Origin of the sequence: Hyphomonas sp., from assembly GCF_037969335.1 — a bacterium.
Lineage (GTDB): Bacteria > Pseudomonadota > Alphaproteobacteria > Caulobacterales > Hyphomonadaceae > Hyphomonas.
Map to the genome: position 1 here is coordinate 1 of NZ_JBBKXE010000148.1, position 55778 is coordinate 55778.

The following is a 55778-nucleotide window of genomic DNA, read 5'->3' on the forward strand; positions in this document are numbered from 1 at the left end:
CCATCCCGATACAGGCCGCCCCGACACCGAAACATTTGTCCAATCCAGAGCTTTACGTGCTGTCGGCCGCGACCGCCGTGGTGACGGCGAATGCCTATTATATCCACCCGATCATCTCGCTCGTGGCCGATGATTTCGGCATCAGCCATGCGATGATCGGCGTGGTGCCGGCCTTCAACCAGATCGCGCTGGCGCTGGGCATATTGCTGCTGCTGCCGCTGGGCGACTGGGTGAGCAACCGGCGGCTGACATCGATCTTTGTCGCGGCGCAGTTCGTGTCGGTGGCGGTGATGGCGTTCGCGCAGGATTACTGGCTGTTCGTGATGGGTTCGACCGTGCTCGGCTTCTTCACCATCGCGCCCTATTTGTTGCCGACCTATGTGTCGAAACGCGTGGCGCCGGGCGACCTTGGCAAGGCGACGGCGATCATCACCACGGGCATCATTGCCGGCATATTGCTGGCGCGTGCGGGCGCCGGCGTGATGGGGCAGTATTTCGGCTGGCGCAGCGTGTATTTCGTCGCCGCAGCACTGATGCTGGCGGTGAGCGTGGTGCTGCCCCTGATCATGGAGAAGCGCGATTCCCGCACCGTGGCCGCGCCGGGCCAGAGCTATTTCGGACTGATCGCGTCGATTGTGCCGATCGTGCGCCAGCATCCGGAAATCCTGCTGTCGGGCACGATCCAGGCGCTCGGCTTCGGCATTTTCCTGTCGGTCTGGATGGGCCTCGGCCTCCACCTGACCAGCCCGGAAATGGGCTATGGCGTCGACGTGGTCGGCTACCTGGCGCTGTTTGCGGTCTTTAACCTGTTCACCACGCCGCGGCTTGGCGCCTGGGCCGACAAGGTGGGCCCGCGCCGGGCACGGCTGGCCGTGGCCTCGACGCAATTGTTCGGCGTGTCGCTATTGTTCTTTTTCGGAAACAGCCTGTGGTTGTTGATGATCCCGATCGTGATCATGAATATCGGCGGGCCGCTGATCGATATCAGCAACCGCATGACCTTCCTGAGCAAGGCGCCCGAGATCCGCACGCGCCTGATGACCGTTTACATCGTGATGATGTTCATCGGTGGCGGGGCGGCGAGCTGGGCCGGGACGACGGCCTATGACCTGGCCGGGTGGCATGGCAATGCGATCCTGGCGCTGTGCATGTCGGTCTGCCTGTGGACGCTGAGCTTCCTGAGCGTCCGGGGGACGAAGAAGGACGCGAAGGCGTGACGGCGCTGGCGGGCCGCTTGCTGGCGCTTGCCACTGAGGCCGTCGACGCAGGCGCGCGGATCATCTTCATTGCCGGGCCGCAGGGCGTCGGCAAGTCGACCGCGATGGCGACGCTGACGGCGGCGATTCCGGGATCGGTGGCGCTGGCACTGGATGACTTTTACCTGACACGCGCCGAGCGGCAGGCGCTTGCCCGCGACGTGCACCCGCTGTTCGCTACACGCGGGCCGCCGGGCACGCATGATGTGGCGCTGCTGAGGGAGACGCTGGCGCGCCTGATGGCGGCCGGGCCGGATGAGAGCGTTCGCGTGCCGGTCTTTGACAAGGCGGCTGATGACAGGCGGGCGCCGGACGACTGGGCCGTGGTGCGGGGCGCGCCGCGCGTGATCTTCGTGGAAGGCTGGTTATTGGGCGTGGCGGCAGACCCGGCAGCGGCAGAGGCCCCGCCGCTCAACGCGGTGGAGGCGGAAGATCCGGACGGCATATGGCGGGCGTACCAGGAGGCCGGGCTGGCCGGGCCGTATGCCCGCCTCTGGGACATGGCCGATGCGTTTCTCTATCTCGATGCGCCCGGTTTTGCGGCGGTGCATGACTGGCGGATCGAACAGGAAGAAACCACGCGGGGCCTCGCGCCCGGCACGCTGGACGATGCCCGACGCGACTGGGTGGCCCGTTTCATCCTGCACTACCAGCGACTGACCGAGCGCCTTTTGGCCGGACATAGGCGGCCCGGCGAGGCGATTGCCGTGGATCGGTTACGGCGACCGCTCTGAACGCGGGCGCCTAGACCCGCGTCTTGACGGCCTCGGCTACCGCTTCGGCGGTGATGCCGAAATGCTTGTAGAGTTCCTTGTACGGCGCGCTGGCACCGAAGCCGTGCATGCCGACAAAGCCGCCATCATGGCCGATCCAGCGGTCCCAGCCGAAGCGGACACCGGCTTCGACCGCCACGCGGGGTACGTCGCCGCCGAGGGTGGCCTGCTGGTATTTCGCGTCCTGCGCTTCGAACAGTTCCATGCAGGGCATCGAGACGACGCGGACCTTCACGCCGTCCTTGGCGAGCTGGTCCTGCGCGGCGAGGGCGATTTCGACTTCCGAACCGGTGGCGATGATGACCGCCTGCGCCTTGCCCTTGCAGTCTGACAGGACATAGCCGCCCTTGGCCGAAAGGTTTTCGTCCGTGTGCGTGGTGCGGGCAGGCTTCAGGCCCTGGCGGGTGAGCGCCATCGTGGCGGGGCCTGTCTCATTCTCGAGCGCGAGTTCCCAGCATTCAGCGGTTTCGACACCGTCGGCCGGGCGGAAGACATGCATGTTCGGCATGGCGCGCAGGCTGGCGACCTGTTCGACCGGCTGGTGAGTCGGGCCGTCTTCGCCGAGGCCGATGGAATCATGGGTCATCACGTGAATGACGCGCGTGCCCATCAGGGCGCCGAGGCGGATGGCGGCGCGGCTGTAATCGGCGAATACGAGGAAGGTGCCCGAATAGGGAATCACGCCGCCATGCAGGGCCATGCCGTTCATCGCGGCGGCCATGGCATGCTCGCGCACGCCGTAATGGATGTAGCGACCGCCCCATGTGTCGGGGGTGAGGACCGTGGTGTGCGAGGTCTGTGTATTGTTCGAACCGGTGAGGTCCGCCGAGCCGCCGACCATTTCTGGCACGAGGCCGGTGATGACTTCGAGCGCGGCGCCGCTCCACTGGCGGGTGGCCTTGGTCTCGCCGCCTTCGGCAACGGCCTTCTTGTGCTTGATCAGCGCCTTGCCGAGATTCTTCGGCAGGCGGCCGGCGATGGCGACGTTGAACTCAGCCTTTTTCGGGGAGGCCGTGAGGCGTTTCTTCCAGGCGTCGCGCTCCGGCTTGCCGCGCGCGCCGGCTTTCGCCCAGGCGGTTTCGATGGCGGCGGGCACTTCGAACGGCGCGTGAGGCCAGTCGATATTCTTGCGGATGCCGGCAATCTCGTCGGGACCATAGGGGCCGCCATGCGCCTTGCCGGTGCCGGCGAGCTTGGGCGCGCCGAAGCCGATAATGGTTTTGACGGCGAGGAAGACGGGCTTCTTCTGGGTCTGGGCCCATTTCAGCGCGGCGGTGACGTCTTTCTCGTCATGGCCATCAACCTTGCGGGTGACCCAGCCGGAGGCCTGGAAGCGGGCGCACTGGTCGGTATTGTCCGACAGGCCAATGCTGCCATCGATGGTGACGGCATTGTCGTCGAAGAGGACGATCAGGCGGTTCAGCTCAAGGTGGCCAGCGAGCGTAATGGCTTCCTGGCTGATGCCTTCCATGAGGCAGCCATCGCCTGCGATGACATAGGTCTTGTGGTCGACAAGGTCGTCACCGAAGCGGGCATTGAGGTGGCGTTCAGCGATCGCCATGCCAACAGCGGTGGCGATGCCCTGGCCGAGCGGGCCGGTCGTGGTTTCAACGCCGACCGTGTGGAAATTCTCCGGGTGGCCGGGCGTGGAGGCGCCGAGCTGGCGGAAATTGCGGATATCGTCGCGGCTGACAGATTTGTAACCCGTGAGATGGAGCAGCGAATAGACCAGCATCGAGCCGTGTCCGGCAGACAGGACGAAACGGTCGCGATCGGCCCAGGTCGGATCGGTGGGGTCATATTTCAGGAATTTGCGGAACAGGACTGTGGCCGCATCGGCCATGCCAAGCGGCAATCCGACATGGCCAGACTTGGCCGCCTCTACCGCATCCATCGACAGGGCGCGTATGGCATTCGCCATATCCCGGTTCGTCACAGCCATTCTGCTATCTCCAAAAGTCTTCAAACGTCGTAGGCCAGACTCCCGCGACAACGTCAAGCCGCTTGGCGGATGGCCGCAATGCCGTTAGTTCATTGATGATATGACCGACCTTGATCCATCTGCCCGCCGTCTTGATGCGGCCCTGACGCGCCTCGAGGGTGCGCTCGACTCGCTCATGTCGCGAACCGGCGACCCGGCAGTGATGCGCGCGGAACTGGCCGCACTGGCTGAAGACCGCGCCCGCATGGCGGAAGAGCTGGATGGGTCACTCGCTCGCGAGGAGGAATTGCAGGCCCTGGCCGACGAGGCGAGCGAGGCGCTTGGCGCCGCCATCGAAGAGGTCCGCGCGGCCCTCGGCAAGGATGGCGGACACGTACAGGAAGAGCCGGAATAGATGGCGAAAGCGGACATTACATTGCGCGGCCGGGCCTATTCCGTCGCCTGCGCGCCCGGGCAGGAGACCCGTATCCAGAAACTGTCGGAGCAGCTGAACGCGCGCGTGGACCAGATTGCCGGGGCCGTCGGCGATATTGGCGAGGAACGCCTGCTGCTGATCGCAGCGCTGGCCCTGCTGGACGAGCTGGACGCCTCGCGAAAGGCCGTTCCCGGCGTTGCCGAGACAGAGAAAAAAGTGGCTGACGTGCTGTCGAAAGCCGCCGAGCGCATCGAAGCCCTCGCCGCGCGGATCGAGGACGGACACTGATACAGGCGGTGCGGCGCGACCCTTTGCGCATGGCCGTTTAGGGCTTCCGGGTCCATATAGACCGCTGACACAGCCGGAAAGGCGCCACATATGCAACTCTTCCTGTCTATCGCCTTCTATGTCGGCATCGCCGTCCTCGTCATCGTTCTGGGCCTTGGCATCGCCAATCTCGCCCGGACGGACGAGAATCAGGCCAGCCGGTCCAACAAGCTGATGCGGTTACGTATTTTCGTGCAGGCCATCGTGATCGCGATCCTGGTGGCGCTCGGCGCGCTGGCCGGGGCATTCAAGATCGGATTCTAGGAGGCCGCTTATGGTCAAGCTCGACAAGATTTACACCAAGACCGGCGACAAGGGCAAAACCCGCCTGTCAACCGGCGAGCCGCTCGACAAGTGGCACCCGCGCGTTGCCGCCTATGGCACCGTGGACGAGGTGAACGCCGCGCTGGGCGTCGCCGCGCTGCATGCCGATGGCGACATGCTGGCCGCGCTGCGCCGGGTGCAGAACGACCTGTTCGATCTTGGCGCGGACCTCGCGACACCCGACCGGGGCGACAAGCTGGAATGGACACCGCTGCGCATTGTCGAGCCGCAGGTCAAACGGCTCGAGACCGAGATTGACGCGATGAACGTGAATATCGCGCCGCTGGACAGTTTCATCCTGCCGGGGGGCAGCCCGCTCGCCGCGCAACTGCATGTTGCCCGCACCCTCTGCCGCCGGGCCGAGCGCCAGATCGCGGAACTCTCCGGCCTGGAGGACGAAGTGGTGAGCCCCGAGGCGCTGGCTTATGCCAACCGCCTGTCGGACTGGCTGTTCGTGATTGGCCGCGTGGCGAATAGTAATGGCAAGGACGACATCAAATGGGTGCCGGGGGCGAATAGGTAGGTGGGCATGTAGCGCGCGACCTATAGATGGGAGTGGGTCCGCACGGCGCTTTCAAAGATTTGGACACAAGGGGACAAACAATGACAACACGCCGTTCGAAAAGCGCTTCTAAAAGCATACGTATATTGACCGCGGGTGCCTTGGCGGCTTTCACGGTCGGATGCGGCGCGCACCATTCTGGAGCAGTCACGTCCGTCAGCGCTTCTGAGCACGTTTCAGATATTTCATGGCCGCAAGAAGAATGGGACTATTCGACCCTGGAGGCGGAAGGTTTCGATCCGGAGCCCGTCAATCGTTTCATTGAAGAACTCGTCGCTGAAAAATACGGCCGCGTTGATCATTTTTTGCTCATTCGACACGGCCGCATCGTCGCCGAGAAGAAGATCGAGCGCGACTACGCTGCGCTAGCCAAGACCCTTGATGAAGATGCTCTTTTGACGCCGAAATTCAGCAATCCACTTTACAACTACGATGATGCTGATTTGCATCCTTATTATCAGGGAACGGATTTGCATACGGTTCAGTCGGTTACGAAAAGCATTAATTCCGCAGCTTTGGGTATTGCGATTGACGAGGGACATATCGAAGGAACCAAGGCTCCAATACTACCCTTTTTTGACGCTTACGAAGTCGAGAAACCCGACCCACGCAAAGAACGAATAACGATTGACGACCTTCTGACAATGCGAACCGGCATCGCATGGGATGATGAGGGTGGTTTTGGATCGGAAACCGACAGTACTTACGCACTTGAAAACTCCGAGACGTGGATTCAGTTCATCCTTGACCAGCCGATGTATGCGGAGCCTGGCACAGTTTTCAAATATAATGACGGCGCGAGCGTACTCCTCGGCAAAATCCTGCACGAAGCGACCGGCAAGCGCGTTGACACATGGGCGAAAGAAAAGCTGTTCGACCCAATCGGCATTGACGCGTTTTATTGGAAAATAACGCCAGATGGCGAAGCGGATACCGAAGGCGGTCTTTACCTTTCAGCCTATGACATGGCGCGGATCGGCTACCTTTTCTTGAGAGAAGGGCAATGGGACGGCCAGCGCGTCATTTCGGAAGATTGGGTGCGTCGTTCCGTGGCCTCTAATGTTCCGTCTTCCGCGACCGGGGATAATTCCTCGCCCTTTGGCTATGGTTATCAATGGTGGGTACCGGAGGATGACACAGGCCGCCCGCTCGGCTTTGCGGGATATGGACTTGGGGGACAGCGGATCATGGTGTTCCCGGAGCATGATGTCGTGGCTGTGTTCCAGGCTTGGGACCCTGCTGGCGAGTTCTGGAAAGCCAGCAATGTCTTCCGGACGACCGTATTGCCTGCGTCGCTTGCGAAACCGGAATAAGAGGCCAACAGTCGCTGGCGAGCCTGAAATCTCTATTTCGGCTAATGACCAAAAGCGATCATAGCCCTACTTCCGCATCGCTTCGCGCGTGTCGGCCATCAGGGCGAAGAGGCCGAGGACGGGGGTGACCACACCGTCGCCGCGATATTCCCGGTAGAGAGAATCGACATTGACGGCGATACGTTCAGCGTCGCCCCAATTGGCATAGTCCCCCAGCGCGATATCCAGGGCGGCTTCGCGCACTTCCATCCCGGCATCGAATCGCTTGCGGGCCTCGGCATCGATATAGTTGAGATAATCCGCGACGCGGCCCACGCCCGCCTTGTCCGTGATCGGACCATGACCCGGAACGATGACATCGACATCCATGTCGCAAATCTTGTCACAGGCGCGGATCCAGTTGGCGACGGGACCAGCCCACATCAGCGGCGTTCCATCAATGAACAGGATGTCGCCGGTGAACACGGCGCGATCTGACGGCACATGCACGAGAATGTCGCCCGCCGTATGCGCGGGGCCGACCTCGATCAGTTCCACCGCCTTGTCGCCGACCTTGAGGTCGAGTTGGCCGGAAAAGGTGCGTGTGGGCGCGCGCTCTTCGACCCCGGCAAAATCGAACATGCCGAAAATCTCGGAGAAATAGGCCCCGGCTGCGCCCATCTCGGGTGCCATTTTCAGCAATTGCGCGAGCAGGGCCGGGTTCACGTCTTCCATCTCGCGTGCGCTGGCCTCGGACGCGATGATCTCGGCATGCTGGCAACAGCCATTGCCGTGCGTATGGTCGCCATTGGCATGCGTGTTGACGATCACGCCGATATCGTCCGGCGCGAGGCCGGTGGCGTCGCCCATGGCTTTCAGCATGTCGGCGGTCAGCTTCATGTCGAACAATGTGTCGACCAGCAGCGACTGGTCGCCATCGGTGATCAGGCCCGCATTCGACCAACCCCAGCCACCATCCGGTTGAAGCCAGGCATAGAGGCCATTGCCGATGTCTTTCAGGCCGTGACTATAATTCCAGCGCTCAGCCATGATTGCCAATCTCCCATCCCTTCGCGGTGAGATGCGACAGCGCAAAATCAAGCGGGCCGTCTTCGAGCGTGGTTGCCAGCGTGTCGTTCCAGCGGTTGAGGAAGCCGAACAGCGCAATCACACCGACGATGCCGATAATTTCGTCCTGGTTGAAATGCTGTTTCAGCGCATCAAAATGCGCATCCGTGGTTTCGTTCGGCACACTTCCGGCGGCCTGTGCGAGGGACAGCGCCGCCCGTTCGGCAGGCGTGAACAGGTCGCTGGTTTCATAGTCCCAGAGCGCCGCGATCTTGTCCTCGGGCACCATCTGGCGCTCGGCGCCATGCGCCGTGTGGGCCTGGCAGTAGCGACAGCCGGAGGCCTGGCTCGTCACGTTGGCGATCATCTGGACGAGGTCGCGCGGAATGGAACTGGCCGGCCCCATGATGGCCCCGGCAAGCGCCGCGAAGCCCTGCAGCAAGGCAGGTTGGCGGGCCATCACTTTCATCGAATTCGGGACAAAGCCCATGGCGGCTTCGGCCATCGACAATATCGGCGCAACCGATGCCAAGGCCTCCTCGGAGGCTGGGGTAATCCTGTGCATGGGCGTCTCCCGTTTTCCCCATCAAGGCAGGGAACGGGTGATAGTTCAAGTTAGAAGCGTTCGAGCAGGCGGCGCAGGTATTCGCGCTCTTCCTCGTCTTCGGCGTCATTGTAGCGGCGGCGCAGTTCGTCGAGAATGTCCTTGGCGCGCTGGCGTTCGCCGGCGTCGGGGATGTTGACGTTCTCGCCATTATTGCCGCCGCCCGACGCATTGCGGCCCAGCGGATCGGTCGCATTGCCGGGATCGCCTTCGCCGGTGCGGACGGCGCGGACGTCGTCGAGCGCCTTGGCGAGACTGCTGGACTGTTCTGACAGGAGTTGGGTGGCGAGTTCCTGGTTGCGGGCGGCGCGGCGTTCATTGCCCTGTGCCAGTGCATCCTCGGCGCGGCGCTGGGCGCGGCGGATATCCTCCAGCGCATCCGGATCGATACGTCCTTCGAGCGCGTTCTCACCGGACTCGCCGCCTTGGCCGAGGCCTTTCTCGCGGGCGAGCTTTTCGACCAGTTCGCCGAGGCGGGCCTGGCGCTCGGCGAGCGTCTGTTCGGACGGGCGCTGGCCGGGGCCGGAACCTGTTTCGCCGTTTTCAGCGGAATCGGTTTCACCTGAACCTGAGCCTTGTGTCTCGCCTGCCTGCGAGCCGTTTCCGGCCTGCTGGTTGCCGGTCGGGTCGTCACCGCCGGATTGTTCGCCCGGCTGCTGGCCCGGCTGTGTGCCGGCCTGCTCTCCGGGGTCGGTGCCTTCACCCGGTTGTTCGCCGGGACGTTCGCCGCGTTCCTGGGCCAGCGTGTCATCGTTCAGCTGGCGCTGTTCGCGCAGGATATCCGACAGGCGTTTCATCGCATCGGTGAGTTCCTGTTCTTCCGGCGGCAGGTCGTCCTCGTTCTCGGCTTTCTCTCCCGGCATGCCGGGCATGCCCTTGCCGGCGCCGCCGCCCTGCTGGAATTCGAGGTTCTGCAGCATGTTGGTGATGTCGGAGAGCAGCTGGCGGGCCTGGTCGCTGGCGCCGGTCTCGGTGAGGTCCTGCAAGGCCTGCAGCATGTCCTCGAAATCCTGCCCGCCGAGATTCGGCCCGCTGGCGGAGGCCTGCCCGTCTTCATTGGAGGGCGGCGCCTCTCCGCCATTGGCCATGGCCTCGGCCATCTTGGCGGCGAGATAATTGTTGGCTGCGTCGCGGAAGGCTGCCATGCGGCGCTTGATCTCATCTTCCGAAGCGCCGTCGCGCAGCGCCTGTTCGAGCGCCCGGCGCGCCGCTTCGAGACGGCGCAGCGCATCGGCGGAACTGCCATATTCCGATTTCAGCGCGAGCGCCCAGAGCAGCGGATCAATCGCGTCGGCCTCTTGCTTGGTACTGGCGGCAGACAGGACGCCCTGCGCCGTGCGGAAGGTCAGGTAAGCCGCGATGTTCGGCATGTAGCGCTCGCCCTGCAGGGTGACCGCGTCCAGCATCAGGGCGGCCTTCTGGACACCCGCCGGGGCGGCGGCGAGACGGTTGGCGGCATTGGTGTTGAGGGCGTCCTGCTGCAGGGCCTGTTCATTCTTCGGGAGCGCGGCATAGGCGCCGGGCTCGCGCAGAACGGTGACGCGGACTTCCTGCGCCACCCGCGCGATGGGTTCGAGGAAGAGTTTTTCCGGCAGGATGAAGGGAACGGTCTCGCTGGCGCCCTCCTGTCCGGCGCCATCGGTGGCGATCAGGCGGACATTGACCGGCAGGCCGGCCCAGCGGTGGCGGGTCAGGTCGAGCTGGACCGTATCGGACCCTTGCGTCGGCGATACGCCGGGCAGCGGCACGGGCACGCGATCCTCGGCGTCCGGCGCGGCGGGGTTCGGTTCGCGCAGCGAAATGGCGAGTTCGAGCCGGGTCACGCCATAATCGTCGGTGGCGCCCCAGGTGAACTCGATCCGGTCCTGCGTGCCGATCGACGGGATCGCGACGAATTTGACGGTTGGCGGATCATCCGGCGAGGCGAGCAGGCGCCATGCGGCGCGTTCGCCCCACCAGCGCACCGAGAGACGCGTGTCTTCCATCACCTTCGCCTTGGCCTCATAGGCGCCGTCCGGCGTGGCGAGGAAGGCCTGATGACGGGTCTTGTTCCCCTTCATGACGAGGCGCGGGGCCGAATGGGCCTGCGTGCGCAGGGTGACTTCCGAGCCCTTGGGCACGCGCACGCCGTCAAGACCGGGCTTCAGGAAGATCGGCGCGCGGCCCGTATGCTCGGGCGGGGTGATCCAGGCTTCGACCACCATGTCGTCGGCGCCCATCAGCGCGCCATAGTCGGGCGAGAAGGCCCGCAGCACGCGGCCGGGCGCATCGCTCCAGGCGATGATCGCGATAGCGGCCAGCGCGGCGGGCAGGATGGCGCGGAGGAGATAGGGGTCGAGCGCCTTCCATGCGGCCCGCAGCGAGGGCGGGCGCAGGTTGGACAGTTCGGCCAGCAGGCGGGCACGATGGTGGCGCCACAGGCTCTGGGCGCCGCGGGACGGGTCGGCCGGGCGGTCTGTCAGGGAGGTCAGCGGGCGCAGGTCGGACTGGCGGTCGAGCGCATCGCGCGCGACGGTGCGGCTGACCGGCTGGTAGCGCCGCAGTCCCCGGATGAGCAGGAGCGCGCCACCGAGGAAGAAGACCAGCGTCATGACGGCGCCGATGGCCGGCTGGAGCCGATCAAACACGCCGGCGAGCGCCATGGCGAGGAACAGGCTGACAAAGACGAATAGCGGCCAGAACGCGCGGCCAAGCGCAAACAGCGTCAGTTTCCGCCATGTTGCGGAAACCTTGGCGTGGATCGCCTTCATGCCGTCCGGGTCAGCCAATCGGGTACCTGCTCCAACTCTACCATTTCATCGAAGGTCGGACGCCTCCGCACGATGTCGAACTTTTCGCCGTGCACCAGCACTTCCGGCACAAGCGGCCTGGCATTGTAAGCCGAAGACAGGACTGCGCCATAGGCCCCGGCTGACATGAAGGCGAGCCGGTCACCCGGCGCAACTTCAGGCAATTGCCGCCCGACGGCGAATTTGTCGGTCGACTCGCAGATCGGGCCGACCACGTCATAGGTGGCCTGAGCGGCATCAGGGGCCGGTTCGGCCAGCGGCAGGATGTCATGGTGGGCATCGTAGAGCGCGGGGCGCATCAGGTCGTTCATGCCGGCATCGAGGATCAGGAAGGTGCGATCCGGCGCCGGTTTTTCATACAGCGCGGTGGTCAGCATGACCCCGGCATTGCCGGCGATCACGCGGCCGGGCTCGAGGATGACCTGGACGCCGAGGCCGTCCATGACTTCGGCGATCATCCGGGCATAGGCCGAAGGCGGCGCAGGCGCGTCTCCGTCCTTGTAGGGGATGCCGAGACCGCCGCCGACATCGATACGGCTGATCGTGTGGCCGGAGGCGCGCAGGCGCTGGGCGAGGCCGACAATCTTCTCGAAGGCGGCGCGCATCGGCACGAGATCACCGATCTGGCTGCCAATATGCACGTCGACACCGACCACGGCGATGCCCGGCAGGGTCGCGGCTTCGGCATAAAGGGCTTCCGCTTCGCTCCACGGAATACCGAACTTGTCGCCCTTCTTGCCGGTGGAGATATTCGGGTGGCCGCCAGCAGCGACATCCGGGTTCACGCGCAGGGCAATCGGCGCCGTCTTGCCGAGCGCGCTGGCCACAGCGGAGAGGAGGCGGAGTTCACCGGCGCTTTCGACATTGAACTGGTGGATGCCGTGGGTCAGCGCGAGGTCCATTTCGGGCGCGGTCTTGCCGACACCGGAAAACACGATCCGGTTGGCCGGAATGCCCGCCTTCAGGGCGCGCTGCATTTCGCCGCCGCTGACCACGTCAGCGCCGCAGCCTTCCTGCGCCAGGGTCGACAGGACAGCGAGGTTGCCATTGGCCTTGACCGAATAGGCGATCAGGCAGTCCTGGCCCTCGAATGCCTTGGCGATGACCCGGGCATGGTGCGTGAACGTGGCCGAGGAATAGACATAGCAGGGCGTGCCGACCGTATCGGCGATCGCCGCGAGGTCGACGCCTTCGCAATGGAGGCTGCCGTTGAGATAGCTGAAATGATGCATGCGGGTTCGTACTATTCCACTTCGCCGAGTCCGCCGTCATCGACGGGAACGGTTGGCAGGGTATCCGGCACGATGCCACCCCATTGATTGATGCGCTCGCCGTCCTGGTCTTCAGGCACCACCGGCACCGCAAGCGGCACGAGTGGCGAGGCGGGCCGTTTGACCCTGTAGGGACCCGACTGGCAGGCGGCGAGCAGGAGCACGCCCGCGAGGCAGCCTGCCGCGATCCGGCAAGAACGCGTGAACGGCCTCCACATGATCAGTTTCCGTCAGCGCCGCCGAGCAATTCGTCGTCGGCATCCTGGGTTCCAGTCGATTCGCGTTCGGGCAGCGGCGGCAGGTCGGATTTGGCTTCGTCCGGCAAGTCAGCCGGATCTATTGCCTCGTCAGGATTGCCCCAAAGAGGCGCCGGGCGCTTCAGGTCGCCGGTCAGGCCACAGGCCGAAAGGGTGCCTGCGGCAAGCAGCGCCGCAGCGAGCAAAAGGGGACGTTTCATCGGGTTACTCCAGTCGCAGTCTCTGTTTCCACTGTGCCACTTGTTCGGCAACGCGAACAGGGCTTGTGGCCCCATAAGATGTCCGGGATGAGGCAGATGCCTCAACCGTCAGCACATCAAACACCGCCTGGGTGATATCCTTGTGGACAGACTGCATATCGGCCAGTGACAATTCGGCAAGATCACAGGCCTTCTCTTCGGCCTTGGCGACGAGCGTGCCGGTAATATGGTGTGCATCGCGGAACGGCAGGCCGAGTTCGCGCACGAGCCAGTCGGCAAGGTCCGTCGCCGTGGAAAAGCCCTTCGCGGCGGCGGCCCGCATGGCGTCCGGCTTGAACCGGATCGTCTCGATCATGCCGGTCATGGCGCGAACACAGAGATTGAACGTGTCGAAGGCCTCGAACGTGAGGCGCTTGTCGTCCTGCAGGTCCTTGGCATAGGCGAGCGGCAGCGCCTTGATGGCGCCTTGCAGGGCGCTGAAATTCGCCGTGATCAGCGCGGCCTTGGCGCGCACCAGTTCGGCGGCATCCGGATTGCGCTTCTGAGGCATGATCGAACTGCCGGTCGACCAGGCATCGGTGAGACTGGCGAAACCGAATTGCGGACTGGTCCACAGCACGATTTCCTCGGCGAGGCGCGAGAGATGCGTCGCGGCAATCGAGAGATCGGCGAGGGCTTCAAGAGCAAAGTCGCGCGACGCGACGGCGTCGAGCGAGTTCGCCATGGGCCGGGCAAAACCAAGGGCTTCGGCGGTCATGTCGCGGTCGATCGGGAAGCCGGTGCCCGCGAGCGCGGCGGCGCCGAGCGGGCTTTCATTCAGGCGCACGGCGCAATCGGCAAGACGCGAGCGGTCGCGCGACGTCATTTCGACATAGGCGAGCAGGTGGTGGCCGAGGGTGACGGGCTGCGCGGTCTGGAGGTGGGTGAAGCCCGGCATGATGGTGCCGGCGTGCTCGTCCGCGCGCCTGACGAGCGCGCCTTGCAGGCCGGCGATCAGCGCCCCTGCCCCGTCGAGCGCGCTGCGGGTCCAGAGCCGGAAGTCGGTGACGACCTGGTCGTTGCGCGACCGGGCGGTGTGCAGGCGGCCTGCGGGTGCCCCGATCAGTTCCTTCAGGCGGGCCTCGACATTCATGTGAATGTCTTCAAGCTCGCGACGGTACGGAAAACTGCCATCGCGCAGTTCGCCCAGAACGCCGTCGAGTCCGGACTGGATCGCCTCGTTATCGTCCTGGGAAATGATGCCCATTTCGGCCAGCATGTCAGCATGGGCGCGGCTTCCGGCGATATCTTCCTCGGCCATGCGCCGGTCAATATCCAGCGAGCAATTGATCTCGTCCATGATCTCGGATGGGGTCGCGGCAAAGCGTCCTCCCCACATTGTCTGGCCTTTGCCCTGGTTCATTGCCATATCCTTTATCCGACGCAGGAGACCGTATCCGATGACCCGCCTAGCTTTTATCGGCCTCTTCTTGGTCGCCCTTGTCGCAATTGTCTATGTGCTGATCAGCGCAGCGGGCGGAAAGGTGCCGTCCAATCCCCTCGAACGTTACGCCACGGGCGACATGGCGAAGCTGAGTTTCGCAAGCGCTGGCGAGGCGCAACCCACCGACAACCTGTTCGCCGCCGACGGCACGCCAGTGACGCTGGCGGCCTGGAAGGGCAAGACCGTGCTGGTGAATTTCTGGGCGACATGGTGCGCACCGTGCGAGCGCGAAATGCCGTCGCTGGGCGCCTTGCAGAAAGCGCGCGGCGGCGACCGGTTCGAAGTGGTGGCGATCAGCGTCGATGGCAGCGAGGACACGGACTATGCCGTCAAACGGCTCGGCGAGCTTGGTGCGGCCAATATTTCGTTCCATATCGCGCCGCCGGAAAACTACGAGATCGTGTATGGTGCGGGGGTCACAGGCTTTCCCACCAGCATCCTTTACGGGCCGGACGGCAAGGAAATTGCCCGGCTGGCGGGTGACGCCGACTGGTCGTCGCTTGAAGCCGTGGGCTTTATCGATGCGATCCTAGCGAAGCTCGGATAGTTCCAGTTTCACACGGGAGACCTGCGCGGCAATCTCGCTGACCGGCGCGGGAATGCTGTCGGCAAGCGGGCCATTGGATGGCCACATACGAACCAGCAGTTCGAGTTCCATGAGCAGAGGCTCTGATTCCGGCGTGCCGAGACGTTTGGCAATGTCGCGGGCGACAACCGAGAAACCATAGGCGTCCTGGTATTCCCCGGCATTGTCGATGACGCCATTCACGACGCCAATCTTGTACTCGTCGATACAGGTATCCATCAGGAAATCGATCTGGCCGATCGGATCGCCATTGGCGTTTTCCTGCAGCAGCTTGATGTTGGCGTCTGCGGCGGCGAGTTCAGGTTCGACCTCTTCAGCGGATTTGCCGGCGGCGAGATCTTCGGAAAGCTTGACGAATAGCGGACCATCGAAGCCGAGCGCGTCAATGCCGGCGCGTTCGGCAGCGTGGGTTTCCGACACGGGGTGCAGCAAGTGGCGCGCAGCCTGGTCTGGGGCACCCGCACGGTAGAGTGCGAGGCCTGCCGCGACATGGCCGGACATGAAGGCGATACGCTTGTCGACGGGGAGGGTCTGCATGTCGGCATGACCGGCCATCGCGCCGGATTCGCCGCCCCCTTCACCGCCTTCGCCGGCCGAGGATGCCGGAGGCGCCGCGACGGTCGCCACCGGGGCGTCCGGCCTGGCGGCGTCGCCGCCGGGTCCGCCGCAAGCCACGAGCCCAGTCGTACCGAGCAAGGCAGCGCCGAGGCCAAGACCGATCCAGCGTTTGGGCGTATATGTCATTGTCGCATCTCCGGGAGTTTCGATTGCGCCCCGAACCTACGCCCGATAGGCTGGCAACTGCAAGTCATTCGCAATAAGATTTCGGAGTTTTTACAGTTCATGTTCCTCACGATCGCCAATGTCCTGAGTGTGCGCGACCTGGCCCGCGTGCAGAAAAAAGCCGAAATCCTGAACTGGGTCGACGGGACACGTACGGCCGGAGGCCGGGCCAAAGCGGTGAAACGCAACCTGCAGGCCGACCTGAGATCCGTTCAAGGCGAGGCGTTGCACGCATTCCTGATGCAGGCGGTCACGTCCCATCCGGTTCTCTCCAGCGCCGCCCAGCCGCGCCTTTTCTCGCGCCTGATGCTGAGCCGGACCGCAGATGGCGGGTTCTATGGACGTCACGTCGACAATGCGCGGGTCGGTTCAGGCGAGGACCGCGTGCGCACGGACATGTCCTTCACCCTCTTCCTCAGCGCGCCAGACAGCTATGATGGCGGCGAGCTGGTGGTCGAGTCGCAGGGCGGCCTGCATGCGGCCAAGCCAGCTGCGGGCGACCTGGTACTCTACCCGTCAGGTGACATTCACGAAGTGAGGCCGGTGACGCGCGGCGAACGGCTGGCCTGCATCGGCTGGATCGAAAGTGCCGTGCGTGATCCGCAGGCGCGCGAGGCGCTGTTCGAACTGGAAAACCTGCGCGCATCGCTGGCCTTGAAACTGGCAGCGGACGACCCGGAACACCTCGTGCTGGACAAGGTGATCTCGAATCTCCTGCGGCGCTGGTCTGCCGGCTGAAGTTCAGAACGCGACGGGCACCCCGGCCTGCCGGGCGCACCAGTCGGGCTTGCGGTCGCCGCCATCATAGTCCCAGGCCTTGTGCGTGCCTGCGGCGATGAGCGTGAGGGCAACGTCCACGCCGCCGACTTCGAGATCGACGACCTGTCGGCCATAACGGTCGGCACCGTACGACTGCGCCACCTTGACCGTTTTGTCGCGCGTCAGTTCGACGGCGGCTTCCTTGGCCTCATAGCCCTGGATGCGTTCGGATTCACACTTGGCGCCGCCGCGCTGCTTCATGCTGCCGGTTTCCGGGGAATCGACATCGTGGAGGCGGAACTTGGTGCCGTCGGGCAGGCGACCGCTGTCGCCGTCGGACCAGTAGACCGCCGCCGGTGCATCGGTCGCGGCTTGCGCGGCAAGGGCCACGATGCCGCCGCCCGATGCCACGATGAGCGCCGCTGCGATCCAGGTCGGGGTGGTAAACTTGAACGCCATGAGAGCCTCCTCGGATGAGGGGGCAAATCTGGGGCGAGGGGGGTTAAGCGGAGGTTAAGGCCGGACGCGTCAACGGGCATTCTCCAGCATCGCATGGGGATAGTTCGGGAACGGAGCGATCCCTAGCGCGTGGGTACGGGGAATGCGCCGGAATAGTCGTAGAAGCCCTTACCGACCTTTTTGCCGACCCAGCCGGCCTCGACATATTTCACCAGCAGCGGGCATGGCCGGTACTTGGTATCGGCGAGGCCATCATGCAGGACCTGCATGATCGAGAGGCAGGTATCGAGACCGATAAAGTCGGCCAACGTCAGCGGGCCCATCGGGTGGTTGGCGCCGAGGCGCATGGCGGTATCGATGGATTCCACCGTGCCGACGCCTTCATACAGCGTGTAGACGGCTTCATTGATCATCGGAACGAGAATGCGGTTGACGATGAAGGCCGGGTAATCCTCGGCATTGGTCGTGGTCTTGTCGAGACGGCCGGCAAAGGTGATGGCGGTCTCGTACGTGTCCTGGCTGGTGGCGAGGCCGCGGATCACTTCCATCAGCTTCATCAGCGGCACCGGGTTCATGAAGTGCATGCCGATGAACTTGTCAGGCCGGTCGGTGACCGAGGCGAGCCGCGTGACCGAGATGGAGCTTGTATTGGTGGCGAGATAGGTATGGGCCGGGACGATCTCACAGATCGAGCGGAAGATCTGTTCCTTGATCTCGCGCTTTTCCGTGGCCGCTTCGATGACGATGTCGGCGGCTTCATGCGCCTTGATCGACGCCGAGGTCCTGATCAGCTTGAGGCCGGTCTTCATGTCCGCCTCGGTGATCAGGTCACGCTGCACCTGACGGCGCATGTTGCCTTCGATCGTGGTCATGCCCTTGGCGAGCGCCTCGTCGGAAATATCGGTCATGATCACGTCATAGCCGGCAAGCGCCGCGACATGCGCGATGCCATTGCCCATCTGGCCTGCGCCAATGATGCCTACCGTTTTGAGCTCTGCCATCTGCGTTTCGTCCTGAACGTGCAAGTTTTGTTACACCACGCTCATATCCTTTTTGTGCAGTGCGTCAAAGCGCAAGCTTCATTGTGCAGGCCGGGCTGCGTTGCGCGGCGTGTGTGGCACGTGGGGCACAGATGCAAAAAGCCCGGCACGCGGGCCGGGCTTTTCGAAATGCAGTATGGATCAGGCGCCTAGAGGGCGTCTGTCAGTTCCGGGACGGCGACGAACAGGTCTGCGACGAGACCGTAATCAGACACCTGGAAGATCGGGGCTTCCTCATCCTTGTTGATGGCAACAATGATCTTGGAATCCTTCATGCCGGCAAGGTGCTGGATGGCACCCGAAATGCCGATGGCGATGTAAAGCTCGGGCGCAACGATCTTGCCGGTCTGGCCGACCTGGTAATCATTGGGCGCGTAACCAGCATCAACGGCGGCGCGCGAGGCACCGACAGCGGCGCCGAGCTTGTCAGCCAGCGGCACGATCAGGCGGTTGAACTCTTCGGACGAGCCAAGGGCCCGGCCACCGGAGACGACGCGCTTGGCGCCGGTGAGTTCGGGACGATCCGACTTCACCATTTCTTCCGAGACGAATTCCGACTTGAATGGGCCGGACGGTGCAGCGGCGTCTTCAATCGTCGCCGAGCCGTCATTTCCGGCGGCCGGGAAAGCCGTGCCGCGCACGGTAATGACTTTCTTGGCGTCGGAGGATTTGACCGTCATGATCGCGTTGCCGGCATAGATCGGGCGCACGAACGTGTCCTGGTCGACGACTTCGATGATTTCCGACAGCTGCATCACGTCGAGCTTGGCAGCGATGCGCGGCGCGATGTTCTTGCCGGTGGTCGAGGCCGCAATGAAGACGGCGTCATAATTCGCCATCAGCGGCACGACGAGGGCTTCCATGGCTTCGGCGGTCTGCTTGCGCAGGGTCTCGCCTTCGGCCTTCAGCACCTTGCGCACGCCGGACACCTTGGCGGCTTCCGGTGCAACCGCACCAGCGTTTTCACCAGCGACGAGGATATCGACGTCGCCGCCGAATTTCGACGCCGCCGTGACGACCTTGTGGGTCGCGTCCGACAGGCCGCCATGATGATGTTCAGCAATTACGAGAACGGCCATTACACAGCTCCTGCAGTTTTGAGTTTGGCAACAAGCGCGGCGACGTCTTCCACCTTCTCACCGGCCTGGCGCACGGCCGGTTCGGTGACGGAGACGACGGTGAGGCGCGGCGAGATGTCGACGCCGTAATCTTCGGGCGATTTCTCGTCGATCGGCTTCTTCTTCGCCTTCATGATGTTCGGCAGCGACGCATAGCGCGGCTCGTTGAGGCGCAGGTCGACGGTGACGACGGCTGGCAGCGTCAGCGACACGGTCTGGAGACCGCCATCGACTTCGCGGGTGACTTTCAGCTTGTCGCCGTCTTTTTCGAGCTTGTAGGCGAACGTGCCTTGCGGCCAGTCGAGCAAAGCGGCGAGCATCTGGCCGGTCTGGTTCGAGTCGTCATCAATGGCCTGCTTGCCGAGGATAACCAGGTCAGGCTTTTCTTCAGCGACGACCTTGGCGAGCAGCTTGGCGACAGCCAGCGGTTCGACGGTGGCGTCAGTCTTGATCAGGATGCCGCGATCCGCGCCCATGGCGAGCGAGGTGCGCAGGGTTTCCTGGGCCTGCTGGGGCCCAACCGAGACAACCACGATCTCGGTGACCGTACCGGCCTCTTTCATCCGGACCGCCTCTTCGACGGAAATCTCGTCGAACGGGTTCATGGACATCTTGACGTTGGCAAGATCGACACCGGATTTGTCCGGCTTGACGCGGACTTTCACGTTGTAATCGATCACGCGTTTGACGGGCACGAGGACCTTCATGCGGTGCTCCCTTATGGTTTCGGAGGTTTGACGTATTTGCGGCGTTGCTAGCCGTCCGCCGCAAAAGACGCAAGGTTTACGTTGACGTTCAGGTCAATTTGGCGCGGTGCAAGCAGTCCAGTTAAGCGATCCATTGACACCCGTTTCAGTACGTTGTCCCGTCAGGTTTAAATAATTCAATCTAAAATCGTGGGAGGGTTTCAACGTGAGCTTTGAGGAAAAACTGAGGGAAATATCAGAACGCGCCCAAACACAGCGGGCAAATTTGCTTACCGAGGAGGCGATGAAGACCGCCATTCTCCTCAAGATGTTTCAAGCACTCGAATTCGATTTTTCGGATCCCACCGAAGTCATCCCAGAGTATACCGCCGATGTCGGAATCAAGAAGGGCGAGAAAGTTGACTACGCGCTCTGCATAGACGGACAAGTCGCGATACTCGTGGAATGCAAAGCCCCCAACCAGTCGCTTGATCTCAAACATGCTTCGCAACTTTATCGGTATTTCTCAGTCACTGACGCGCGCTTCGCCATTCTAACAAACGGATTTGACTGGGAATTCTATACTGATTTGGACCAGCCCAATCGAATGGACAGCCGGCCCTTTCTCGCTTTTAGCCTCGCGGACATTGATGCGATGTCTGTGACAGAACTGGCCAGATTCAAACGCTCCGTCTTCAATGTTGAAAATATTCTGAAAACGGCGACGGACCTCAAATACGTTTCTGGCCTGAAAGCCGCTGTCAGGCAGGAACTCGACGATCCGAGTGCCGATTTCGTGAAATTCTTCGGTAGGAAAATCTACGACGGGATGTTTACCGCTTCCGTTCAGGAGCAATTTTCGCGGCTGCTCAAACGGAGCCTGAGTGAAGTGATAAGAGATCGCGTGAACGCGCGCCTAAAAAGTGCGCTCCAACAGAATTTTGTCGATGCCGAGCCGTCGGACCCCGAAACACCGGACGAAATCGAAACAACAGAGGACGAATGGGACGGCTACCGTGTGGCTGTCGCGATTGCCTCGCGCGTGATCGATCCATCGCGCATCGTTATTCGGGATCAGAAGTCCTACTGTGGTGTATTGGTCGATGACAACAATCGAAAGCCGTTGGTGCGCCTGTGGTTCAATAGCTCGAACAGCCGCTATCTCGGCCTGTTTGATGGCGATGTTGAAGACAAGGTACGCGTGTCTGGTCCGACGGACCTCTATCGCTTCGCCGATCGAATCTGCGCAGCGGCGGCGAAATACACTGATCGGCCAAGTGCGCCCTCTCCTTTAGGTGCTGAACAACCCAATACAGCGGAGCACGATGACGGTTGATCTCGAGGTTAGTCTCCCTGTTGAGAACATACGTCTCGAGTCGAGGGGCTCAGGATAAGCGCTCTGGTGATTCCGTTCCGAATAGCACCTGACCTATTCCGGCGGCTCGAGATTGCGCGCGAGAACGTCACCCGAAAGATAGAGCGAGCCGCAGATCAGGATGCGGTCGGCGCCGGTGGCCGCCGCTGCGGTGACGGCTGCATCAAGACTGTCGCAGACGGTGACGTCCAGTCCGGCTGTGCGGGCGGCCTCGGCCAGGTCGTGCGGTTCGGCCCCGCGATGGCCGGGCGCATTCGGCAGGGTGAAGACGTCGGGCTTGAGGTGGCGGAAGGGCAGGAAGAAGCCGGTCGCGTCCTTCGACGCCAGCATCGCGGTGACGAGGACGGTTTTGCCGGGCAGGCGCTTCAGGTGATACGCGATTGCGCGGGCCGCATGCGGATTGTGGCCGCCATCGAGCCAGACTTCGGCACCCGGCGCGAGCGCCGTGACCGGGCCCGGCCCGAGCCGCTGCATGCGCGCGGGCCATGTGGCTGTGCGGGCGCCTTCGAAGATCGCGGCCTGGGATATCCGGGTCGATTCACCGAACAGCTGCATCGCCATGGCGGCGAGGGCGGCATTGCCGCGCTGGTGTTCGCCGATCAGGGAGATGTCCTGCGGCATGGCATCGATGAAATGCGCCTTCAGGCGGTAGAGCGGCGCGTCGACGCGGGCAGCTTCCCTGGCGATCACCTCATCGCAGACCTTGCGCTGGATGGCGGTGAGGACCGGGCGGTGCGGGCGGATGATGCCGGCTTTCTCGCCTGCGATCTTGCGGATATCCGAGCCGAGGAAGGCCTTGTGATCGAAATCGATGGGCGTGATCACGCAGAGCGCCGGTGCCTCGATCACATTGGTCGCATCAAAGCGTCCGCCGAGGCCGACTTCGAGGATGAGAAGATCTGCCGGGACTTCGCTGAAGGCCAGCAATGCCGCTGCCGTGGTCGCCTCGAAATGCGTGATCTGCAGGCCGGTCAGGGCCTCGAACGTGCGGTCGAGCCAGGCGATCAGGCGGGCATCATCGACAATCTCGCCAGCCAGCCGGATCCGCTCATTGAAGCGCACGAGATGCGGCGAAGTGAAGACATGGACCTTGAGGCCCGCCGCTTCGGCCATGGCGCGCATGAAGGCGGAGGTCGAGCCCTTGCCGTTGGTGCCGGCAACATGGATGACCGGTGGCAGGCGATCCTGCGGACGGCCAAGCGCCGCGAGCGCGGCCTCGACCCGCCCGAGCGACAGCTCGATGGTTTCTGGATAGAGCCCTTCGAAACGCTTCAGCGCTGCGGCAAGGGCCGCACTGTCTCCGATCAAGCAGATTTGCCTTTGGACACCGGCGGTTTGGGCGCGTGGGTTTTCGGCTGGCTGAGCGGTGTGATGGGGGTATCCTCCCGACGGCGGGAATTGGGCATGAGATGGGTCAGGATGCGCGCGAGCGTGGCCTTCAGCTTGCGCCGGTCAACAACGATATCGACCTGGCCCTTTTCGCGCAGGAATTCCGACCGCTGGAAGCCCTTGGGCAGGCTTTCCCGGATGGTCTGCTCGATCACGCGCGGACCGGAAAAGGCGATCATCGCGCCCGGCTCGGCAACATGGATATCGCCCAGCATGGCGTAGGAGGCCGAGACGCCGCCCGAGGTCGGATCCGTCAACACGACGATATAGGGCAGTTTCGCTTCGGCCAGCTCGTTCACGGCCAGCGTGGTGCGCGGCATCTGCATCAGGCTGAGTGTGCCTTCCTGCATGCGGGCGCCGCCGGACGCCGTGCAGACGACAAAGGCCGCCTTGCGGGCAACCGCCATCTGGGCGGCGGTGACGAAGCCTTCGCCGGCGGCCATGCCGAGCGAGCCGCCCATGAAGTCAAAATCCTGGACCAGGAGCACGGTCGGCACGCCGCCGATCTTGCCATAGGCCGCGACCATGCAATCGTCCTGGATCAGCGGGGCGCCGCCATTTTCGGTCTCGCGCTTTTCTCGCGCGGCGATCTTGGCCTTGGCGGCCTTGATGCGGGCCGGATAGGGCTTGTCGTCCTTGAATTTGAGCGGGTCAGCCGGGACAGCCGGCAGGGCCAATGGCTCCCAGCGCTCATCATCAAACAGGAGGCGGCAACGGGTGCGCGGGCTGATGCGCATGTGCGCACCGGCGGGTGTGACCCACCAGCTCTCTTCCAGGTCGGCCCTGTAGACGAGTTCACCGGACGCAGGACATTTGACCCACAGGTCGTCCGGCGTGTCTTTCTTGGCGAGCATGGTTTTCAGGCCCGGCGGGGTGACCTTGGTAATCCAGTTCATGCCTCAACTCCTTAAGACTGTAACAGTCCCTACGCTTTGGCGACTGCAGCCATCGCTGCACTCAATTCCCCTGCAAGTGCGCCCATACCCCGCGGCGCCTCAGAATAATCGCCCGATTCGTGGGCTGACCGGGCATGCTCCACGAAAGCAGAGCCAACGACAACCCCATCGGCGATTTTAGCCATTTCTACAGCCTGTGCACCATTTTTCACCCCGAATCCAACACATACGGGCAGTCCGGATACACGCCGCACCATTTCGACATTCCCGGCAATCGCCTGCGGGTCAGCCGAGCCGGCACCTGTAACGCCTGTTACAGCCACGAAATAGATGAAGCCCGAGGCGCCGTCGGCCACCTTGGCCATGCGCGCCTCGTGGGTGGTCGGCGTGGCGAGGCGGATGACAGAAATATCATGCTTCGCGTATTCGTCGCGCAGCACCTGGTCTTCTTCCGGCGGCAGGTCGACGAGGATCGTGCCGTCGATTCCGGCCGCATGGGCGGCCTCGGCAAAGGCGGCATAGCCGAGCGAATGGACCGGATTGGCATAGCCCATCAGGATCAGCGGTGTGTCCGTGTCAGTCTCGCGAAACCGGGCGGCCAGCGCCAGGACATCGATCAGCTTTGTATGTTTGGCGAGCGAGCGGAGCCCGGCCCGCTGGATCGCCGGGCCATCGGCCATCGGGTCGGTAAAGGGCGCGCCGAGTTCGATAATGTCGGCGCCATTGTCGCGCAGGGCGCACATGCACTGGAAACTCGTTTCGAGGTCCGGATCACCCCCCATCAGGTAGGCAACAAGCGCCGTGCGGTTTTCGGCCTTAACCTTGTCAAAGCGCGCCGTTATTCGGGAAGTGGGCATTATGAGTCCGTATTTTCGTTGACCCAGGCCGCGTAAGGCTTTGAGGCATGGGCACAGGGCAGGGCGACGATCGCCGGCACGTCATAGGGGTGGATCTCGTTGACCAGCGTTTCAATGTCGTTCCAGCGCGATTCCGGCGCCTTCATCCAGAGAACGAACTCGAAAGCGTGCTCGACGACGCCTTTCCAGCGATAGGTCGAGGTAACCGGCCCTTCGAGATTGGCACAGGCTGCAAGGCGGCGTTCGACGGCGGCATCGGCGATCTCCTCGGCGACACGGCGCGACGGGCAGGTGATGCGGATGAGGAGGAGACGGGTCATGCTCACATCTCCACGCCGAGCGCCTTGGCGACGCTGAACACGTCCTTGTCGCCGCGACCGCAGAGATTCATGATCAGGAGGCCGTCCTTGTCCATGCCGTCAATTACGTCGCCGAGACGCGCGATGGCATGGGCGGGTTCGAGCGCCGGGATAATGCCTTCAAGCTGGGTACAAAGTTGAAATGCTGCCAGCGCCTCGTCATCCGTACAGGAAAGATACTCAGCTCGGCCCGTGTCGCGCAGGAAGGCATGCTCCGGCCCGATGCCCGGATAGTCGAGCCCGGCGCTGATCGAGTGGGCATCGAGGATCTGGCCGTCATCGGTCTGCAGCAGGTAGGTGCGGTTGCCATGCAGGATGCCAGGGCGCCCGCCATTCAGGGCCGCCGCATGCTCGCCGGTCTCGATGCCGTGACCTGCTGCCTCGACGCCGATCAGGCGCACGCCTTCATCATTGATGAAGGGATGGAACAGGCCGATCGCATTCGAGCCACCGCCAATACAGGCCATCACGGCATCCGGCAGGCGGCCTTCGCGCTCAAGAACCTGCGCGCGGGCCTCCACGCCGATAATGCTCTGGAAGTCGCGCACCATTTCCGGATAGGGGTGCGGGCCCGCCGCTGTGCCGATGCAGTAGAACGTGTCCTCCACGTTCGTCACCCAGTCGCGCAGGGCCTCGTTCATCGCATCCTTCAACGTGCCCCTGCCGGACGTGACCGGCACGATCTCGGCGCCGAGCAGTTTCATGCGGAACACGTTCGGCTTCTGGCGCTCGACATCGGTCTCGCCCATGAAGACGACGCATTTCAGGCCGAAGCGGGCGCAGATCGTCGCCGTTGCCACGCCATGCTGGCCAGCGCCGGTCTCGGCGATGATACGGGTCTTGCCCATGCGCATGGCGAGCAGGACCTGCCCGAGGCAATTATTGATCTTGTGGGCGCCGGTATGATTGAGCTCGTCGCGCTTGAAATAGATTTTCGCCCCGCCGAAATGTTCGGTCAGGCGTTCAGCGAAATAGAGGGGCGACGGACGGCCAACATAATGCGCCCACATGTCGTCCATCTGCGCCTTGAAGGCGGGGTCCAGCTTGGCGGCCCGGTATTCCTTCTCGAGTTCCAGGATCAGCGGCATCAGCGTTTCGGCGACATAGCGTCCGCCGAACTCACCGAAGCGGCCGTTTGCGTCCGGCCATTTATCCCAAGTATTGCGAAGATCCATTGCGGTACTCATGCCTCTTTGGCGGCGCGGATAAAGGCCCGCACCAGCTCCCTGTCCTTTAACCCCCGCACCCGCTCGACGCCAGAGGCGACATCGACGGCAGGCGCACCTGTCGCGGCAATAGCTGTGCCGACATTGTCCGGCGTCAAACCGCCAGCCAGCATCCAGGGCTTTGGTGGCGTCCAGCCGTCAAGGATCGCCCAGTCAAACGTCTGGCCGTGCCCGCCTGTGCGCGTGGCGCCTTCCGGCGGCCTGGCGTCGATCAGCAAACGGTCGGCGGCCGTGTAGGCACGGGCATTATCAAGGTGAACGCGGGTCGAGACGCCCAGCGCCTTCCAGACTTCCAGCCCCGTGCGGGCCTTGATCTCGGCCAGCCGTTCCGGCGTCTCGGCGCCGTGCAATTGCAGGATGGGAAAGCCCACAGCCGTCACCGCGTCGATCTCGGCATCGCTGGCATCGACCAGCAGCGCCACAGGCACGGCTCTGCCGGCCTGCATCAGCAGGCTCGCCGCCGCTTCCGGCGTCACCTGTCGGGGGCTGCCCGAGGCAAAGTTGAATCCAATCCAGTCCGCACCCTCGCGGGCCGCAAAGCCCACAAGGTCCGGATCGGTCAAGCCGCAAATCTTCACATCCACCATGGGTGGCAGGTGATCGAAGGCAGGCGCGGCGTCAAGCCAAGGTTAAGGCGCGGTAACAAAGTGTGCTGCATTTGCCACAACAGGTTTCAGCGCACAGGAGCGCCGGAACAAGGCCAAGACGGACCCGTTGGAGCTGCATGTCCCGAATATGTCGGGATGAGTAACACCAAGGATCCTCCCATGAAAAAGCTTATGATCGTTTCCTCCTCCGCCATGGCCATTGCACTCGGCCTGGCCGCGCCTGCTGCGGCCCAGACCTATGGCAATGAAGATACCGGCTTCTATGCCGAGGGCGGCTACACCTACCTCAATATCGAGCCTGAAGGTGCCGATTCCGGAGTCGACACGAATGCCATCACGGCGCGGGCCGGTTACCAGTTCACACCGATGTTCTCGATGGAAGCCGACGTCACGACCGGCATCGATGACGGCGAGTTCGACTACAATGTCGATGAAGACGAGTTCAATCTCGACGACAATGACGATACCGACCTGAATGACGTGATTGCCGGCTCAGGCGATCTCGGCCTGAACTACCTGGTCGGCCTGTACGGCCGCGCCACGGTCCCGATCACCGAGCGTCTCGATATCTCGGCGCGCGCTGGTTACGCCTTCATCGATGTTGACGCCACGGTTGTCACGCCCGGCGGCACCGCTCTGGGGGTGATTGAAGACTCGGCTGATGGCCCGGCCATCGGCGCAGGTCTCAGCTATGACCTGAGCGAAAACTGGAATCTTCGCGGCGACTATACCTATTACAACTTCGAAGACACCGACACGGGCGCGGCGACCATCTCGGTCGGCTACAAGTTCTAAACAGAACCTGACGTCCGAATGATTGCGCCGGTCTCCGCAAGGAGGCCGGCGTTTTCTTTGGAAACCCGGTTCAGGCAGGACCTATTGCCGCTTTGCCGTCTCGGCGATGCGGCGGCGGCCCATCAGGCGCAGCGTCAGGTTGCGGCCTGTACGCAGGACGGGATAGAGCGCGCGCGACACACGCGGCGATGCGAACACGCGCGCCATCACGGCGTTGAACGGGCCCGCTCCTGTACTCATCAGCGCAAGCCGGTTCATGCAATCGGCGCCGGAATGAACCTCGCCCTTCATGATCAGCGCCATTTCCTGATCGAAATCAACGCCCTTCGACACGGCGTATTGGACGGCCGGGTGGTCCTCGCGCGCATTGACCAGGCTGACCGGGCCAATTGCGTCGCGCAGCCGGAGGAGTTTCACGTACTCGGAACAGAACGGGCAGTCGCCATCATAGACGATGAAGGTGCCAGGATCAGAGAACACTCACATACTCCGTATCGCGCGCGATCACTTTTTTCCCGACATGCCCGTCATTCATCGAATGACAGACCGACTCGATCACCTGCTGGTAACCGACAACGTCTTCGAGCGATAACGCATTGAACTCCTTATATAGGAAGGGATTGCTCGGATGGTGATGGAAGCGGAAATAATAACTCTGCCGCGCCTGTGTCGGATCACGCGCCAGCATTTTCTTGTGGTGGGCGATCAGGAACCGGCTGAGCTGCGCCTCACGCACCTCACGCGCCTCGGCACTCTCCGGTGCGGCGTGCGTGAGGGTCGACGGCGCAACGCACTGGCCGTCCTTCTGCTGGCGCTCCAGCGACGTGCTCGACGCCAGCGTCGTGTGATCATACTGGCCCTCGATGGCCTGCGAACCGAGATAGGCGTGCGACATGGAATAGGAGTGGCTGCTGAAGAAGGCAGACGGCACTTTCACATGGCGACCGTCCTTGGTCACGGCCTCGATATAGACCTGCCGGGAGTCGGCCAGGTCGAACCATGCCAGCGGCGGCGCCGGATTGATGTGCAGCGCCGGCGCGCCAAGCAGGATGGTCGCGATACAGGCCAGCTTCGTATTCCAGCTAAGGCCTTCCTTGGCGGTGCGCGCCGCCCACCACACCGTGAGATTGCTCCAGATCCAGGGCCAGAAGAACAGGCCGCCAAGGATATAGATGCCGATATGCAGCGCTTCGTACATCAGGGACGCGATCTTCAGCCAACTCACCCGCAAAACGCAGATAAGGGCAAAGAGCTGGGCAAAGACGATGACCGCATTCATGGGAATATAGGACAGCTGGAAGCCCTGATAAGCCAAGTCCGTGAGCCAGGGCAGGTGTCCGATCGGCAGGATCCCGCTCTCGATCGTATAGGGAATCTGGTTGATCGTGGGATTTTCCACCATCCAGTACCAGGGCGTCGGGCCAAGCGTCATCTTCGCGACACCTGACCAGAAATAGTTTGCCAGATGCAGGCCGAAAACAACGCCGACAATCTCGGTCTGGCGCGCGGGCGCCGCCAGCCACGGATGGATCCGCGGCCCCGCCTTGACCACGATAAGGCCGAAGGCAATCAGGTAGAATGCCATGTCCATCATGTAGCGGGTGTCGAGGTACGACATCCAAACGCCGGAAATCTGGGCCACCAGGAGGCGCGTCGACATCAGGTAGATCACGACGGGCAGGATAAAGGCCGGCCGGAACCAGCTGAGCACTGACAAGCCCACAGCCAGGTAGAAACCGAGTGCAACATACTGGGCCGCGCGCGTCGCCGTCTCCGGGTCGGCCAGCGTATAGTCCGGGCGCTCGATCAGCAGCAACACGGTCAGCCCGACCGCCGAGGCGCGCAGGATCGCGCTGAGGAGCGGCACGAATGCGGTATATTTCGTCCGATAGAAGGCGATAGCGATGGCCAGCATCCCCAGCAGCGGCAGGTAGATTTTCGCGCTGTTGGGCACCCAATGCGGATAAAATCGCGGCATCTGGCCCCGGAATACCGAGAGCGCGACGAGCGTCACCAATACGAACAGGAGGGTTGGCCCAAAACGGCGCACAGGCCCTTCAACACGCGCGAGGCGCGGCTGCGCAAAGTCCCAAAATGACAAGATGACGTCCCCCGAATTTCATTCAGCCCCGGAGAGTGCAAATATCGCGCGCGATTGTCACCCGGATTCGCCTTCCACGACCCCCGCGTACGCGTTCTCTCGTAACAGCAGGTGTGCATCCCACCGCTGGCAAGCTGGGACGGGACCATTGGACTTAGCCGCTTCGGCCCCCATGTTTCCTGTCGGACCGGAATTTCAGAAAGGTGAGCGACATGGCCAGTGGCTGGGCGCGAGATGGCGCCATTCAGGATCAGATCGACGACAGCATCAACGATGCCGTGCAAAATGCGCGGGCGCGGATGCCTGCGGGCGAAAGTGCAACCCATTGCGACGAATGTGGGGAACCCATTCCCGCCCGGCGCCGGGAAGCGCTTCCGGGCGTGCGGACATGCGTGACATGTCAGTCCCAGCGCGACGAACGTACCGTCCATTCCGGTATCAATCGCCGCGGCAGCAAGGACAGCCAGCTGCGCTAGGCGACACCGTGGCTTTCGGCCGGCCGGGCTGGCGGTGAGACAGGGATTCGAACCCTGGAGACTATTGCTAGCCTACACACTTTCCAGGCGTGCGCCTTCGACCACTCGGCCACCTCACCATCGCTCGCGCGAAGCACAGGGCCATAGCGGAAGGCTACCGTGCTCGCAAGACTGTGATTGCCGTTAAGGGGATACGACCCCATATTCGTCGCAGACAAAGGAGACCGCCACATGTTGTTCTCGAAAAAAACCGCCACGATCCCCGATGCCGCCAATGCCCTGCCGGGCCGCGCGAACGCTATTCCGACGGCGCGCGAGCATTTCGTGTTTCACCGCGAGGTTCAGGGCCCGGTGCCAGACGGTTTCGAGGCCGCCGTGTTCGGTCTGGGCTGTTTCTGGGGCGCCGAGCGCAAGTTCTGGCAGCAGGACGGCGTCTGGATGACGGCAGCGGGCTATGCCGGCGGCCCGACCCCGAACCCGACCTATGAAGAAGTCTGCAGCGGCGGCACCGGCCATACAGAGGTCGTGCGCATCGTCTTCGATCCGGCGAAAATCAGCTATGGCGACCTCGTGAAACTTTTCCTCGAGAGCCATGACCCGACACAGGGCATGCGTCAGGGCAATGATATCGGCTCGCAATACCGTTCGGCGATCTACACGACATCCGACGCGCAGGCCGACACCGCCCGCGACATGGTGGCGGCCTATCAGGGCGCGCTGGCCAAGGCCGGGCACAGCGCCGCAATCACCACGGAAATCGCGCCGCTCGGACCGTTCTATTATGCCGAGGACTATCACCAGCAATACCTTGCCAAGAACCCGGCAGGCTATTGCAGCATTGGCGGCACGGGCGTGTCGTGCCCGGTTGGGCTGAACGTCTAGCCCGGCAGGACGTCAACTCCGAAGCCTAAGACCCGAAATTCATCGAGAACCGCTTGCGGGTCTCGATCATGGTCTGCGCCTTGAACATGGCGTCGGACGCCGTTTGCGCCTTCTGGATCGACGGATCGCCGCGCAGGGCTTCGACAACCTGCGCCAGGTGCGAAATGGCTTCCTGGACGATTTTCTGGTCGAACTGCTTTTCGGCGCGCGCCAGCAAAGCCCGGCCAAGGTCCATGCGCGCCTGCGAGACCAGCATCGGCTCGGACGTATTGGTCACCGCGTCGAGATGCGTCCGGCGCAGCGAGATCACGCGGTCCAGCGTGCCAAGGTCTCCGGTTGATTCCGCGACGTGTACGCTTGAGGCGCAGAAATCGGCTTCGAGTTCGCTACGCACGACCTGGGACACGGTCTCGCTGTCGGCCAGCATCCGGTCGAGCGCCTCGGCGAGCAGTTTCATCTTTTCCGGCCGGAAAGCCTGCGGATTGGCCAATGCCGGCTGCAGCTTCTTGGCGAGGAGATAGGCCGCCACCTGCGGCACCTGCCCCTCCAGCCCGGACGACCGTCCGGGCAGGCCGATGCTGAAGGCGCGCGCTTCGTCGGGCCTGAGGCCACCGCCGCGCGACAGGCCCTGCACGACCAGGCCATTGTTGCCCTTGTCGACGTGGCTGGCCCAGACCAGCATGTCGGCGTCAGCCGCTGCGAGGCGGCGACGCGCCTGCGCAAGGATTTTCTGGTCCGTATTGCCCGCGATCTGGCCGGTGGCCGCGATACGGAAAGGGGCGCCGAAATTGAATTCCGCGAGGTGGTCACCCAGCGCCGACATCAACCATTTGCCGGTGCGGCCGGCACCCGGTCCGGTGGGCCGGGCAAGCAGGATGCGGTAACCCGGTTCCTTGCTGCGCCGGAAAGCCCGCGTGCCGGCGGCATTGCGCAAGCGTGTCATCAGTGCGCGGATGCCGGACACGAGAAGCAACAGGAGACCGAGGCACAGCAGCACCGCCATCGCGAACCCGAAAGTCGCGAATTCGTGGGCGCTGAACACGTTCGCCTCGACCCAGTCTTCTGCCGTCGTGAACCAGCCTGTTTCCAGCATGGCAATTGACCTCTTTTGCGCCTTGGCGATACGAGCCTTGAAGATCGCTGGCAACAGGGAATGACTGTTATTACGGGTGATCCCGCGCTAGCATCGGCCATCCGGCTGGCATGGGAGGGCGGGCGACATGGCAGGTTTTGTCACCCGGTTCGCGCCGTCACCGACCGGTCACCTGCATCTCGGGCACGCCGCGTCGGCCTTTCACGTCTGGGATGCCGCACGTGCGGCAGGCGGCAAGGTCCTGTTGCGCATCGAGGATATCGACCAGACGCGCTGCCGCCCGGAATACGAAGCCTCGATCCTGTCAGACCTGGAATGGCTCGGTCTCGACTGGTCCGGCCCGGTGCGCCGGCAGTCGGAGCATTTCGACGATTATGCCCTGGTCCTTGAAAGCCTGCGGGCGCGCGGTCTGATCTATCGCTGTTTCAAGACACGGCGGGAGATTGCCGCTGCCCTGCCGGCGGGCGCCGACCCGGATGACGCCCCCTATGTCGGCAAGCCTCTCGCACCCGAAGCAGAATCCGAACGCCTCGCGCGCGGCCATGCTTTCGCCTGGCGCCTGTCGCTGTGCAGGGCCCGAGACGCGCTCGGGGCCCGCTACAGGACGCTGGCCTTCACCGAGGACACGCCAACGGGCGTCCGCGAAGTGCCCGCGAACCCGGCCGCCTTTGGTGATGTTGTCCTCGCCCGCAAGGACACGCCGGCGAGCTATCACCTCGCCTGCTGCCATGACGACGCCCTGCAGGGCGTGACCCATGTCATTCGCGGCGAGGACATCCGCGAGATGACCAGCGTACATGTCCTGCTGCAGGCGCTGATGGACTGGCCCACCCCGCTCTACCGGTTCCACCCGCTCCTGCTCGGGCCGGACGGCAAAAAGCTGTCAAAGCGGGCCGGCGACAAGAGCTTGTCGGCCTTTCGCGCGGAAGGACTGACGCCCGGCGATATTCGCGCCATGATCGCCGTCGCATGACGTCTCACGCAGGAAAACCTGCCTTCATCGACTGAATTTTGGCCGACTGCATCGAAACTGCCACAAAACTCGTCTATCAGAGCGGCAAATGAATCGTTCGGGAATCCACCACATGCGCACATCCATCGCCGCCCTGCTGACGGGCCTCGCCCTCGTTTCCACCGCCTGCACCACGACTGAGGCGGTCACGCCCGTCGCGCCGGAATCGCTCAGCCTGGAGACGCCGCCCGCGCCCCTGCGTCCGGGCCTCCTGCCGAAACAGGCCGGTGACGAGTCCTATGCGTCGGCCGCAGCCGCGGTTCAGGCGCGCATCGACCAGCACGGTGTGAAACCGGCGAAGAATGTCATCCTCTTTATCGGCGACGGCATGAGCATCCCGACAATCACCGCCGCCCGCATCTATGCCGGCCAGAAACGCGGTGTGGACGGAGAATCCTACAGGCTGACAATGGAGACGCTGCCCCACATGGCACTGTCGAAAACCTACAGCAATGACGCGCAGGTGTCCGATTCCGCATCGACCGCCACGGCCATGGTCACCGGCGCCAAGGTCAATTCGCTCACGCTGGGCGTGCTGAAGGCAGCCAGCTACGGCAATTGCGCCAGCATCCAGGGCACGGAAGCCGACTCGCTTTTCGGCCTCGCTGAACGGGAAGGCCTCGCCACCGGTCTCGTCTCGACGGCCCGCCTCACGCACGCAACGCCCGCATCCGCCTATGCGCATACACCCAACCGCAACTGGGAAGACGATGCCAGCCTGAAGGGCGGCGCTGCCGCTGATTGCAGGGACATTGCCCGCCAGCTGATCGAATGGCCGGAAGGCGACGGGTTTGAAGTGGCGATGGCCGGCGGCCGGGCACCGTTCCTGACCGTGGATGAGGCCGACCCGGAAGATGAAGGCCGCACAGGCAACCGCGAGGATGGCCGCGACCTGACTGCCGAATGGGTCGCGAAGTCGCCGTCCCACGCCTATGTCACCGACAAGGCCGGCTTCGACGCGATCGACTTTGCCTCAGACGCACGGGTGCTGGGCCTGTTCGAAGTCTCGCACATGCAATACGAACTCGACCGCGCTGCGGATACAGCGGGCGAGCCCTCGCTGGTCGAGCTGACCGAAGCGGCGATCACCCGCCTGTCGCAGGATCCCGATGGCTATGTCCTGATGGTTGAAGCGGGCCGGATCGACCACGCGCATCACGGTGTGAATGCCGCACGCGCGCTCGAGGAAACCGACATGCTGGACCAGGCCATCGCAGCCGCCCTCGCCATGACCGATGCCGAGGACACGCTGGTCATCGTCACGGCCGACCATTCCCACACGATGACGATTTCCGGCTATCCGGCGCGCGGCAACCCCATTCTCGGCAAGGTGAATACCGGGCTGGAAGACGGCGAGCTGAAAGGTCTGGACGGCAAGCCCTATACGACCCTGTCCTATGCCAGCGGCCAGACGGGCTGCCGTATCGAAGACGGCGAGCCGGACTGTACCCGCGAAGACCTGTCTGACGTCGACACGACCGACAAGGATTTCCTCCAGCCGTCGCTGGTGCCGATGTATTCGGAAACCCATGGCGGCGACGATGTCGCCATCTTCGCCACCGGCCCCGGATCGGAACTCGTCTCCGGCGTGATGGAGCAGAACGAAATCTTCCATGTCATCGGCCGGGCCAGCGGGCTGGTCGCGGCGGAGTAGACGCACGCGCCGAAGATCGATCCTGCAAAATCCGGCTTACGTTGGGGCCGGGCTGTTCAAGGCCGGGCCTCTGGGCAATGATACGGGCTGAGACCGCAGCGTCAGCGAACGAGCGCGCGGCCAAACCGGAGGAAGTCCCATGAAAGCTGCTGTCATGCGCGCGCCCAATGCGCCGCTCTCGATCGAAGAGGTCACAATATCGAAGCCCGGCCCGCGCGAAGTGCTGGTCCGCCTCGGCGCCGTTGGCGTCTGCCATTCCGACGTCCACTTCTGGGATGGCGCCTTCCCCACCGAAATGCCGGTCATCCTGGGCCATGAAAGCGCTGGCGTGGTCGAACAGGTCGGCTCAATGGTCAGCGCCGTGAAACCCGGTGACCATGTCGTGTCGATCCTGTCGCCCTTCTGCGGCACCTGCGAATTCTGCCTGACCGGCCATATGTCGGTCTGCCACACAGTGAACGGCGAGCAGTTCAAGCGCGCGCCGACCGAAGCGCCGCGCCTGTCCATCGGCAAGGAAAAGGTCTCGCAATTCCTCAATCTCTCCTCCTTTGCCGAACAGATCCTCGTGCACGAGAACACGCTCTGCGTGATCGACAAGGAAATGCCGATGGACCGCGCCTGCCTGATCGGCTGCGGCGTGATTACCGGTGTCGGATCGGTCTTCCATGCCGCCAAGGTCGAGCCGGGCTCGACCGTGGCGATCCTCGGCTGTGGCGGAGTCGGCCTGTCTGCCATCAATGGCGCGGCCATTGCCGGCGCCTCGCGCATCATCGCGGTCGACCTGTCGGACGAGAAACTGGCCATGGCGAAGAAATTCGGCGCCACCGATTTCGTCAATCCGAAGAATGGCGATCCGGTTGAACAGGTGAAAGACCTGACAAATGGCGGCGTGCACTATGCCTTCGATTGCGTCGGCCTGAAGCAGACGGCCGAACAGGGCTACATGATGATGCGTCCGCGCGGCCTGATGACCGTGATCGGCATGATCCCGCCCGGCGTGAACATTGAAATTCCCGGTATTGAGCTGATGGTTACCGAGAAACGCCTGCAGGGCTCGGTCATGGGCTCCAACCGGTTCCGTGTCGATTTCCCGCGCCTTGTCACCCTTTATCAGCAGGGCCGCCTGCATCTGGACGATCTCGTCTCCGACCGGATCGGCCTCGACGGCCTCACCGGCGCGCTGCAGAACCTGAAGGACAACAAGGGATCTGTCGCGCGGCAGGTCGTCGTATTTGACTGATCGTCCGACGACGGGCAGTTAGTTGAGTGTCGGTGCCGCCATGTGCGGCGCTGACGCGCGACTGCTTGAATATTGGAACGAAACACGTGCCAGACCATTTGCTAGACATGAAACATCCGCCTCAAATCCTGATCGTCGAAGATGAAATCCTGATCGCGATGGATCTTGAAGACATGGTCGCGGAAATGGGCGGTACAGCGATCGCGTCGGCGCACACGATTCAGTCGGCCATGAAGCTCGCCGAAACCATCGAAGCCGATGCCGCCATCCTTGATGTCGATGTCGCCGGGCAGCTTGTCTTCCCGGTCGCCGATATTCTGGCCGCCCGGGGCATCCCGTTCCTCTTCAATACCGGACATTCGGCAGAAGATGCGCTGCGGGCCCGCTATGCCTCGGCCCCGATCTGCCGCAAGCCGACCCTGCCGCGCCAGCTGAAAAAGGCCCTGCAAGCTTTGCTGACGCCGCCCAGCCTCTCTGCTCCGGCCTAGTCGCGCAGCAGCTCGTTCACGCCGGTCTTCGACCGCGTCTGCGCATCGACCGTTTTCACGATCACCGCACATGCCAGCGATGGCCCGCCATTCTTGTCAGGCAGCGTGCCCGGCACAACGACGGAATAGGGCGGCACATGGCCATAACTGATGGCGCCGGTCGTGCGGTCGACGATCTTGGTCGACTGGGTGATGAACACGCCCATGGCGATCACCGAGCCTTCACCCACGACAACGCCCTCAACCACTTCGGAACGCGCACCGATGAAGCAATTGTCCTCGATGATGGTCGGGTTCGCCTGCAGCGGCTCCAGAACGCCGCCAATGCCGGTGCCAGCCGAGATGTGGCAATTGGCGCCGACCTGCGCACACGAGCCGACTGAGGCGAATGTGTCGATCATCGTTCCTTCGCCGACATAGGCGCCGATATTCACATAAGACGGCATCAGCACCGCGTTCTTCGCGATGAAGGCGCCCCGGCGTACGGCGGCGGGCGGCACGGCGCGGAATCCGGCTTCGCGGAATTCCGTCTCGCCCCAGCCTTCGAACTTCGATGGCACCTTGTCCCACCAGTTGCCGCCGCCCGGCACGCCGGCAATCATGCCATTGGCGTTCAGGCGGAAAGACAGGAGCACCGCCTTCTTCAGCCACTGGTGCACGGTCCAGCTGCCATCAGCTTCCTTGCTGGCAACGCGCGCCTCACCCCGGTCGAGCAGGTCGAGCGCCGCATCAACGACTTCGCGCACTTCGCCCCGCGTCTCGGTTGAGAGTGTGTCGCGGCCTTCCCAGGCGCGGTCGATTACGTCGGCAAGGGCGTGGGTCATGTCTGGGTCTCCGGAGGACAGGCAGGCTTGAGTGTTTCCAGTGCCGCTTCAAGGAAAGCGGCGAGGTCGCCCGTCACATAGTCGATGTGGCCCAGCCCGTCATCCCCCAGAACGTCCGCAAGGCTTGCAGGACGCGCCTCGATCGGCTCGTGGCTCCAGTCTTTCTCGGAGTGTACGAGCACCGTGGTGAATCCGGCATCCTTGGCTGGCGCGAGATTGCGGGCGAGATCTTCGAAGAAGATGGATTCGTTTGGATCGACATCATGCAGCGCGCTGAACGCGGAATAGGAGGCAGGTCTCGGCTTTGGCGCGTAGGACGCGTCCTCGATGCCGAAGCTCCCATTGAAGATATGGGCCAGGCCCATTTTCTCGGTGACGCGCTCGGCATGGCGCCGTGAGCCATTGGTGTAGACAAATTTGCGGCCCGGCAGCGATTCCAGCGCCGTCCGTAACAGCGGCAGGTCGGGCAGCGGCGACAGGTCTATTTCATGGACGTAGTGCAGGAAATCCGATGGGTCTATTTTATGGACCTCCATCAGGCCGGACAGGGTCGTGCCATGCTCTGCATAGTATTTTTTCTGGACTATGCGGGCATCGGTCCGGGGCAGGTTTAGCAGCCGTGACACGAAATCCGTCATCCGCGTGTCGATTTCGGCAAAGAGATCGCATTCAGCCGGATACAGCGTGTTGTCGAGATCGAACACCCAGTTGCGGACATGCCCGAAACTGCCGAATGGCGTCAGGTGGACGCCGGCATGCCTATCGCTCATTTGTGCTGGCCTTGGCGAAATCGCGCTCGAAGAATTCGAACACTAGTTTGCGGTCGACCGGCGCTGACGTCGCGGCGAACAGGGCAGTGCGATAGGCCGACGCTTCGCAATCGTCGCGGCCGACAATCGCGAATTTCGAGCGCCCGACGCAAAACGCATCCGACGCCTTGGCCAACGTGCGCAGCGTATCGCCATCTTCCATCTCGCCATACACGAAATGGTCCGACCCGCTCAGCGGCCGGTCGATCACGCGTGCACAGCCCCCGGCCTCGAGCATCCACCAGCCCCGGCTTTCCCAGCCTTCGGAGCCGCGCCGCGCAATCGCGCTCCAGATCCGGTTCTTGGTGCGGTTGCACACGGTGAACCCGACGGCGCGGCCGCGCTCCTTGGCGACCTGTTCGAGGAAATCGATCAAGTCGGATTCCGATGTCGTCGCGGGCAGGCCGTTCTTTTTCAGGAATTCAGCGATCGCGGCGCGGGTCTTGTGGCCGATATTGCCGTCGATCACCCCGGAGACGACCCCGGCTTCCTCCAGCAGGCGCTGGATACCGGCGGCCCTTGCCTTGTTGGAATCGTAATTGTCGATCTCGGTGAAGGGCGTGACCCAGCGGGTCCGCCGCGTGATTTCCACGGCCCGGAAACCGCGCGCCTCAAGCCCCATGGCGGCACATTCCGGCGGGCTTTCGAGCGAAAAACTGCCTGTCGGGTCGACGCAGAGGTCTGTATGACCGCCCCATTCGCGCACCCCACCGCGATGGGCAGACGACGTGCGGGCATAGACGAAGTGGAATTTCGGCTGCAGCGGACCTGGCAAAGCGAGCTTGCAGCTGCCCGGTTGCAGCTTGATCCAGCCTTCGACCGTGATGCCGGCGCCTTCGGGCCGGCCAACCGCCGCCTCGATGATATAGCTGGTGCGATTGCACAGCGACCAGCCATCGGCGCTGTCCTGCGCCTGGGCACCGCTGCCAAATGCCATGAACGCGCCAAGCACGCCGAGAAGTCTAAGAAATGAGCGTACCTGCGCCATGTTCTGTGAATAGCTCCATGAGGAGAGCGTGCGGCGCACGCCCATCAAGTATCACAGCCGCCCCGACACCATGATTTACGGAATGCGCGGCAGTTTCAAGCTTGGGAATCATACCACCTGCAGCTGTACCATCTGCGATCAGCCCCGGAATGTCCGCCACCGGGATTTCCCGGATCAGTTTTTTCGCCTTGTCGAGCACCCCGGCCACGTCCGTCAGCAGCAACAGGCGGCTCGCCCCCAGCGCCGCCGCCAAGGCCCCGGCCGCCGTGTCGGCATTGATATTGTAGCGCGCGCCGTCATGGCCGACGCCGACCGGCGCAACGACCGGGATAAGCTGCGAATCATTGCGCAGCATCACGTCCAGCACGGTCGTGTCGATCGCGCTCGGCTCGCCGACAAAGCCGAGATCGAGCACCTGCTCGATATGGCTGTCGGGGTCCTTGGTCGTCTTGGTCGCCTTTTCGGCGCGGATCAGGTTGCCGTCAGAGCCCGACACGCCAACCGCCTTGCCGCCCGCCTGGTTGATCGCCCGCACGATGGATTTGTTGATCGGCCCGGACAGGACCATTTCGACGACTTCCATCGTCTCCTCGTCGGTGACCCGCAGGCCGCCCTTGAATTCGGACACGATGCCCAGCTTTTCCAGCAGTTTGCCGATCTGCGGCCCGCCGCCATGCACGATCACCGGATGGATACCGAGCGCCTTCAGCAGCACGACATCGCGCGCAAACCCCGCCGACAAAGCCGGGTCGACCATGGCATGGCCGCCATATTTGACGACGATTGTCTGGCCCGCATAGCGCTGAATATAGGGCAGCGCCTCGGACAGGGTCTTGGCCGTGAACTGGGCTTGTACAACAGGGTCTGTCATGGGGCGGTGCGCCATCCTTCGCGATCAATGCGTATGGGCCAGCCTCATAAGGCGCTTTTCAGCCCAGTGAAACCCTTCCAATCGGCACGCGACAGATCGGCAGCGTGGCGCTAGGCTGTCAAAAAGACCAACTGGCGGGGAAGACACCATGAAACGCATCCTGACGGGCGCTGGCGCCCTCTTGCTCATCGTCCTGATCGGCGCAGGCATCTATCTCTGGGACCCGCTGCCCGCCAACCCGTCCGCCAGCGTGCTGGCCGCCAATGCCGCCAATTACGACGCTGAAGTGATCCGCGACGAATTCGGCGTGCCGCATATCCATGGGGCCCGCGACACCGACGCCGCCTTCGGCCTCGCCTATGCCCATGCCGAAGATGATTTCGAGACGATCCAGGAAACGGTTGCCGCAGGCCGGGGCGTGATGGCCCATTATCGCGGCAAGGATGCCGCCCCGCTCGACTATATCGTCGCCCTGCTCGGCGTCTGGGACACGATGGACGCGCGCTACGCCGCTGACGTGCCGGATGACGTGAAAGCCATCGCCGAAGCCTATGCCACCGGCCTCAACCTCTACGCCGCCGAAAACCCGAAAGCGACATGGCGCGGCCTCGCGCCCTTCACCGCCGAAGATGTCGTGGCCGGCTTCGTGTTCAAGACGCCCTTCTTCTACGGCCTCGACGAGACGCTGCTGCACCTGTTCGGTGAAGACTATACGCAGGCGATCGCGCTCGACCCGGCAGCAGGCCGCAAGGCCTTCATGATCGGACCGAAGACCATGGCCGAGCGCGGCTCGAACGGCATCGCCGTCTCGGCCAGCCGGGCCGGCGACCATGTCACCCGGCTCGTCATCAATTCCCACCAGCCGCTGTCCGGGCCCGTCGCCTGGTACGAGGCGCAGATCTCGTCCGATGAAGGCCTCGACATTACCGGCGGCATCTTCCCCGGCACACCGGTCATCCTGCACGGCTTCAACGCCAATCTCGGCTGGGCCAATACGGTCAGCGCGCAGGACCTTGTCGACACTTATGTCCTGACCGTGAATCCGGACAATGCGAACCAGTACAAGCTCGATGGCGAATGGGTCGATTTCGCCGAATCCACCGCCACGCTGCACGTCAAACTGGTCGGCCCCTTTGCCCTCAAGGTGAAACGCAAGGTTCTCCGCTCGGCGCATGGGCCGGTCATCGAATCCAAGCACGGCACCTATGCGGTCCGTTTCTCCGGCATGGGCGAAATCCGCCAGCTCGAACAATATTACCGGCTGAACAAGGCCAATGACATGGACGGCTTCATGACTGCCATGTCGCTGAACGCCCTGCCCAGCATCAATTATATCTATGCCGACAAGGATGCGAACGTCGCCTTCATCCACAATGCGCAATACCCGGCCCGCAATGATGATTGGGACTGGTCAGGCGACATGCCGGGCGACCGGTCAGACCTGATCTGGCAGGGCTATCGTCCGTGGAGTGACGTGCCGAAACTGGTCAATCCCGTGTCCGGCCTCGTGTACAATTCCAACAATACGCCCTACAGCGCCACCGACGGCCCGGACAATCTCCGCGCGCAAGACTTCCCCCAGTCCATGGGCCTGCAGACCAACCAGTCGAACCGCTCGCTGCGCATGATCGAACTGACCGACGGCAAGACCCCGATCAATGAGCCGGACCTGCTCGCCCTCAAATTCGACACCGCCTATGCCAAGGGCTCCGAAGCGGCAGAGCTGATTGCAAGGGTGCTCGAAATCGACTGGAGCCAGGAACCGGAAATGGCCGAGGCCGCCCGGCGCCTCGCTGCCTGGGACCGGAAGATGAATGCCGACAGCCGCTATGCAGCTCTCGGCGGCCTGACCGTGCTGCGCGAAGTCACCGCGAAATACACCCACCTGCCCGCCCCGAAGCCGGAAACCGCTTTCCGTGAGGCGGTCGAATGGCTGACCGTCCACCATGGCCGGATCGACCCGGAATGGGGCGAGGTCAACCGGCTCGTGCGCGGCAAGGCCAGCCTGCCGATCAGCGGCGCCGCCGACACGCTGCGCGCCGTCTATCCCGAAGCCATGGGCGATGATGGCGAACTGCACATGACCGCCGGCGACACATGGATCGCACTGGTCGAATGGGACGCATCCGGCCATCAGGCCGCCCGCGTCATCAGCCCCTATGGCAGCGCCACCCTCGACAAGGCCTCACCCCACTATGCCGACCAGGCCCCCCTCTTCGCCGCCGAAGAATGGCGCACCGCCCACCTGACGCATGAGGACGTCGTCGCCAACGCGACGCGGACCTACCATCCAGGGAGGGATTGACCCGGCATCGCCAGCCATAGGCCTGACCGCATTCAGCTCCGGAGGACGGGCATAAGCGGCCGGCTCAAAACCTGGTTTTGACGGTAAACCGCGCATTCAGCGGCGCACCGGGGGAAATGTTGTTGTCATTGTGCGCGGCCGGGAAATAGGCCTCGTCCAGCAGATTCTCGATATTCAGCTGCAGCACCGTGCCGTTGCGCATCGTATAGAAAATGCCGGCATCCACCCTTGTGAAATCGGGCGCCGTGACCGCATTGCTGGCGGACGCGAACTGTTCGTCCTGATAGGTGACGCCAAGACCGATGCCGAGTTGAGATGACACATCATAGCGGTTCCAGAATGAGAACATGTTCGCCGGGACCTGGCCGGCCGTCGATCCGTCTTCAAGCTCCGCATCGAGATAGCTATACCCGATATCCACACGCCAGCGATCGGTTGCCTGGCCGCCAAGCTGGATTTCAAACCCTTGTGTTTCCGACGTCGTGACAAAGCTGTCTTCACCGTCCGCCGTACGTTCGGTTGTATCCCGGTCAAGCTTGAACACGGCCGCCGTCAGGCTGAAGCTGGATTGAATATCCCACTTGATGCCAATCTCCTGGTTATTGAACTCCTCCGGCGCGAGCTGCGAACTTGCATCACTCAATTCCAGGAACTGGTCGCCTGATCGCGGCAGGAAGGATTTGCTGTAGCTCGCATAGGCCGACACATTTTCCATCGGCTTGTAGATGATGCCAAAACGCGGCGAAATCTCCTCATCGGTCCGGCTGAACTGCGCGGTGTTTTGAATGTCATTCACGTCGATTTCGAACCGGTCGAATCGAACCCCGGCAATCAATTTGAAATGCTGACCGAGATCGACCTGGTCCTGGGCATAGAGCGACAGGACCTCGACGTCGGACCGGCGGTTGCGAACCGGATTCGAAAACGCAATGGCAGGCAAGGCCAGCGGGCGGGTGAATACGATCGTGGTCTGATCATCATCGGTGTCGGAAAACACATTGTCGTTGCGCGCGTTGGCCGATTGCTGGTCGGCATATTCGGCCCCGATCAGCAGCGTGTGGGCAAGGCCGCCCGTTGCAAATTCAGAGACCAGGTTCGTCTGCAGGATCAGGTTCTCGCGCGCCGTTTCATCCTGGTACCCGTCAAGGGTGACGGTATTGGCCACGGCGTCGAAGCTCGCCGCATAGATGTTCCGGTACATCTTGTCATAGTCGGCATATTGCAGCGTCGTATTGATCGACAGCGAATCCGAAAAGCGGTGATCCAGGCGCGCTTTGGCGATATTGGCCTGCAGGGTCGTCCGGTTCCGGTCCGCGCTGCCGAAGAAAAATGTGTCATAGCCCGCAAGCGGTGCGCCCGATCCGTCCGACGGGACACCCCGGTCGACAACCCGGTCATCATCGACGAACTCATAGGACAAGAGCAGGCTGGTATCCGGGCTCAACCGGGTGACAAATGTCGGATTGATGGCAAACCGGTCGCCACCGAACTGATCGCGGTGATTATTCAGAGATTCGGCGAACGCATTGATCCGCACGGCCGAGGTCGCACTTATCGCCGTATTGTAATCAATGGCACCCGATATCTCTCCAAACGTATCGGCACTGAGGGACAGGCTGGTAATATCGGCATCAAAATCAGGCCGCTTGGTCGCGCGGTTCACAACCCCGCCACCGCCGCCGCGACCGAAGATCATCGCATTTGATCCGCGCAGGATTTCGACCTGCTCGACATTATACAGTGGTCGGAAGTACTGCACATCATCACGCAAGCCATCGATGAAAAAGTCTGCCGTCGAATTCTGACCGCGTATTGTGATCTGGTCACGGTGGCCTTCGCCCTGGCCAATCGACGCGCCGGGCGTATAACGCAGAACATCGCCAAGATCGGTGAACGCCTGCTCGGCAATCTGGTCGCTCGTCACCACGGACAGGCTTTGCGGCACGTCGATAATCGGCGTTTGCGTCTTGGTGCCACTGAATTTCTCATTGGAAAGGTAGGTGCCATGGACAGCAATCGTGTCCATCACCCGGGTTTCATCCACCTCCCCGCCACCCTCGTCTGCCAGGGCAGGGGAAGCTGTGAGGGCAGACAAGGCCAGGGCACCGGCAGTTAGGAAACGCATGAGACAGCAAGCCTTGTAATTGAGAATGAGTTACATGCGCGCTCATGTCACGATTGAGAATGGCTTGCAAGTATGGTGAGAATGACTTGCATTAATGTCGCAGGGCATGTCCCGGCGGCCGGTGCCATCCGCCCCCTATGCGTACCTTTCCTTACTTCCGCTCGGCATTCACACTGCTAAGCTTAAAAGAAAAATGTTCTGGGAGGGACGCATGGAGCCAACGACAACGCATCTGCCGGCCGTCAACACGGTTGGCCTGACCGCGCCATTCGGCTGGCTCGCTGGCGGCTGGGCCGACTTTCGCAAGGCCCTGTGGCCGTGCCTGGTCTATGGCGCCATCATGGTGGCACTCAGCCTCAGTCTCGCGGTCGCGCTCTATTCTGCGGGCGCGCTGAAATGGCTGTTCGTGCTGGCGGCGGGTTTCATGCTCGTGGCGCCAATGTTCGCCATGGGGCTCTACAAGACGGGCCGCATGCTGGAGCAGGGCGAGCGCCCGCGTCTCGGCGACATCCTGTTCGTGCGCTCTGCCTTCCGGCAAGACCTCATGTATCTCGGGCTCGCGCTGTTCCTCGTCTACTCGTTCTGGGTCGAGGCGTCGCAAATCGTCTATGGCCTGTCGACCTACCGGGTCCACAAGACGCTGCCGGAGTTCGTCAACTTCATGCTGACCGATCCGGACGGCCACTCCATGGTCATGGTCGGCACAGCCATTGGCGGCGTGATCGCCTTCATGGCCTATTCCCTTGTCGTCATTTCCGCGCCGATGCTGCTGAACGAGAAGACGAATGTCTTCATCGCAACGATCACCAGCGTGCGCACGATCGCGCAGAATTTCCTGCCCATGCTGGTCTGGGCCGTGCTGATCGTGATCCTGACCGTGCTCGGCATCGCCACCGGCTTCCTCGGCCTGGTCGTCACCTTCCCCGTCATCGGCCTCGCCAGCTGGCGCGCCTATCGCGAACTCGTCCCATCGTCACACGGCGACATGAACGAGGCCATGTAGGCACGTCATCCCCAAGCGCAGGTCGTTTCAGCTCAAATTCAAGGCATTGCCATCGTGGCCAGAAAGTTACCCGGGTTATCCTCTGTCGAAACGCTCCGTCGAGCGCTATGCTGTTTGAAATCATGGCGGACAGGAAAGCACAGGAAAATTCAATGAGACGAGCCATCAGTTTGATTGCCCTCGTGATTGGCACCGGATGCACCGCGCCCGACCCTCGGAATGAGGCCGCCACGGGCACGAGCGCAGACCAACCACATTCATTCTCGGCAGATGTTTGGGCCGATAACTGGTTTTCGCTGAGTGTGGACGGCGTGCAGGTCGCAGAAGACAGCGTTCCAATCACGACAGAGCGGTCATTCAACGCGGAAAGCTTTACGTTCCCGGCTAAGCGCCCCTTCGTACTCGGACTGATCGCCAAGGATTTCAAAGCCAATGACAGCGGCCTGGAATATATTGGCACACCGCGGCAGCAAATGGGGGATGGCGGAGTCATTCTTCAGGTCTTTGACGAAACAGGGACTCTGGTGGCCGCGACGGACGCAAATTGGAAATGCCTGGTCACGCATCACGCCCCGCTCGATAAATCCTGCGCGCAAGAGCAGAATCCGATTGCCGGTGAAGGCGCTTGCGGTTTTGAAACCTTGCCTGAGCCCGAAGGCTGGAACACGCTGGGCTTTGATGCATCCAGCTGGCCGGACGCAACGGTGCACAGCGCAGCGGACGTGCGTCCAAAGGACGGCTACGACCGTATCGACTGGAACAGCGCGGCCAAGATCATCTGGGGACCGGACCTGGAAACGGACAATACGCTTTTGTGCCGCTTCGTTGTTGAATAGCCCCTGTCAGACCATGTCCCGGGAAACGGAAAACATGAAACGTCCAGCCTTGAAATCAAGCCCCCTTTTTCGCAACGGATTTCCGCTGATAGCCGGAGCGACACTCTTGGTTGCCTGCAGCGCGTCCGACGGGCTGCAAGCCGATCAGCATGATCAGGCGTCCCTGTCTGATCGTCCGGACATGCGCTGTGAGCAGATCAGGAATTCGGTGGTTGAGGCGGGCTTCTCTGACAAGGTCAGCGTCACATGTGATGGCGCGCGCGCGCTCATAGCCTCTGACACCTATCCCGATCATGAAAAAATGACCGGCATTGTCGGAACCAATGAGCAAGTGCCTGTCCCGGCCGATTATGCTGCACCCGTCCCGTTGAACCCCGTCCTTGGCACCAGCCCCGTCACACGCGATGCCGCGCTGGCTGTTGCCGTCAATGGCGTGCCGATTTTTGATTATACCGGCGGCGGCGAGATGACTCAGGCTGATTTGCAGCATCATCAGGCGCAACATGACACGCTGCAGACCAAGCAGCTGGATGCTTGCGGTGGCCATGCCGGGAGAGGCGATGATTACCATTACCATGTCAAACCCGCCTGCATGATTGCAGAAATGAAAAACTCGGGTGATGCGGCAATTATTGGCTGGGCATTTGATGGTTTCCCGATCTTCGGTGACAACAATCCGGATGGATCTGCGATCAAGCCTGGTGATCTGGATATCTGTAACGGGCAACCGGACGGTGTGTATGGCTACCGTTACCATACGTCAGAGGCGGCACCCTATATCGTACAATGCCTGATGGGCGAGGTTGCGGATATCCGTGACTTGCCGCGTGTTGCGCCGCTCCAGCCCGCCGGAGGCGGACCGGGTCTCGCTCCCGGACGCCCCCCGAGTGGCGGCGTGGACAACCTTGTTTTCACCGAGCATGACGATGGCCGGCGAACAATGGAATACAGCTATCAAGGGCAAGATTATTACATGAACTACAGCCCGGCTGACGAGGACGGATGTTACGTGTTTGAAACCAGAACGGTCACCAATCAGGGTGACGTCAAAACCGGAACGTATTGCAGGTAACAGGAAGCGTCTCGCCTTTGCGGCCTGCGTTCCGGCAAGACCTCATATATCCCGGCCTCGGCAGCTGGCGCGCCTATTTCAGGTCGTTCGGCTCTCGCATCTTCAGGAAGTCGTCAGCTCCCAGCGCTTCGGGCAAGGCCAGGACATAGACGACCTTGTCCTTGACCGGGCCTTCCGCATGCAGGGTCCGGGCCGGCACGACCACTTTATCGCCAGCGCTGACCTTTGTGCGAACACCCGAGACGGCGTCCAGAAAGTCAGTCTCGCCCTCCATGATATAGGCGTGCACCTCCTCGGAGTGCCAATGTGGCTCCAGCCCTGGAGACGGCGGGGAAACAAATGTTGTCGGCCATGTCCCGTTCCGTTTCACGTCGTCCATGACCTCGGAAAGCGAAGAGAAGTAACCCTGGAAGAATTGAAGTGACATGCGGTCTGGTCCTTAGCATTGCAGGCCTGAATATGGATCGTGCGGAGTTTGAGATAAACCTAGCGAAGCGCATCACCTTGATGCAGAATGCGCATCATGCAACTGGCGGCGCTCAGAACCTTTTCCGATGTCATGAAGCTTGGCAGTTTCGCCAGCGCGGCGCGCTATCGCGATGTCGATCCTTCGTCTGTCTCGCGCGCGATTTCCGGGCTTGAAGAAGAGCTGGGCTTCAGGCTCTTTCAACGCAATCGGCGAAAACTGGCCCCCACCGAAGCAGGCCTGACCTATTTTGGGCAAATCAGGAACCTGATTGAAGACCTCGATCATGCGCATCAGAAAGCGCGCGATGTAGCGACAGAGCCGCAAGGCCTGCTTCGTATCACGGCATGCACATCGCTCGGCCAGCGCGTGATTGCCCCCCTGCTTCAGAAATTCATGGACCGCTATCCGGCACTTTCGCTGGAATTGGTTCTGACCGACTCCCAGATCGATCTGGTGGCTGATCAAATCGATCTGGCAATCCGTTTTGGTCCCAAACCCGGAGGGGATGTCAGCGCGACCAGGCTTGCGCCGCGAACATTTAAGGTCTGTGCCAGCCCGTCCTACATCCAGCGCGCTGGCGGGATGATGCATCCTGAAGAATTGTCCGAGCGCGAATGCGTGCTTTTTCCGTTGCCGGGATACCGGACGCACTGGCTTTTCCGCGACGCTGGCGGGCGCGAGTTCGACGTCCCCGTTCAAGGGCGGCTGCTGGTGTCTCACGGATTGACGATGACGCAATGCGCATTGTCAGGATTGGGGCCAACATTGCTCCCCGACTGGCTGTGCCAGCCAGAGCTTCAGGCCGGAGACCTGGTAGATTTGTTTCCCGAATTCGAGTGCGCCGCAACCGAGTTCGATACCGCAGCCTGGATGGTTCATCCCTCACGCAAATATGTGCCCAACAAGGTAGACGCCTTCATGCAGTTTTTGCGCGCGGAATTCTGACGGCACATCACATCATTGAGGCTTTCTCGCCGTCCGGCTCGGGGGCACAGGCCGCCACTTATCCGCCTCCTCCCGCACCCGGTGTATAATGCGCCGCGATGTTCAGCCTCATCACCCCCATGCCGGGCCTGCCCTGGTACCTGCTGCCGATCTGGCCGCTGGTTTTCTGGCGCATCCAGCGTTTGAGAAAATGGTTCCGCGCGGCGGGCGGCCCCGGCTCGCAAATGCTCTGGGGTGTGATGTGGAATGGGCGCGTCGTGGTGATCCAACTCTCGGATGATCTGTCCGGGCCGCATCCGTGTACTTTTCGTGCACCCGTATCGGGAAGGCTGAGGCTGGCGCTGATAGATACCCCAACTCCGTGTCCCCGGCGAACGCCGGGGCTGCGAAGGGATAAGCAATCGCATTGCGATTGCCCCGCAGCAGGCCCAAGCGCAAGCGCAGGGCTGGTCCGGTTCAGCCCCATTCCCGACACCTGACCCGAAGGTCGATCTCAAAAAATCCGCGAGACACCCCAAGCGCCCTCACAGGCGCCGCACGTGCAGCCCTAAAGCAGCGCGGCGATTTCGGCGCGCAGTTCGGGCATGCCCCAGCCTTTTTCAGCCGAGGTCACGATCGTCAGCGGGTGCGCCGCGCCGTGCTTTTTCAGCTTGGTCTCGATATCGGCCTGCAGCGAGTCGACCTCGCCCTTGGCCAGCTTGTCGACCTTGGTCAGCAGGATCTGGTAGGTCACCGCCGAGCCGTCGAGCATGGCCATGACCTCTTCGTCCGTATCCATCAGGCCGCGACGCGCATCGACCAGCAAGAAGACACGGCGCAGGGACGGGCGTCCGCGCAGGTAGGACCGCGTCAGCTTCATCCAGGCATCGGCCTGTGTCCGGCTGACCTTGGCATAGCCAAAGCCCGGCAGGTCGACGAGGTAGAGCTGGCCGGGGCCGACATCGAAATAGTTGAGTTCGCGCGTGCGGCCAGGTTCGGACGAGCTCCGCGCCAGCTTGTTGCGGTTGGTCAGCGCATTGATCAGGCTCGACTTGCCGACATTCGACCGGCCGGCAAAGCAGACCTCGGTCCGGTCGGCAGGCGGCAGGCCTTTGAGATCGACCACGCCCATGACGAAGTCGACCGGGCCGGCGAACAAGAGCCGCCCGGTTTCAATCTGGTCTTCACTGGGCGCCGGGCGCGTGTCCATGGATCAGTCCGCCGGTTCTTTTTCACGCCCGAGCAGGCGCGAGATCGTCTTGCCGAGTTCGGTATCGACCCCGTTGCGGCGCATGATGAAATATTGCTGCGCGAAGGACAGGATATTGCTCCACACCCAGTACATCACGAGGCCGGCCGCAAAGCCGCCGAACACGAACGTGAATACGATCGGCATCGCGCGGATCACCATTTTCTGCGTCGGATCCGTCGGCGCCGGGCTGAGGCTCTGCAGGGCAGCCATCGTGACACCATAGAGCAGCGGCAGGATGCCGATCCCGATCACGACACCAATCACCGGGATCGCCTTGATGTCGGACGCCGCCCAGGGCAGCAGGCCGAACAGGTTGCCGATCGCGGTCGGGTCCGGTGCCGAGAGGTCTTTCAGGAACAGGAACGGCGTGTGGCGCATTTCCAGCGTCACATAGAGCGTCTTGTAGAGCGCATAGAAGATCGGGATGGTGAACAGGATCGGGACACAGCCGCCAACCGGGTTGGCGCCTTCCTGCTTGTACAGCTTCATGATTTCCTGCTGCTTGCGCTGGGGATCGGCGGCAAAGCGCTCATTCAGCTCCTTCATCGGTTCCTGCAGTTTCTTCATCTTCGCCATCGACTTGTAGCTCTGGTTGAACAGCGGCACGAGCGGCAGCTTGATCAGGACCGTGAAGGCGAGGATGGCCCAGCCAAAGCCGCCGACCACGCCGGACAGCCATTCCAGGGCATAGAAGAACGGTTTGGTCAGGAAGAAGGCCCAGCCCCAGTCGATGGCATCGACCATGCGCGGGATGCCTTCCATGTTCTGGTAGTCCTGCAGCACTTCGAAGCGCTTGGCGCCGGCGAAGATACGGTTCTGGGTCGTCTGGCTCGCGCCCGGCGCAAGGGTGAAGGCCTCACTCTCGGTGCGCACTTCCAGCGGGCCGTCAGTGGCAATCGACTTCTTGTTGACGATCCCGTTGAACGGCCGGTCCTGCTGCGGCACCAGCGCGCCCAGCCAGTATTTGTCCGTCAGGCCCCACCAGCCGCCTTCGGTCGACGGGAACGTGCCTGCATCCGTTTCCCCGTCAATATTCTTGAGGGCCAGGAGCGGCTTGTATTTCTTCATCCGCAACTCGCCGTCAACGACGCCCATCAGGCCCATATGGGCCAGGCCGCTGGCGGTCGCCGAGCCGGGGTCGGTCGCTTCGAGGAAGCCCTTATAATCACCATGGCGCTCAACCGAGCCGATGGCGCGAACCGAACGCTCGGTATCGCCGGTATTTGTCAGCGTATCCTCGAACGAGAACATGTAATTGTCATCGACTGAAACCGTCCGGTCGATGGTCAGGCCCGGCGTTTCAAGCCGCAGCTTGATCGGCGAGGACGAGGTCAGCTTTCCCAGGCCGACCTGGACCCAAGGCGAATTCCGGCCCGCAACCAGCGACGTGCCGTCTGCCCAGTAATAGGTCGCGAAATATCCGTACTCACTCGCTTCCGGGCGGAACAGGCGTATTTCCTGCGTCTTTTCCACGGTCAGGTAGTGTTTGCGCAGGCTGAGATCGTCGATCCGCGACCCGGCAAGGCGGATCGACCCATCAACGGATTCGCCATCAAACTTGACCCGGCCCGGCCCGGAAATCGCTTCTTCGACTGTCTTTGTCGCCGCAATCGCCGGAACATTGCTCAACTCGCTCGCGCTCATGCCGGTCTGTTCATCGGCTGTGATCACAGCCTGCTGGGCCTCAAAGCGTTTTTGCGCCGGCTCCATGAAGACTTTCTGGTAGCCGAACACGAAGGCAACCATCAACGCCATCGCGATCAGGAAATTGCGCTGGTCTTGCTTTTCCATGGAATTTTGTCCCGGAGGTTTCTGGGCGCCAACTCGCAAATCGAGGCGGCACGGTCAATCAGCGGCGAGGCTTATCAGCGCGCTTTCCATATCGTCAAGCAAACGCGTCCACGCAATGTCAGCGGTGACGTCCCGCGCGATGAAAACATAGTCAGTTCCGGGGCGCCCCAGCCGGGGCAGCAACAGGCGGGCGGCTTCCCGCAACCGGCGCTTGGCCCGGTTGCGAACGACCGCATTGCCAACCTTCTTGGTGGCCGTGAAGCCCGCGCCGACATGGCTGCCGGGGGCATCGCCCGTGCGCTGCCTCGCCTGAACCACAAGGCATTTGCGCCGTTCGGCCTTGCCGCTGCGGACAAAAAGGAATTGAGGCCGCTTCGCCAGGCGAACGACCTCAATCGGACTGTCTTGATTGTCTTGCGGCATCTGCAGCTCCCGGCCTTTCAGGCTGGGGGAAACATGTCTCGCCTTAAGCGGACAGTTCCTTGCGGCCTTTTGCCCGGCGGCGCGCCAGAACCTTGCGGCCATTCTTGGTCGCCATGCGAAGGCGGAATCCATGGGTACGCTTGCGGCGCAGGTTGCTCGGCTGGAATGTACGTTTCATGGTTCTGCTCTAAGGCTGATGTGTCTCGGAAAGAGGGGCCAATACAGGCCACAGGCACCAAGGTCAAGGCGGGCAAGCACAGTCTGGCCCGGCCAAACCACATATTTTTCCGTTGCATGGGCCCCGCCTCGCGCGTCGCCGCCCGCTGTCTCTTTACACGACGGGAGAGTCTTGCTCAATCTGCGTCCGGGACGGGCAGCCAGATTCGAAGGATATTCATGCGATTCCTGCGCCCTGCCCTGCTTTGCCTGCTCGCCGCGACCGCGCTGCAGGCGACCTTCGCCCAGACCATCGACTATGACCGGCTCGACCAGCGCCTGACCCGGCTCGCCGCCGAAGAGGAGATGGTCGGCCTCGCTGTGGCGGTGATCGAAGACGGCGAAATCCGCTTTGCAAAGGGATACGGCGTCACCGCCATCGGCGGCGCGCCCGTCACGGACGAAACCGTGTTCCGCTGGGCCTCCCTGTCAAAGGGCGTTGCCGCCAGCCAGATCGCCATCCTGGCCGGAGAGGCACGGCTCAACCTCTCTGACACGGTGGCGAAATTCAAAACCTCACTCCGCCTGCCCGGCGGCGGCGAGACGCGGGCAACGCTGGAAGACGTTCTCTCCCACCGGCTCGGCATCGTCTCCAACGCCTATGACACGACGCTGGAGGATGGCCGCGACCCGGTCCAGATCCGCGAGAGCCTGCGCAAGCTCAAACCGATCTGCGCAATCGGCGAATGTCACACCTACCAGAACGTCGCTTTCGACACGGTGGCGGAAGTCGTCGAACAGGTGACGCAGTCAAAATATGCCGATGCCATTGATGAATCGCTGTTCAAGCCGCTCGGCATGGTGACTGCCAGTATTGGCCGGGTCGGTCTTGAAACCTCGCCGTCCTGGGCCCGGCCCTATACCAAGCGGCAAAAGGATTCCGGCCCGCCCCGTCCCAAGACCGTCAATGATGACTATTACCGCGTACCGGCAGCGGGCGGCGTCAACGGGTCGATCCGCGACCTCGCGCTCTATGCCCGCGCGCAGATGGGGCTCGTGCCGGACGTGCTCAGCGATACTGCGCTGGAGATGATGCAGACCCCGCGCATCTATACGAGCCGCGAGCAGTCCGGCCTCTCACGCCGCTACAAGGGCCATATGCGCGATGCCCGCTACGCCCTTGGCTGGCGCGTCTACAAATATGGCGACGCTGGCACCCGCGTCGTCGGCCACCGCGGCGCCGTTGAAGGCTACCGGTCACTGATCCTGTTCGACCCGGAGCGCGATACCGGCGTCGTGGCCCTCTGGAATTCAAGCTCGCGCCTGCCCGTCGGCATTGAGTTCGAAGTCATGGACATGGCCTACAACCTGCCGCCACAGGACTGGATGGAACTCGACGCGAATTCCACCGGCGGCGGCAAATAGGACCAATCGGTCAGGCCTTCTCTTCGGGCGCCATCTTTTCCAGCCACCAATGATTGTATTGCCAGATCGCCTTTTCCAGCGGCGACAGGCGGCCCTGACGCGTCATCGGGGCGTTCAGCCCTTTCCAGACCGTGTCATTCGCCCCGATATCCTCCTGATGGATCGCGTCGACCATGTGGCTTATCTCGTCGGCGATCTGATCGAATCCCTCGAACGCGGCATACGCGCCGGGGACACAGATGTGGATTTTCAGCTTCATCCTGCCCGCCGATTCCGGAAACACCTGGTACCAGGTCACGACGCTGCCCTGAATGCCCAGCAGGAAATGCGGGTAAAGCGCGCTGGCGAACAGGTCGCGCGCCTGCCAGTCCTCAAGGCCCTCAACCGGCGGCAGGCCGGGGGGCAGTTCATCATGGGCGGCTGGCATGTGAAGGATGGACCAGGGCCCGTCATTGTCGGGCACGCGGGAATCGCGCGCATGATAGGCGGGCTCGAAGGTTTCCGGGTGGACGCCGATATGGTGGTAGGCTTCCATGAAATTCTCGACGAGGACTTTCCAGTTCCAGTCGCTGTCATATTCAAGCGTCCGCACGACGGCCATGTCCGGGAGCCTGAACTTCTCGAAATAGGTCTCGAAGGTCTTGACCTGCGGCGCGAAGGGCGCGGCATCGGGATCGAAATTGGCGAGGATGAATCCCTGCCAGACTTCGGTGCGCACCTGCGGCAGCCGGCAATCTGGTTCTGAGAAGTTATCCGCGCCGTCCATCAGGGGCGCGCGGATGAGTTGGCCCGCCGTGTCATAGCTCCAGGAATGATACGGGCAGGTGAACAGTTTCCGGTTGCCACTGCCTTCGGCAACCTGCGCCGCGCGGTGCAGGCAGGTACGGGACATGACCCGGATCTCGCCGTCCTGACCATGCACGATCATGACGGGCTGGCCCAGCAGGTCCATCGACAGGAAGTCACCCGGTGTCGCCACCTGGTCGACTCGCGCCAGCGGCAGCCAGCTCTTGCGGAAAATCCGCTCTGTTTCCCGTTCGAAGACGTCACCCCGGATATAGGCCGCTGGCGGCAGGGTTTCGGCCTCCGACAGGGGGCGTGAAACCCGGTCGATTTCGTCGGCGCTGAGGCCCGGCAATTCTTGCGTCATGAAATTCCTCCCGGAGCAAAGTTGACACATGCGTCATCTTTTGTCGACCACGCGACAGTCAACCTGGGGCACCCCTCGACAAAAGATGACACGTGTGTCACTTTTTAATCGCACTTGGAGAACACGGCATGATATTTGTCATCAAGACCATCTTCAATTTCGGCGCGCTCGTGTTTGCATTCGGCTTCATTGCGCCTCTGACAATGCAGATCATCACCCGCGCCGGGATTGACCTGCCCTACGGCCTGACGCCGCTGATGGCTGGCCTCATTCTGGCAGCCGTCTGGGGCGGCGTCGCCCAGTATCGGGGGCGCTGGATATGACTGACGCGCCGCAAATCTCATCCGAGCCTGACCTGATGCGCCGCGAGCGCGAGATCGCCCGGCGCCATATCGGCAAGTTCCCGTGGCTGTCCGTGACGTGGGCGTTCGTGAATCTCGCGGTCTGGCTGTCACTCTGGCCGCTGGTCCTCACCGGCACGCTGTCTGTCTGGATCGCGTTCCCGATTGCCACCCTGAACGTGATGCTCTGCTACCTGCCCTCTCACGAGGCCCAGCACGACATCATCGCCCGGCCCGGCGACAGGCTGCGCTGGCTCAACGAACTGGTTGGCCATGTCTCGACCATCCCGCTTGTCCTGCCCTATCGGGTCGCCCGCCTGACCCACCTCGAGCACCATAAGCACACCAACGACCCGGACCTCGACCCTGACTATGGCACCCATGCCTCCGGTCCGCTCGCGGCCATCTGGAACAGTATCCAGAAGCGCCAGCCCGGCTCGGAAGGCGGGCCGAATGCCTATGCGGCTGCCCTGCAGCGCCTCGGCCGCGAGGACGTGATGCTCGAAGCCGTCCTCTCGACGCTCGTCTTCTACGTCATCCTGTTCGTGCTGGCGTGGAGCGGTTTTGCC

The 55778-nt window shown here is 62.5% G+C and carries 58 protein-coding genes and 1 tRNA gene (1 of these 59 running past the window's edge); 25 read left to right on the plus strand and 34 right to left on the minus strand.

The window, feature by feature from the left end; all coding sequences use genetic code 11:
• Together AADA04_RS11110 and AADA04_RS11115 are read left to right on the plus strand one after the other, a co-directional pair.
• Window positions 1-1217, plus strand: a 1217-nt coding sequence (locus tag AADA04_RS11110; RefSeq protein WP_340693335.1) for an MFS transporter, incomplete at its 5' end; no start/stop codon positions are given.
• Window positions 1214-1990 carry a hypothetical protein gene (locus AADA04_RS11115; protein WP_340693336.1) on the plus strand — a complete coding sequence of 259 codons (777 nt, stop codon included), beginning with the start codon at window positions 1214-1216 and terminating at the stop codon, window positions 1988-1990. The genes AADA04_RS11110 and AADA04_RS11115, both read left to right, overlap by 4 nt.
• Before the next feature lie 10 nt (window positions 1991-2000).
• Here the strand turns inward: AADA04_RS11115 and tkt are convergent, their stop codons facing one another.
• Window positions 2001-3971: a transketolase gene (gene tkt / locus AADA04_RS11120; RefSeq protein WP_340693337.1), complete on the minus strand. Its 1971-nt coding sequence runs from the start codon at window positions 3969-3971 to the stop codon at window positions 2001-2003.
• 100 nt (window positions 3972-4071) lie between these two features.
• Here tkt and AADA04_RS11125 point away from each other — a divergent pair, with 100 nt between their 5' ends.
• The 5 genes from AADA04_RS11125 (at window position 4072) to AADA04_RS11145 (ending at window position 6912) form a co-directional block, all read left to right on the plus strand.
• Window positions 4072-4365 (plus strand): DUF4164 family protein, encoded by a 294-nt coding sequence (locus tag AADA04_RS11125; RefSeq protein ID WP_340693338.1) that lies wholly within the window; start codon window positions 4072-4074, stop codon window positions 4363-4365.
• Entirely contained in the window at window positions 4366-4674 is a 309-nt protein-coding gene (locus tag AADA04_RS11130; RefSeq protein WP_340693339.1) for a cell division protein ZapA, read from the plus strand.
• A 90-nt stretch (window positions 4675-4764) separates the two neighbouring features.
• On the plus strand, window positions 4765-4977 hold the full coding sequence (locus AADA04_RS11135; protein ID WP_340693340.1) for an HIG1 domain-containing protein: 213 nt from the start codon (window positions 4765-4767) through the stop codon (window positions 4975-4977).
• 10 nt (window positions 4978-4987) lie between these two features.
• Window positions 4988-5560: a cob(I)yrinic acid a,c-diamide adenosyltransferase gene (locus AADA04_RS11140; protein WP_340693341.1), complete on the plus strand. Its 573-nt coding sequence runs from the start codon at window positions 4988-4990 to the stop codon at window positions 5558-5560.
• Between the two features lie 80 nt (window positions 5561-5640).
• Window positions 5641-6912: a serine hydrolase gene (locus AADA04_RS11145; protein WP_340693342.1), complete on the plus strand. Its 1272-nt coding sequence runs from the start codon at window positions 5641-5643 to the stop codon at window positions 6910-6912.
• A gap of 66 nt (window positions 6913-6978) precedes the next feature.
• Here AADA04_RS11145 and AADA04_RS11150 read toward each other — a convergent pair whose 3' ends face one another.
• Genes AADA04_RS11150 through argH form a run of 7 tightly spaced genes read right to left on the minus strand, consistent with a single transcriptional unit; the run spans window position 6979 to window position 14482 of the window.
• Complete coding sequence (locus tag AADA04_RS11150; RefSeq protein ID WP_340693343.1) at window positions 6979-7941, minus strand: MBL fold metallo-hydrolase; 963 nt, start codon at window positions 7939-7941, stop codon at window positions 6979-6981.
• Window positions 7934-8524 carry a carboxymuconolactone decarboxylase family protein gene (locus AADA04_RS11155; protein WP_340693344.1) on the minus strand — a complete coding sequence of 197 codons (591 nt, stop codon included), beginning with the start codon at window positions 8522-8524 and terminating at the stop codon, window positions 7934-7936. Before AADA04_RS11155 ends, AADA04_RS11150 begins: the two co-directional genes overlap by 8 nt.
• 50 nt (window positions 8525-8574) lie before the next feature.
• Window positions 8575-11331 (minus strand): DUF4175 family protein, encoded by a 2757-nt coding sequence (locus AADA04_RS11160; protein WP_340693345.1) that lies wholly within the window; start codon window positions 11329-11331, stop codon window positions 8575-8577.
• Entirely contained in the window at window positions 11310-12584 is a 1275-nt protein-coding gene (gene lysA / locus AADA04_RS11165; RefSeq protein ID WP_340693346.1) for a diaminopimelate decarboxylase, read from the minus strand. Before lysA ends, AADA04_RS11160 begins: the two co-directional genes overlap by 22 nt.
• Before the next feature lie 11 nt (window positions 12585-12595).
• A complete protein-coding gene (locus tag AADA04_RS11170; protein WP_340693347.1) occupies window positions 12596-12841 on the minus strand; it encodes a hypothetical protein in 246 nt (81 codons plus the stop codon).
• Between the two features lie 2 nt (window positions 12842-12843).
• The gene (locus tag AADA04_RS11175) at window positions 12844-13080 is read right to left on the minus strand and encodes a hypothetical protein (protein WP_340693348.1); all 237 of its coding nucleotides are present in this window, start codon (window positions 13078-13080) and stop codon (window positions 12844-12846) included.
• A gap of 4 nt (window positions 13081-13084) precedes the next feature.
• Complete coding sequence (argH, locus tag AADA04_RS11180; RefSeq protein WP_340693349.1) at window positions 13085-14482, minus strand: argininosuccinate lyase; 1398 nt, start codon at window positions 14480-14482, stop codon at window positions 13085-13087.
• Window positions 14483-14519: 37 nt separating this feature from the next.
• Here argH and AADA04_RS11185 point away from each other — a divergent pair, with 37 nt between their 5' ends.
• On the plus strand, window positions 14520-15110 hold the full coding sequence (locus AADA04_RS11185; protein WP_340693350.1) for a TlpA disulfide reductase family protein: 591 nt from the start codon (window positions 14520-14522) through the stop codon (window positions 15108-15110).
• Here AADA04_RS11185 and AADA04_RS11190 read toward each other — a convergent pair.
• Window positions 15093-15893: a hypothetical protein gene (locus tag AADA04_RS11190; RefSeq protein ID WP_340693351.1), complete on the minus strand. Its 801-nt coding sequence runs from the start codon at window positions 15891-15893 to the stop codon at window positions 15093-15095. The genes AADA04_RS11185 and AADA04_RS11190 overlap by 18 nt on opposite strands.
• Window positions 15894-15992: 99 nt before the next feature.
• Here AADA04_RS11190 and AADA04_RS11195 point away from each other — a divergent pair, with 99 nt between their 5' ends.
• Complete coding sequence (locus AADA04_RS11195) at window positions 15993-16670, plus strand: Fe2+-dependent dioxygenase (protein WP_340693352.1); 678 nt, start codon at window positions 15993-15995, stop codon at window positions 16668-16670.
• A 3-nt stretch (window positions 16671-16673) separates the two neighbouring features.
• On the opposite strand, the gene AADA04_RS11200 is transcribed toward AADA04_RS11195, so the two are convergent.
• The 4 genes from AADA04_RS11200 to AADA04_RS11215 all read right to left on the minus strand — a co-directional run bounded on the left by AADA04_RS11200 (window position 16674) and on the right by AADA04_RS11215 (window position 20015).
• Window positions 16674-17150, minus strand: coding sequence for a thermonuclease family protein (locus AADA04_RS11200; protein WP_340693353.1), 477 nt, complete (start codon window positions 17148-17150; stop codon window positions 16674-16676).
• 122 nt (window positions 17151-17272) lie between these two features.
• Complete coding sequence (locus AADA04_RS11205) at window positions 17273-18151, minus strand: 3-hydroxybutyryl-CoA dehydrogenase (RefSeq protein ID WP_340693354.1); 879 nt, start codon at window positions 18149-18151, stop codon at window positions 17273-17275.
• Window positions 18152-18339: 188 nt separating this feature from the next.
• A complete protein-coding gene (locus tag AADA04_RS11210) occupies window positions 18340-19269 on the minus strand; it encodes an electron transfer flavoprotein subunit alpha/FixB family protein (protein WP_340693355.1) in 930 nt (309 codons plus the stop codon).
• Window positions 19269-20015, minus strand: coding sequence for an electron transfer flavoprotein subunit beta/FixA family protein (locus AADA04_RS11215; RefSeq protein ID WP_340693356.1), 747 nt, complete (start codon window positions 20013-20015; stop codon window positions 19269-19271). Before AADA04_RS11215 ends, AADA04_RS11210 begins: the two co-directional genes overlap by 1 nt.
• A gap of 205 nt (window positions 20016-20220) precedes the next feature.
• Between AADA04_RS11215 and AADA04_RS11220 the strand changes: the two genes are divergently transcribed.
• Window positions 20221-21330 (plus strand): type I restriction endonuclease, encoded by a 1110-nt coding sequence (locus tag AADA04_RS11220; RefSeq protein WP_340693357.1) that lies wholly within the window; start codon window positions 20221-20223, stop codon window positions 21328-21330.
• A 93-nt stretch (window positions 21331-21423) separates the two neighbouring features.
• Here the strand turns inward: AADA04_RS11220 and AADA04_RS11225 are convergent, their stop codons facing one another.
• Genes AADA04_RS11225 through AADA04_RS11250 form a run of 6 tightly spaced genes read right to left on the minus strand, consistent with a single transcriptional unit; the run spans window position 21424 to window position 26683 of the window.
• Window positions 21424-22677, minus strand: coding sequence for a folylpolyglutamate synthase/dihydrofolate synthase family protein (locus tag AADA04_RS11225; RefSeq protein ID WP_340693358.1), 1254 nt, complete (start codon window positions 22675-22677; stop codon window positions 21424-21426).
• Window positions 22674-23654, minus strand: a complete 981-nt coding sequence (locus AADA04_RS11230; RefSeq protein WP_340693359.1) for an acetyl-CoA carboxylase carboxyltransferase subunit beta — start codon at window positions 23652-23654, stop codon at window positions 22674-22676. The genes AADA04_RS11225 and AADA04_RS11230 overlap by 4 nt, the downstream gene beginning before the upstream one ends.
• Window positions 23655-23683: 29 nt before the next feature.
• On the minus strand, window positions 23684-24511 hold the full coding sequence (gene trpA / locus AADA04_RS11235; RefSeq protein ID WP_340693360.1) for a tryptophan synthase subunit alpha: 828 nt from the start codon (window positions 24509-24511) through the stop codon (window positions 23684-23686).
• Window positions 24511-24831, minus strand: coding sequence for a divalent-cation tolerance protein CutA (gene cutA, locus AADA04_RS11240; RefSeq protein WP_340693361.1), 321 nt, complete (start codon window positions 24829-24831; stop codon window positions 24511-24513). Before cutA ends, trpA begins: the two co-directional genes overlap by 1 nt.
• A gap of 2 nt (window positions 24832-24833) precedes the next feature.
• Window positions 24834-26045: a tryptophan synthase subunit beta gene (gene trpB / locus AADA04_RS11245; RefSeq protein ID WP_340693399.1), complete on the minus strand. Its 1212-nt coding sequence runs from the start codon at window positions 26043-26045 to the stop codon at window positions 24834-24836.
• A gap of 8 nt (window positions 26046-26053) precedes the next feature.
• Window positions 26054-26683, minus strand: coding sequence for a phosphoribosylanthranilate isomerase (locus tag AADA04_RS11250; protein ID WP_340693362.1), 630 nt, complete (start codon window positions 26681-26683; stop codon window positions 26054-26056).
• 180 nt (window positions 26684-26863) lie between these two features.
• On the opposite strand from AADA04_RS11250, the gene AADA04_RS11255 reads away from it, so the two are divergent.
• Complete coding sequence (locus tag AADA04_RS11255; RefSeq protein ID WP_340693363.1) at window positions 26864-27499, plus strand: porin family protein; 636 nt, start codon at window positions 26864-26866, stop codon at window positions 27497-27499.
• 81 nt (window positions 27500-27580) lie between these two features.
• Here the strand turns inward: AADA04_RS11255 and AADA04_RS11260 are convergent, their stop codons facing one another.
• The gene (locus tag AADA04_RS11260) at window positions 27581-27979 is read right to left on the minus strand and encodes a DCC1-like thiol-disulfide oxidoreductase family protein (RefSeq protein ID WP_340693364.1); all 399 of its coding nucleotides are present in this window, start codon (window positions 27977-27979) and stop codon (window positions 27581-27583) included.
• Window positions 27969-29600: a hypothetical protein gene (locus tag AADA04_RS11265; RefSeq protein WP_340693365.1), complete on the minus strand. Its 1632-nt coding sequence runs from the start codon at window positions 29598-29600 to the stop codon at window positions 27969-27971. Before AADA04_RS11265 ends, AADA04_RS11260 begins: the two co-directional genes overlap by 11 nt.
• Before the next feature lie 212 nt (window positions 29601-29812).
• On the opposite strand from AADA04_RS11265, the gene AADA04_RS11270 reads away from it, so the two are divergent.
• Window positions 29813-30076, plus strand: a complete 264-nt coding sequence (locus AADA04_RS11270) for a DksA/TraR family C4-type zinc finger protein (protein ID WP_340693366.1) — start codon at window positions 29813-29815, stop codon at window positions 30074-30076.
• Between the two features lie 29 nt (window positions 30077-30105).
• Here the strand turns inward: AADA04_RS11270 and AADA04_RS11275 are convergent.
• Window positions 30106-30195, minus strand: a tRNA-Ser gene (locus tag AADA04_RS11275).
• 112 nt (window positions 30196-30307) lie between these two features.
• Here AADA04_RS11275 and msrA point away from each other — a divergent pair.
• A complete protein-coding gene (gene msrA / locus AADA04_RS11280) occupies window positions 30308-30958 on the plus strand; it encodes a peptide-methionine (S)-S-oxide reductase MsrA (RefSeq protein ID WP_340693367.1) in 651 nt (216 codons plus the stop codon).
• A gap of 25 nt (window positions 30959-30983) precedes the next feature.
• Here msrA and AADA04_RS11285 read toward each other — a convergent pair whose 3' ends face one another.
• Window positions 30984-32051 (minus strand): hypothetical protein, encoded by a 1068-nt coding sequence (locus tag AADA04_RS11285; RefSeq protein WP_340693368.1) that lies wholly within the window; start codon window positions 32049-32051, stop codon window positions 30984-30986.
• Window positions 32052-32178: 127 nt separating this feature from the next.
• Here AADA04_RS11285 and gluQRS point away from each other — a divergent pair, with 127 nt between their 5' ends.
• The 4 genes from gluQRS (at window position 32179) to AADA04_RS11305 (ending at window position 36445) form a co-directional block, all read left to right on the plus strand.
• Window positions 32179-33024 (plus strand): tRNA glutamyl-Q(34) synthetase GluQRS, encoded by an 846-nt coding sequence (gene gluQRS / locus AADA04_RS11290; RefSeq protein WP_340693369.1) that lies wholly within the window; start codon window positions 32179-32181, stop codon window positions 33022-33024.
• A 112-nt stretch (window positions 33025-33136) separates the two neighbouring features.
• Window positions 33137-34717 (plus strand): alkaline phosphatase, encoded by a 1581-nt coding sequence (locus AADA04_RS11295; protein ID WP_340693370.1) that lies wholly within the window; start codon window positions 33137-33139, stop codon window positions 34715-34717.
• 139 nt (window positions 34718-34856) lie between these two features.
• Window positions 34857-35957, plus strand: a complete 1101-nt coding sequence (locus tag AADA04_RS11300; protein WP_340693371.1) for a Zn-dependent alcohol dehydrogenase — start codon at window positions 34857-34859, stop codon at window positions 35955-35957.
• Window positions 35958-36064: 107 nt separating this feature from the next.
• A complete protein-coding gene (locus tag AADA04_RS11305; RefSeq protein ID WP_340693372.1) occupies window positions 36065-36445 on the plus strand; it encodes a response regulator in 381 nt (126 codons plus the stop codon).
• Here AADA04_RS11305 and dapD read toward each other — a convergent pair.
• The 4 genes from dapD to argB are packed head-to-tail and all read right to left on the minus strand — an operon-like array spanning window position 36442 to window position 39937.
• Entirely contained in the window at window positions 36442-37269 is an 828-nt protein-coding gene (dapD, locus tag AADA04_RS11310; protein WP_340693373.1) for a 2,3,4,5-tetrahydropyridine-2,6-dicarboxylate N-succinyltransferase, read from the minus strand. The genes AADA04_RS11305 and dapD overlap by 4 nt on opposite strands.
• On the minus strand, window positions 37266-38039 hold the full coding sequence (locus tag AADA04_RS11315; protein WP_340693374.1) for a pyrimidine 5'-nucleotidase: 774 nt from the start codon (window positions 38037-38039) through the stop codon (window positions 37266-37268). Before AADA04_RS11315 ends, dapD begins: the two co-directional genes overlap by 4 nt.
• Window positions 38029-39066 (minus strand): DUF1036 domain-containing protein, encoded by a 1038-nt coding sequence (locus AADA04_RS11320; RefSeq protein WP_340693375.1) that lies wholly within the window; start codon window positions 39064-39066, stop codon window positions 38029-38031. Before AADA04_RS11320 ends, AADA04_RS11315 begins: the two co-directional genes overlap by 11 nt.
• Window positions 39041-39937 carry an acetylglutamate kinase gene (gene argB, locus AADA04_RS11325; RefSeq protein WP_340693376.1) on the minus strand — a complete coding sequence of 299 codons (897 nt, stop codon included), beginning with the start codon at window positions 39935-39937 and terminating at the stop codon, window positions 39041-39043. The genes AADA04_RS11320 and argB overlap by 26 nt, the downstream gene beginning before the upstream one ends.
• A gap of 148 nt (window positions 39938-40085) precedes the next feature.
• Between argB and AADA04_RS11330 the strand changes: the two genes are divergently transcribed.
• Window positions 40086-42242 carry a penicillin acylase family protein gene (locus AADA04_RS11330; RefSeq protein WP_340693377.1) on the plus strand — a complete coding sequence of 719 codons (2157 nt, stop codon included), beginning with the start codon at window positions 40086-40088 and terminating at the stop codon, window positions 42240-42242.
• A 64-nt stretch (window positions 42243-42306) separates the two neighbouring features.
• Here the strand turns inward: AADA04_RS11330 and AADA04_RS11335 are convergent, their stop codons facing one another.
• Window positions 42307-44367: a TonB-dependent siderophore receptor gene (locus tag AADA04_RS11335; protein WP_340693378.1), complete on the minus strand. Its 2061-nt coding sequence runs from the start codon at window positions 44365-44367 to the stop codon at window positions 42307-42309.
• Window positions 44368-44578: 211 nt separating this feature from the next.
• On the opposite strand from AADA04_RS11335, the gene AADA04_RS11340 reads away from it, so the two are divergent.
• From AADA04_RS11340 to AADA04_RS11350, 3 genes are all read left to right on the plus strand, one after another.
• Window positions 44579-45370, plus strand: a complete 792-nt coding sequence (locus AADA04_RS11340; RefSeq protein ID WP_340693379.1) for a DUF2189 domain-containing protein — start codon at window positions 44579-44581, stop codon at window positions 45368-45370.
• 152 nt (window positions 45371-45522) lie between these two features.
• Window positions 45523-46206 (plus strand): hypothetical protein, encoded by a 684-nt coding sequence (locus tag AADA04_RS11345; protein WP_340693380.1) that lies wholly within the window; start codon window positions 45523-45525, stop codon window positions 46204-46206.
• A gap of 34 nt (window positions 46207-46240) precedes the next feature.
• Window positions 46241-47278 carry a YHYH protein gene (locus AADA04_RS11350; protein WP_340693381.1) on the plus strand — a complete coding sequence of 346 codons (1038 nt, stop codon included), beginning with the start codon at window positions 46241-46243 and terminating at the stop codon, window positions 47276-47278.
• Between the two features lie 73 nt (window positions 47279-47351).
• Here the strand turns inward: AADA04_RS11350 and AADA04_RS11355 are convergent, their stop codons facing one another.
• Entirely contained in the window at window positions 47352-47705 is a 354-nt protein-coding gene (locus AADA04_RS11355; protein WP_340693382.1) for a cupin domain-containing protein, read from the minus strand.
• 96 nt (window positions 47706-47801) lie between these two features.
• Between AADA04_RS11355 and AADA04_RS11360 the strand changes: the two genes are divergently transcribed.
• Complete coding sequence (locus tag AADA04_RS11360) at window positions 47802-48692, plus strand: LysR family transcriptional regulator (protein WP_340693383.1); 891 nt, start codon at window positions 47802-47804, stop codon at window positions 48690-48692.
• A 547-nt stretch (window positions 48693-49239) separates the two neighbouring features.
• On the opposite strand, the gene yihA is transcribed toward AADA04_RS11360, so the two are convergent.
• The 4 genes from yihA to rpmH are packed head-to-tail and all read right to left on the minus strand — an operon-like array spanning window position 49240 to window position 52315.
• Entirely contained in the window at window positions 49240-49881 is a 642-nt protein-coding gene (gene yihA, locus AADA04_RS11365) for a ribosome biogenesis GTP-binding protein YihA/YsxC (protein ID WP_340693384.1), read from the minus strand.
• Between the two features lie 3 nt (window positions 49882-49884).
• The gene (yidC, locus tag AADA04_RS11370; RefSeq protein WP_340693385.1) at window positions 49885-51714 is read right to left on the minus strand and encodes a membrane protein insertase YidC; all 1830 of its coding nucleotides are present in this window, start codon (window positions 51712-51714) and stop codon (window positions 49885-49887) included.
• A 54-nt stretch (window positions 51715-51768) separates the two neighbouring features.
• On the minus strand, window positions 51769-52137 hold the full coding sequence (gene rnpA, locus AADA04_RS11375) for a ribonuclease P protein component (protein WP_340693386.1): 369 nt from the start codon (window positions 52135-52137) through the stop codon (window positions 51769-51771).
• Between the two features lie 43 nt (window positions 52138-52180).
• Window positions 52181-52315, minus strand: coding sequence for a 50S ribosomal protein L34 (gene rpmH, locus AADA04_RS11380; RefSeq protein ID WP_034738102.1), 135 nt, complete (start codon window positions 52313-52315; stop codon window positions 52181-52183).
• 218 nt (window positions 52316-52533) lie between these two features.
• On the opposite strand from rpmH, the gene AADA04_RS11385 reads away from it, so the two are divergent.
• Window positions 52534-53718 (plus strand): serine hydrolase domain-containing protein, encoded by a 1185-nt coding sequence (locus AADA04_RS11385; protein ID WP_340693387.1) that lies wholly within the window; start codon window positions 52534-52536, stop codon window positions 53716-53718.
• A 10-nt stretch (window positions 53719-53728) separates the two neighbouring features.
• On the opposite strand, the gene AADA04_RS11390 is transcribed toward AADA04_RS11385, so the two are convergent.
• Window positions 53729-54868, minus strand: a complete 1140-nt coding sequence (locus AADA04_RS11390) for an aromatic ring-hydroxylating dioxygenase subunit alpha (RefSeq protein WP_340693388.1) — start codon at window positions 54866-54868, stop codon at window positions 53729-53731.
• Window positions 54869-54996: 128 nt separating this feature from the next.
• Between AADA04_RS11390 and AADA04_RS11395 the strand changes: the two genes are divergently transcribed.
• Window positions 54997-55191 (plus strand): hypothetical protein, encoded by a 195-nt coding sequence (locus AADA04_RS11395; RefSeq protein ID WP_340693389.1) that lies wholly within the window; start codon window positions 54997-54999, stop codon window positions 55189-55191.
• Window positions 55188-55778: the 5' portion of a fatty acid desaturase gene (locus AADA04_RS11400; protein WP_340693390.1), read on the plus strand. Its footprint extends 279 nt past the window's final position; 591 of the gene's 870 nt are visible here — the first part of the coding sequence; its start codon is at window positions 55188-55190; its stop codon lies beyond the right edge, outside the window. The genes AADA04_RS11395 and AADA04_RS11400 overlap by 4 nt, the downstream gene beginning before the upstream one ends.

Coding starts and splice junctions, on each gene's coding strand:
- tkt (WP_340693337.1), bottom strand. CDS start 3,971: ATGGCTGTGACGAACCGGGATATGGCGAATGCCATACGCGCCCTGTCG.
- AADA04_RS11125 (WP_340693338.1), top strand. CDS start 4,072: ATGACCGACCTTGATCCATCTGCCCGCCGTCTTGATGCGGCCCTGACG.
- AADA04_RS11130 (WP_340693339.1), top strand. CDS start 4,366: ATGGCGAAAGCGGACATTACATTGCGCGGCCGGGCCTATTCCGTCGCC.
- AADA04_RS11135 (WP_340693340.1), top strand. CDS start 4,765: ATGCAACTCTTCCTGTCTATCGCCTTCTATGTCGGCATCGCCGTCCTC.
- AADA04_RS11140 (WP_340693341.1), top strand. CDS start 4,988: ATGGTCAAGCTCGACAAGATTTACACCAAGACCGGCGACAAGGGCAAA.
- AADA04_RS11145 (WP_340693342.1), top strand. CDS start 5,641: ATGACAACACGCCGTTCGAAAAGCGCTTCTAAAAGCATACGTATATTG.
- AADA04_RS11150 (WP_340693343.1), bottom strand. CDS start 7,941: ATGGCTGAGCGCTGGAATTATAGTCACGGCCTGAAAGACATCGGCAAT.
- AADA04_RS11155 (WP_340693344.1), bottom strand. CDS start 8,524: ATGCACAGGATTACCCCAGCCTCCGAGGAGGCCTTGGCATCGGTTGCG.
- lysA (WP_340693346.1), bottom strand. CDS start 12,584: ATGCATCATTTCAGCTATCTCAACGGCAGCCTCCATTGCGAAGGCGTC.
- AADA04_RS11170 (WP_340693347.1), bottom strand. CDS start 12,841: ATGTGGAGGCCGTTCACGCGTTCTTGCCGGATCGCGGCAGGCTGCCTC.
- AADA04_RS11175 (WP_340693348.1), bottom strand. CDS start 13,080: ATGAAACGTCCCCTTTTGCTCGCTGCGGCGCTGCTTGCCGCAGGCACC.
- argH (WP_340693349.1), bottom strand. CDS start 14,482: ATGAACCAGGGCAAAGGCCAGACAATGTGGGGAGGACGCTTTGCCGCG.
- AADA04_RS11185 (WP_340693350.1), top strand. CDS start 14,520: ATGACCCGCCTAGCTTTTATCGGCCTCTTCTTGGTCGCCCTTGTCGCA.
- AADA04_RS11190 (WP_340693351.1), bottom strand. CDS start 15,893: ATGACATATACGCCCAAACGCTGGATCGGTCTTGGCCTCGGCGCTGCC.
- AADA04_RS11195 (WP_340693352.1), top strand. CDS start 15,993: ATGTTCCTCACGATCGCCAATGTCCTGAGTGTGCGCGACCTGGCCCGC.
- AADA04_RS11200 (WP_340693353.1), bottom strand. CDS start 17,150: ATGGCGTTCAAGTTTACCACCCCGACCTGGATCGCAGCGGCGCTCATC.
- AADA04_RS11205 (WP_340693354.1), bottom strand. CDS start 18,151: ATGGCAGAGCTCAAAACGGTAGGCATCATTGGCGCAGGCCAGATGGGC.
- AADA04_RS11210 (WP_340693355.1), bottom strand. CDS start 19,269: ATGGCCGTTCTCGTAATTGCTGAACATCATCATGGCGGCCTGTCGGAC.
- AADA04_RS11215 (WP_340693356.1), bottom strand. CDS start 20,015: ATGAAGGTCCTCGTGCCCGTCAAACGCGTGATCGATTACAACGTGAAA.
- AADA04_RS11230 (WP_340693359.1), bottom strand. CDS start 23,654: ATGAACTGGATTACCAAGGTCACCCCGCCGGGCCTGAAAACCATGCTC.
- trpA (WP_340693360.1), bottom strand. CDS start 24,511: ATGCCCACTTCCCGAATAACGGCGCGCTTTGACAAGGTTAAGGCCGAA.
- cutA (WP_340693361.1), bottom strand. CDS start 24,831: ATGACCCGTCTCCTCCTCATCCGCATCACCTGCCCGTCGCGCCGTGTC.
- trpB (WP_340693399.1), bottom strand. CDS start 26,045: ATGGATCTTCGCAATACTTGGGATAAATGGCCGGACGCAAACGGCCGC.
- AADA04_RS11250 (WP_340693362.1), bottom strand. CDS start 26,683: ATGGTGGATGTGAAGATTTGCGGCTTGACCGATCCGGACCTTGTGGGC.
- AADA04_RS11255 (WP_340693363.1), top strand. CDS start 26,864: ATGAAAAAGCTTATGATCGTTTCCTCCTCCGCCATGGCCATTGCACTC.
- AADA04_RS11270 (WP_340693366.1), top strand. CDS start 29,813: ATGGCCAGTGGCTGGGCGCGAGATGGCGCCATTCAGGATCAGATCGAC.
- msrA (WP_340693367.1), top strand. CDS start 30,308: ATGTTGTTCTCGAAAAAAACCGCCACGATCCCCGATGCCGCCAATGCC.
- AADA04_RS11285 (WP_340693368.1), bottom strand. CDS start 32,051: ATGCTGGAAACAGGCTGGTTCACGACGGCAGAAGACTGGGTCGAGGCG.
- gluQRS (WP_340693369.1), top strand. CDS start 32,179: ATGGCAGGTTTTGTCACCCGGTTCGCGCCGTCACCGACCGGTCACCTG.
- AADA04_RS11295 (WP_340693370.1), top strand. CDS start 33,137: ATGCGCACATCCATCGCCGCCCTGCTGACGGGCCTCGCCCTCGTTTCC.
- AADA04_RS11300 (WP_340693371.1), top strand. CDS start 34,857: ATGAAAGCTGCTGTCATGCGCGCGCCCAATGCGCCGCTCTCGATCGAA.
- AADA04_RS11305 (WP_340693372.1), top strand. CDS start 36,065: ATGAAACATCCGCCTCAAATCCTGATCGTCGAAGATGAAATCCTGATC.
- dapD (WP_340693373.1), bottom strand. CDS start 37,269: ATGACCCACGCCCTTGCCGACGTAATCGACCGCGCCTGGGAAGGCCGC.
- AADA04_RS11315 (WP_340693374.1), bottom strand. CDS start 38,039: ATGAGCGATAGGCATGCCGGCGTCCACCTGACGCCATTCGGCAGTTTC.
- AADA04_RS11320 (WP_340693375.1), bottom strand. CDS start 39,066: ATGGCGCAGGTACGCTCATTTCTTAGACTTCTCGGCGTGCTTGGCGCG.
- argB (WP_340693376.1), bottom strand. CDS start 39,937: ATGACAGACCCTGTTGTACAAGCCCAGTTCACGGCCAAGACCCTGTCC.
- AADA04_RS11330 (WP_340693377.1), top strand. CDS start 40,086: ATGAAACGCATCCTGACGGGCGCTGGCGCCCTCTTGCTCATCGTCCTG.
- AADA04_RS11335 (WP_340693378.1), bottom strand. CDS start 44,367: ATGCGTTTCCTAACTGCCGGTGCCCTGGCCTTGTCTGCCCTCACAGCT.
- AADA04_RS11340 (WP_340693379.1), top strand. CDS start 44,579: ATGGAGCCAACGACAACGCATCTGCCGGCCGTCAACACGGTTGGCCTG.
- AADA04_RS11345 (WP_340693380.1), top strand. CDS start 45,523: ATGAGACGAGCCATCAGTTTGATTGCCCTCGTGATTGGCACCGGATGC.
- AADA04_RS11350 (WP_340693381.1), top strand. CDS start 46,241: ATGAAACGTCCAGCCTTGAAATCAAGCCCCCTTTTTCGCAACGGATTT.
- AADA04_RS11355 (WP_340693382.1), bottom strand. CDS start 47,705: ATGTCACTTCAATTCTTCCAGGGTTACTTCTCTTCGCTTTCCGAGGTC.
- AADA04_RS11360 (WP_340693383.1), top strand. CDS start 47,802: ATGCAACTGGCGGCGCTCAGAACCTTTTCCGATGTCATGAAGCTTGGC.
- yihA (WP_340693384.1), bottom strand. CDS start 49,881: ATGGACACGCGCCCGGCGCCCAGTGAAGACCAGATTGAAACCGGGCGG.
- yidC (WP_340693385.1), bottom strand. CDS start 51,714: ATGGAAAAGCAAGACCAGCGCAATTTCCTGATCGCGATGGCGTTGATG.
- rnpA (WP_340693386.1), bottom strand. CDS start 52,137: ATGCCGCAAGACAATCAAGACAGTCCGATTGAGGTCGTTCGCCTGGCG.
- rpmH (WP_034738102.1), bottom strand. CDS start 52,315: ATGAAACGTACATTCCAGCCGAGCAACCTGCGCCGCAAGCGTACCCAT.
- AADA04_RS11385 (WP_340693387.1), top strand. CDS start 52,534: ATGCGATTCCTGCGCCCTGCCCTGCTTTGCCTGCTCGCCGCGACCGCG.
- AADA04_RS11390 (WP_340693388.1), bottom strand. CDS start 54,868: ATGACGCAAGAATTGCCGGGCCTCAGCGCCGACGAAATCGACCGGGTT.
- AADA04_RS11395 (WP_340693389.1), top strand. CDS start 54,997: ATGATATTTGTCATCAAGACCATCTTCAATTTCGGCGCGCTCGTGTTT.